This window comes from Algoriphagus sp. (assembly GCF_030694375.1).
Taxonomy (GTDB): domain Bacteria; phylum Bacteroidota; class Bacteroidia; order Cytophagales; family Cyclobacteriaceae; genus Algoriphagus.
Genome location: NZ_JAUXYL010000046.1, coordinates 115,343 through 173,013, shown reverse-complemented (window position 1 = coordinate 173,013; position 57,671 = coordinate 115,343). Strand labels below are relative to the sequence as shown.

At 42.7% G+C, this 57,671-nt stretch carries 45 protein-coding genes and 2 tRNA genes (1 of these 47 cut by a window edge); 25 read left to right on the top strand and 22 right to left on the bottom strand.

Annotated features, from left to right (window positions below; genetic code table 11):
- Both Q8M62_RS19470 and Q8M62_RS19465 read right to left on the bottom strand, forming a co-directional pair.
- Positions 1–311, bottom strand: the 5' portion of a protein-coding gene (locus Q8M62_RS19470) for a M28 family peptidase (RefSeq protein WP_304900371.1). The gene continues 1,321 nt to the left of window position 1, outside the view; 311 of the gene's 1,632 nt are visible here — the first part of the coding sequence; it begins with the start codon at positions 309–311; its stop codon lies beyond the left edge, outside the window.
- Between the two features lie 53 nt (positions 312–364).
- On the bottom strand, positions 365–3,622 hold the full coding sequence (locus Q8M62_RS19465) for a S41 family peptidase (protein WP_304900370.1): 3,258 nt from the start codon (positions 3,620–3,622) through the stop codon (positions 365–367).
- Positions 3,623–3,875: 253 nt separating this feature from the next.
- On the opposite strand from Q8M62_RS19465, the gene Q8M62_RS19460 reads away from it, so the two are divergent.
- From Q8M62_RS19460 to glgP, 4 genes are all read left to right on the top strand, one after another.
- Positions 3,876–7,091, top strand: coding sequence for an ATP-binding protein (locus Q8M62_RS19460; RefSeq protein WP_304900369.1), 3,216 nt, complete (start codon positions 3,876–3,878; stop codon positions 7,089–7,091).
- A 114-nt stretch (positions 7,092–7,205) separates the two neighbouring features.
- Complete coding sequence (locus tag Q8M62_RS19455) at positions 7,206–8,870, top strand: carboxylesterase/lipase family protein (protein ID WP_304900368.1); 1,665 nt, start codon at positions 7,206–7,208, stop codon at positions 8,868–8,870.
- A 92-nt stretch (positions 8,871–8,962) separates the two neighbouring features.
- Positions 8,963–9,337, top strand: coding sequence for a hypothetical protein (locus tag Q8M62_RS19450; protein ID WP_304900367.1), 375 nt, complete (start codon positions 8,963–8,965; stop codon positions 9,335–9,337).
- An 81-nt stretch (positions 9,338–9,418) separates the two neighbouring features.
- Complete coding sequence (gene glgP / locus Q8M62_RS19445) at positions 9,419–11,077, top strand: alpha-glucan family phosphorylase (RefSeq protein ID WP_304900366.1); 1,659 nt, start codon at positions 9,419–9,421, stop codon at positions 11,075–11,077.
- Positions 11,078–11,182: 105 nt separating this feature from the next.
- Here the strand turns inward: glgP and Q8M62_RS19440 are convergent, their stop codons facing one another.
- The 16 genes from Q8M62_RS19440 to Q8M62_RS19365 all read right to left on the bottom strand — a co-directional run bounded on the left by Q8M62_RS19440 (position 11,183) and on the right by Q8M62_RS19365 (position 32,388).
- Positions 11,183–12,856 carry a PQQ-dependent sugar dehydrogenase gene (locus tag Q8M62_RS19440; RefSeq protein WP_304900365.1) on the bottom strand — a complete coding sequence of 558 codons (1,674 nt, stop codon included), beginning with the start codon at positions 12,854–12,856 and terminating at the stop codon, positions 11,183–11,185.
- 361 nt (positions 12,857–13,217) lie between these two features.
- Complete coding sequence (locus Q8M62_RS19435; protein ID WP_304900364.1) at positions 13,218–15,908, bottom strand: HAD-IC family P-type ATPase; 2,691 nt, start codon at positions 15,906–15,908, stop codon at positions 13,218–13,220.
- Between the two features lie 319 nt (positions 15,909–16,227).
- On the bottom strand, positions 16,228–18,021 hold the full coding sequence (locus Q8M62_RS19430) for an acyl-CoA dehydrogenase family protein (RefSeq protein ID WP_304900363.1): 1,794 nt from the start codon (positions 18,019–18,021) through the stop codon (positions 16,228–16,230).
- Between the two features lie 104 nt (positions 18,022–18,125).
- Positions 18,126–19,301, bottom strand: a complete 1,176-nt coding sequence (locus tag Q8M62_RS19425; protein WP_304900362.1) for an acetyl-CoA C-acyltransferase — start codon at positions 19,299–19,301, stop codon at positions 18,126–18,128.
- Between the two features lie 61 nt (positions 19,302–19,362).
- Positions 19,363–19,722 carry a four helix bundle protein gene (locus tag Q8M62_RS19420; RefSeq protein ID WP_304900361.1) on the bottom strand — a complete coding sequence of 120 codons (360 nt, stop codon included), beginning with the start codon at positions 19,720–19,722 and terminating at the stop codon, positions 19,363–19,365.
- Between the two features lie 52 nt (positions 19,723–19,774).
- Complete coding sequence (locus tag Q8M62_RS19415; RefSeq protein WP_304900360.1) at positions 19,775–22,180, bottom strand: 3-hydroxyacyl-CoA dehydrogenase/enoyl-CoA hydratase family protein; 2,406 nt, start codon at positions 22,178–22,180, stop codon at positions 19,775–19,777.
- Positions 22,181–22,224: 44 nt separating this feature from the next.
- Positions 22,225–22,686, bottom strand: coding sequence for a MarR family winged helix-turn-helix transcriptional regulator (locus Q8M62_RS19410; protein WP_304900421.1), 462 nt, complete (start codon positions 22,684–22,686; stop codon positions 22,225–22,227).
- A gap of 253 nt (positions 22,687–22,939) precedes the next feature.
- Positions 22,940–24,688, bottom strand: coding sequence for a long-chain fatty acid--CoA ligase (locus Q8M62_RS19405; protein WP_304900359.1), 1,749 nt, complete (start codon positions 24,686–24,688; stop codon positions 22,940–22,942).
- 445 nt (positions 24,689–25,133) lie between these two features.
- Positions 25,134–26,822 carry an Ig-like domain-containing domain gene (locus Q8M62_RS19400; protein WP_304900358.1) on the bottom strand — a complete coding sequence of 563 codons (1,689 nt, stop codon included), beginning with the start codon at positions 26,820–26,822 and terminating at the stop codon, positions 25,134–25,136.
- Positions 26,819–27,712, bottom strand: coding sequence for a class I SAM-dependent methyltransferase (locus Q8M62_RS19395; RefSeq protein ID WP_304900357.1), 894 nt, complete (start codon positions 27,710–27,712; stop codon positions 26,819–26,821). The genes Q8M62_RS19400 and Q8M62_RS19395 overlap by 4 nt, the downstream gene beginning before the upstream one ends.
- 1 nt (position 27,713) lies before the next feature.
- Entirely contained in the window at positions 27,714–29,579 is a 1,866-nt protein-coding gene (gene mnmG / locus Q8M62_RS19390) for a tRNA uridine-5-carboxymethylaminomethyl(34) synthesis enzyme MnmG (protein ID WP_304900356.1), read from the bottom strand.
- A gap of 77 nt (positions 29,580–29,656) precedes the next feature.
- Positions 29,657–30,082: an rRNA maturation RNase YbeY gene (gene ybeY, locus Q8M62_RS19385; protein WP_304900355.1), complete on the bottom strand. Its 426-nt coding sequence runs from the start codon at positions 30,080–30,082 to the stop codon at positions 29,657–29,659.
- A gap of 2 nt (positions 30,083–30,084) precedes the next feature.
- Entirely contained in the window at positions 30,085–30,486 is a 402-nt protein-coding gene (locus tag Q8M62_RS19380; protein WP_092728124.1) for an ATP-binding protein, read from the bottom strand.
- A gap of 40 nt (positions 30,487–30,526) precedes the next feature.
- Complete coding sequence (locus tag Q8M62_RS19375) at positions 30,527–31,288, bottom strand: exodeoxyribonuclease III (RefSeq protein WP_304900354.1); 762 nt, start codon at positions 31,286–31,288, stop codon at positions 30,527–30,529.
- A 391-nt stretch (positions 31,289–31,679) separates the two neighbouring features.
- Entirely contained in the window at positions 31,680–32,039 is a 360-nt protein-coding gene (locus tag Q8M62_RS19370; RefSeq protein ID WP_092728126.1) for a hypothetical protein, read from the bottom strand.
- A 7-nt stretch (positions 32,040–32,046) separates the two neighbouring features.
- Entirely contained in the window at positions 32,047–32,388 is a 342-nt protein-coding gene (locus Q8M62_RS19365) for a carboxymuconolactone decarboxylase family protein (RefSeq protein ID WP_304900353.1), read from the bottom strand.
- A gap of 81 nt (positions 32,389–32,469) precedes the next feature.
- On the opposite strand from Q8M62_RS19365, the gene Q8M62_RS19360 reads away from it, so the two are divergent.
- From Q8M62_RS19360 to Q8M62_RS19335, 6 genes are all read left to right on the top strand, one after another.
- Positions 32,470–33,165 (top strand): ComF family protein, encoded by a 696-nt coding sequence (locus tag Q8M62_RS19360; protein ID WP_304900352.1) that lies wholly within the window; start codon positions 32,470–32,472, stop codon positions 33,163–33,165.
- 7 nt (positions 33,166–33,172) lie between these two features.
- On the top strand, positions 33,173–33,709 hold the full coding sequence (locus Q8M62_RS19355) for a YfiT family bacillithiol transferase (protein ID WP_304900351.1): 537 nt from the start codon (positions 33,173–33,175) through the stop codon (positions 33,707–33,709).
- 9 nt (positions 33,710–33,718) lie between these two features.
- Positions 33,719–34,477: an SDR family NAD(P)-dependent oxidoreductase gene (locus Q8M62_RS19350; RefSeq protein ID WP_092728130.1), complete on the top strand. Its 759-nt coding sequence runs from the start codon at positions 33,719–33,721 to the stop codon at positions 34,475–34,477.
- A gap of 73 nt (positions 34,478–34,550) precedes the next feature.
- Complete coding sequence (locus tag Q8M62_RS19345; protein ID WP_304900350.1) at positions 34,551–35,126, top strand: hypothetical protein; 576 nt, start codon at positions 34,551–34,553, stop codon at positions 35,124–35,126.
- 11 nt (positions 35,127–35,137) lie between these two features.
- Positions 35,138–35,596 carry a PaaI family thioesterase gene (locus Q8M62_RS19340; RefSeq protein WP_304900349.1) on the top strand — a complete coding sequence of 153 codons (459 nt, stop codon included), beginning with the start codon at positions 35,138–35,140 and terminating at the stop codon, positions 35,594–35,596.
- 27 nt (positions 35,597–35,623) lie between these two features.
- Entirely contained in the window at positions 35,624–36,031 is a 408-nt protein-coding gene (locus Q8M62_RS19335; RefSeq protein WP_304900348.1) for a hypothetical protein, read from the top strand.
- 188 nt (positions 36,032–36,219) lie between these two features.
- On the opposite strand, the gene Q8M62_RS19330 is transcribed toward Q8M62_RS19335, so the two are convergent.
- Positions 36,220–36,753 carry an RNA methyltransferase gene (locus Q8M62_RS19330; protein WP_304900347.1) on the bottom strand — a complete coding sequence of 178 codons (534 nt, stop codon included), beginning with the start codon at positions 36,751–36,753 and terminating at the stop codon, positions 36,220–36,222.
- 81 nt (positions 36,754–36,834) lie between these two features.
- Here Q8M62_RS19330 and mutS point away from each other — a divergent pair, with 81 nt between their 5' ends.
- The 5 genes from mutS to Q8M62_RS19305 all read left to right on the top strand — a co-directional run bounded on the left by mutS (position 36,835) and on the right by Q8M62_RS19305 (position 40,958).
- Positions 36,835–39,438 carry a DNA mismatch repair protein MutS gene (gene mutS / locus Q8M62_RS19325; protein WP_304900346.1) on the top strand — a complete coding sequence of 868 codons (2,604 nt, stop codon included), beginning with the start codon at positions 36,835–36,837 and terminating at the stop codon, positions 39,436–39,438.
- A gap of 57 nt (positions 39,439–39,495) precedes the next feature.
- Positions 39,496–40,293 carry a LuxR C-terminal-related transcriptional regulator gene (locus Q8M62_RS19320; protein WP_304900345.1) on the top strand — a complete coding sequence of 266 codons (798 nt, stop codon included), beginning with the start codon at positions 39,496–39,498 and terminating at the stop codon, positions 40,291–40,293.
- A gap of 137 nt (positions 40,294–40,430) precedes the next feature.
- Positions 40,431–40,503 (top strand) — tRNA-Gly (locus Q8M62_RS19315).
- 88 nt (positions 40,504–40,591) lie between these two features.
- Positions 40,592–40,675: transfer RNA gene (locus tag Q8M62_RS19310), tRNA-Leu, on the top strand.
- A 49-nt stretch (positions 40,676–40,724) separates the two neighbouring features.
- A complete protein-coding gene (locus tag Q8M62_RS19305) occupies positions 40,725–40,958 on the top strand; it encodes a GIY-YIG nuclease family protein (protein WP_304900344.1) in 234 nt (77 codons plus the stop codon).
- 150 nt (positions 40,959–41,108) lie between these two features.
- On the opposite strand, the gene Q8M62_RS19300 is transcribed toward Q8M62_RS19305, so the two are convergent.
- The 3 genes from Q8M62_RS19300 to Q8M62_RS19290 all read right to left on the bottom strand — a co-directional run bounded on the left by Q8M62_RS19300 (position 41,109) and on the right by Q8M62_RS19290 (position 43,380).
- Positions 41,109–41,576, bottom strand: coding sequence for a nucleoside triphosphate pyrophosphohydrolase family protein (locus Q8M62_RS19300; RefSeq protein WP_304900420.1), 468 nt, complete (start codon positions 41,574–41,576; stop codon positions 41,109–41,111).
- Between the two features lie 83 nt (positions 41,577–41,659).
- Positions 41,660–42,430, bottom strand: a complete 771-nt coding sequence (locus tag Q8M62_RS19295; protein ID WP_304900343.1) for a hypothetical protein — start codon at positions 42,428–42,430, stop codon at positions 41,660–41,662.
- Positions 42,431–42,624: 194 nt separating this feature from the next.
- Complete coding sequence (locus tag Q8M62_RS19290; RefSeq protein WP_304900342.1) at positions 42,625–43,380, bottom strand: superoxide dismutase; 756 nt, start codon at positions 43,378–43,380, stop codon at positions 42,625–42,627.
- 183 nt (positions 43,381–43,563) lie between these two features.
- On the opposite strand from Q8M62_RS19290, the gene dapF reads away from it, so the two are divergent.
- The 10 genes from dapF (at position 43,564) to Q8M62_RS19240 (ending at position 57,584) form a co-directional block, all read left to right on the top strand.
- Entirely contained in the window at positions 43,564–44,337 is a 774-nt protein-coding gene (gene dapF / locus Q8M62_RS19285; RefSeq protein WP_304900341.1) for a diaminopimelate epimerase, read from the top strand.
- 98 nt (positions 44,338–44,435) lie between these two features.
- Positions 44,436–47,816 (top strand): preprotein translocase subunit SecA, encoded by a 3,381-nt coding sequence (secA, locus tag Q8M62_RS19280; protein WP_304900340.1) that lies wholly within the window; start codon positions 44,436–44,438, stop codon positions 47,814–47,816.
- 133 nt (positions 47,817–47,949) lie between these two features.
- Positions 47,950–48,492, top strand: coding sequence for a hypothetical protein (locus Q8M62_RS19275; protein ID WP_304900339.1), 543 nt, complete (start codon positions 47,950–47,952; stop codon positions 48,490–48,492).
- Positions 48,473–49,663, top strand: a complete 1,191-nt coding sequence (locus Q8M62_RS19270) for a M20 family metallopeptidase (RefSeq protein ID WP_304900338.1) — start codon at positions 48,473–48,475, stop codon at positions 49,661–49,663. The genes Q8M62_RS19275 and Q8M62_RS19270 overlap by 20 nt, the downstream gene beginning before the upstream one ends.
- A gap of 59 nt (positions 49,664–49,722) precedes the next feature.
- Positions 49,723–50,493: a S1/P1 nuclease gene (locus Q8M62_RS19265; RefSeq protein ID WP_304900337.1), complete on the top strand. Its 771-nt coding sequence runs from the start codon at positions 49,723–49,725 to the stop codon at positions 50,491–50,493.
- Positions 50,494–50,582: 89 nt separating this feature from the next.
- Positions 50,583–52,445 carry a tetratricopeptide repeat-containing sensor histidine kinase gene (locus Q8M62_RS19260; protein ID WP_304900336.1) on the top strand — a complete coding sequence of 621 codons (1,863 nt, stop codon included), beginning with the start codon at positions 50,583–50,585 and terminating at the stop codon, positions 52,443–52,445.
- Positions 52,446–52,452: 7 nt separating this feature from the next.
- The gene (locus tag Q8M62_RS19255; RefSeq protein WP_304900335.1) at positions 52,453–53,103 is read left to right on the top strand and encodes a response regulator transcription factor; all 651 of its coding nucleotides are present in this window, start codon (positions 52,453–52,455) and stop codon (positions 53,101–53,103) included.
- Positions 53,104–53,462: 359 nt separating this feature from the next.
- Positions 53,463–54,752, top strand: a complete 1,290-nt coding sequence (locus Q8M62_RS19250; protein ID WP_304900334.1) for a M20/M25/M40 family metallo-hydrolase — start codon at positions 53,463–53,465, stop codon at positions 54,750–54,752.
- 4 nt (positions 54,753–54,756) lie between these two features.
- The gene (locus Q8M62_RS19245; protein WP_304900333.1) at positions 54,757–56,622 is read left to right on the top strand and encodes an alpha-amylase family protein; all 1,866 of its coding nucleotides are present in this window, start codon (positions 54,757–54,759) and stop codon (positions 56,620–56,622) included.
- Between the two features lie 161 nt (positions 56,623–56,783).
- Complete coding sequence (locus Q8M62_RS19240; RefSeq protein ID WP_304900332.1) at positions 56,784–57,584, top strand: glycoside hydrolase family 25 protein; 801 nt, start codon at positions 56,784–56,786, stop codon at positions 57,582–57,584.
- Positions 57,585–57,671: the final 87 nt, after the last annotated feature.

The window sequence follows — 57,671 nt, the reverse complement described above, 5'->3', positions numbered from 1 at the left end:
GCCACAGCTGTAGCATTATTCACCACAGACTTTCTCAAAATCAGCTTTTGAGTGTATTGTCCTGGGTCTCCTCCGGGTTGGATGCCGATTTTTTTGAATTGATCGACCACATAATCCACTGCCATCTGATAGCCTTCCGTTCCGGGCATTCGCCCTTTCAGCTTGTCATCTGCAAGGTACGCGATGTGGTTTCGGATGGTGACCGTATCAGTCTGACTCATGGCTCGTTTTACAGAGCCAGGGATGGGGATTTTTTGGGAAAAAGCCTGAAAAGAGATCAGGATTAGAAGTAAAGAAAGGTATTTTTTCATAGTTATAGATTTATTTCTTTGCCGTGGTCAGTGTCTCCACTGACCACAAAATATCAATTCTTTCCATTCTTAAAACTCTTATCCGGATAAGCCGGAGCTTGAGGGACAGCTCTTGGATCAGCTTTAATCAATGCTTTCAAATGCTCAATCGCCGCATCCAATTGTGCGTCACCACCGTCAAATGTTGCCTTAGGCATATTGATCACTTCGATGTCAGGGATAAAGCCGACGCCTTCGATCAGCCATTCGCCTTCTTCGCCGTACACACCATTCATCGGCGCACGAGCCACGCCGTTATCCGTCAGTGTATTCACCCCTGAAAGCCATACTTCCCCGCCCCAAGTTCGGGCACCGATGGCTTGACCCATATCAAGTCTTCGGAAGCCTTCGGCAAAAGCTTCTCCATCCGAAGCGGTAAACTCATCCACAAGCAAGACCAAATGTCCTCGGAAGGCATAAGGCATGTTCCAATACGGTTCGCCCGTTCTGCTTTTCCAGTAGAAAAAGACTTCCCGCATCAACTTTTCAAGAATGAAGGAATCAATATTCCCTCCACGGTTTTGGCGGACATCGATCACGAGGCCGGACTTTTTAAACTGTGGATAAAAATCCCGATACCATTGATTGATGTCCGATGCAGTCATTGCTCTGAGGTGGACATAGCCAATATCGCCATCAGATTTCTCCTCTGCAATCAAGCGTCGGGTATATTCCCATTCATTGTACCGAAGATTGGATTCCTGTTGGGAAGTCATTGGGATAATGATCCGATCGCCTTTGTCCGCTCCAGCAGAACTCAGGACTTTGATTCGGACTTGCTTATTGGCTTTGTCTCTCAACAAATACAGCAAATCCGGCGCATCCATCACGGAAACTCCGTCGATATGCGTAATCACATCACCTATGGAGACATTCAGATCAGGATGTGAAAGCGGTGACATCTCGTCCGGATAATCCGGGTCGCTTTTGAAAATATGGTCGATGGCATAACCTCTCAGTTTTTCATTTCTGGAAAACTTCCCTCCCAACATTCCAAACTGGATCCTATCATCCCCTTCACGCAAATCTCCTCCACCCACAGAAGTATGAAGGACACTCAATTCTCCGATCAGTTCACCCATCACGTCGGATAGCTCCCGACGGGTAGTCACTCGATCCACCAAAGGCAAATACTTTTTGTACATCGCATCCCAATCTACGCCGTGCATATTGCGGTCGTAGAAGTAGTCCCGTTCCATTCTCCAGGCATCGGTATAGATCTGCTTCCAGTCCTCTCTTGGATCTACAGAAAACTTCCAGCCACTCAGATTTAGCTGATTTTTGGAAAGATCAGAAACCGGAGAAGTGCCCAGTTCCACTACGTAATGATTTGATCCTTGGCGAAGTACGGCGAACTTGTTATTCAGCGAGGTGACAAAACTGTTAACCTTGTCCGCAAAGACCTTTTGCTCGGCCTTCTCATCGATTGGAGTCATCATCAAAGCAGGATTGTCCTCGTTGGACGCTCCTCCACCATTGTATATGCCCATTCCTGGGCCGACTCGGTGATAGTAAAGTGCCTTGTCCGTCACCACCAGATTTTTATAATTTCCGGCGGGAATCGGAACTTCTCGCACACGCTCCATCAGTCCATCTTCATCGATTGAAACAAGCACTGCTCCCTCAGACTTTTTTTCTTCGGCAGGCTTCAGCTCGTTTTTGGGTTGGAAAGGAGAAACCAAGCCTTTTTTCAAACCCACCTGATAGATTTTGATCTGTTTTTCCCAGAAGGGTTCCGGCTGTCGGGTACCCCAAGGCGAACCGATACGAGATTCAAAATTCCGATCCGACATGAAATAAATCCACTTGCCGTCGGGGCTCCATTGGGGGTTCATGCTATTGGTGCGATCGGAAGTAAGAGGAATTCGCTTGCCTGTTTCGGAATTGAAAATAAAGAGCTGCATAAAGGTATTAGAAGCCGCCTGACCGAATGCCAGCCACTTGCTATCAGGCGACCAAGCCATAGCACCGCTAATGTCTTCATCGGATGCGTTGGCTTTTACCTTTTTGCCAGAGGCGAGATCCTGAATCCAGAGTTCATTGTTCAGGTCATAGTAAGCCAGCTTTTTCCCATCGGGGGAAGGCAAAAGTCCGAATCTTAGAGTTTTACCATCCGAAGTGAGCTTTTTCCCCTGATCCAATCCCATACCCGAATATTGATGAATCTCAAATTCTCCACTTTCGTCCGAGAAAGTCAGGATGTCTTTTCCGTCAGGAGAAAAAACCGCATCCCGATAGCGTACGCCATCTTTTTGGCTGAGACGAAGCTGCCTTCCTTGCTTGGCAGGAAAGACAAACACCCGTCCTCGCGCGGTTAAAGCCACTTTTTCTCCGTCATTGGTCACGGAGATGTTGGTCACGTAGCTGCCTAGATTGTCAATCCAATACTCTCTCAATTGATCAAAATCAGAAGTCAGGCTGACCGCCAGTTTCTTTTCCTGAGCGCTGGATAAATCATGCACATACAAATCTGCTCCAGATCGATACACCAGATTAGTTCCGTGAAGAGCAAGTTCTCGCACATCGTAACTAGACTGCTTAGTATGCTGCTTCAGGTCCAAGCCATTTTCACTCATGGACCAGACATTTTGAATCCCGTCTCGGGAAGAAAGAAAATAAATCCGGCCATTGTGATGAACCGGATGATGGTCTTCCCCTTTGTACTCATTGGTCAGTTTGACGGCTTCCGCTTGGCCTGAAGTGAATTTCCAAAGCTGACGGGCTGTACCCCCTTCATAGCGCTTGGTGACATTATTGTGAAAAGTGGGCCGCACAAAATAATAGGTATCACCGCTGGAGTTAAAGCTTCCCTCGGCAGCCATTTCCAGAGGAATGATGCTTTTGTTTCCGTTTTCGATATTGATCACGACGGTATTCAGTCGGGGAAGGGTAGCATACTGATTGGTCACGTATGCGACTTCTGTGATAGATTTCCAATCCGTCGGGATAGAAGCTGCGGGTTCGTAAGTCAATCTTCTCGGCAATCCTCCGGTGATCGGAATGAGGTACACTTCGGTTGGGCCTTCGTAGGTAGCTGCATAGGCCACCCAGTTGCCATCGGGAGAAATTTTTGGAGAGCTTTCTTCTCCAGCATGCGTGGTCAGCCGAATCGCTTCGCCACCATTTAAGGAAGTTTTCCACAGATCCCCTTCCGCCACAAAGACGACGGTATTTCCATGGACATCCGGGTGCATAAAATAGCCTGGAGTGGTTTGGCTGATTCCGATGAGGGGCAAAACCAGACCGAGAATAAGTGTTAAGAGTTTTTTCATAAAATATGGACTTAGGGTCATTCTGAGAAAAGGGAAATTTAGTAAAAATCGGAAGGCTTTTGTTCTTCTATTATTTGAGGACTACAAACCAAAATTTATTTGGCGAAATAGTTTTTTTACAATACTTTCCTAAGAAATAGTATCAAGTAATAGTCATAATCGAAAACACCAATTGCATTCTTAAGCGGTTTTATCGATTAGAATCCAAATACTCCAGAGAACTGAATTCGAATAATCCCAAATAAGAGTTCCCATGACCCAATTTAACAGATCGAGAAATTTTCTTTTTGTATCAGTCTTCCTTTTAATCTTTTCGAATCTAGTACCGAAAATTTCCCTCGCTCAGTCTGTCTTAGAACAAATCGGAAGGCTGCCGGTCACTACCTACACTCCTGAAGAGTACGAAGGGGCTCCACAGGTTTGGACAGCAATACAGAGTAAGGAGGGGCTGATGTATTTTGGAACCAGCAGAGGCCTGCACGAATACGATGGGGTTTCCTGGCGATCAATTTTTGGTAGAAATTCCATTGAAGGGGCCCGCAGCCTTGCAAAAGACGCCCAAGGAAGGATTTTTTATGGCGGGCGAAATTTTGGGTATTTGATGTCCAATCCAAAGGGAGAAATGCATGCCGTCTCTTTACTCCATCTGATTCCGGAAGAAATTCGGTCTGGAATAGATATTTTTTCAATCAATTTCTTGGGTAAGTATCTATTTCTCCAAACCCGGGTGGATCTCATCAGAATCGAATTAGCGGAAGATTTTTCTCTGAAATCCCTGAAGACCTGGCCTGCTGAGACTACTTTTTCTTATGCTTTTGTGCAGGAATCCGATATTTTTATCTATCAGAATGAGCGGGGTCTGTTCCGATTAATGGGGGAGGAGATTAAGCTTGTCCCCGGAACAGAAATCTTGGGAAAGGATCGGTTCAGGATCATGCTTCCCTATCCAAGTGAAGGAGGAAAAACATTTCTATTGGGAGGCTTCTCTACTGGATTCTACCTATTCGATGGCATATCTGTCAGTAAATTTCCCACCCAAGTTGACCAATTGATCAAAGAAGGGGCTGGACTCTTGTACCACGCACTTCCCTATCAGGGGAATTACATCCTTTCTTTTGCCGGATCGGGCATTGTTATGATGAGTCCAAAGGGAGAAATTCTCAATAGAATCGGAACGGGACAGGGTCTACCTTCTGATGTTGTCTATGGTGTTTATTTGGATCAAAATCAGGGACTTTGGTCCATAACTGAGGATGGAATCGCTAGAATAACCATTAACTCCCCAATCCAAACCTTTGGAAAAGAACTTGGGATCACTTCACGGGTACTATCTATCCAAAAGCAAAGGGGAAGGTTCTTTTTAGGGACAACAAATGGCCTGGTTAGGTTTGATACAATAAGCAACACCTTTCAATCTGTACAAGGGATCAGCTCCAATCAAATTTTTGATTTGACTATTGACGGGGAGGACTTGATCGTGCCTAGTAATGAGTTGATAGTTTACCGTAATGGTAAATCGATCCGATTGAATTTTCCTAAAGATGGAAGCAGTCCGATGACCTTAATTATTCCAAAGAATCACCCCAACCTCCTCCTTGTGGGAACTACTAAAGGGTTGCTACTTTACGAAAGGGGGCTTTCCAAAGAATTTCCATGGGAATTGAAAGGGAAAGTCCCGGGAATAGACGAGATCCAATCCGTTTTTTTTGAAGGAAAGGATGGGACAATTTTTACCGGTGGGTCAGGAAAATTTTATGCCCTAGGTATAAAAATAGGCGGATTAGAATCCGTAGGAACTGAATCCCTTAAATCAAAGGTATTTGAATTCTCAAATTCGGATTCTTTTTCCCTAATCGATGGAGAATTTTATGTAAAAAATTCCGAAGGCATGCAAAAGTTTTCGGAGACAGAACAAAACTTTTTTCCAACCGAGGATTTCAAGGCGGTAGAATCAGAACTGCTGGATTTTAGCCAAGACAAATCCGGGATCACCTGGTATGAAACAAAAGAAGGAAAGAAATATATCCTTAAGCGGAACAAGGAGGGGAAATTTGTGAAAGACGAAAGCCCCAATTCTATTTCTCCTTATTTGTCTTATTATGATTTTTTAGATGAGGACAGCATTATGTGGTTTGGCAATCAAAAAGGTCTGGTTCGCTATGACCCGAAGAAAGACAATCAGGATGATAAGGAATTCTTCACCCTGATCCGAAGAATCGAAACCAAAACCGATACGATCCCTTTGCCCCAATACGGAGGAAACAAGCGGATCGCTCCCTTCGAAAGAAAGGACAATTCCTATCGCTTTGAGTTTGCCGCTCCCTATTTCGAAGACGAAAAGAAGACAAAATATCAAACTTACCTCGAAGGATTTGATCCGGATTGGGTGGACTGGAATGACAACAAATTCAAGGAATACACCAACCTACCTGCCGGAACTTATACCTTCAGGGTGAGAGCTCAAGCTTTTACCGGGAGAGTAAGCGAAGAAGCAAGCTATTCCTTTGTGGTATTGGCTCCTTGGTACGCTACTTGGTGGGCGTATTTGATCTATGTCTTGCTAATTGGTGCTGTGATTACCGGCATTGTTAAATGGCGTTCCCAAAAACTCAAAGCAGAAAATCGTCTTTTGGAAGAAAAAGTGCATGAACGAACCCTCCAATTGGAAAAATCCATCACAGACCTGAAATCCACCCAAGCCCAACTTATTCAATCCGAAAAGATGGCTTCGCTCGGAGAACTCACCGCCGGTATCGCCCATGAGATCCAGAATCCGCTCAATTTTGTCAATAACTTCGCTGAACTCAGTGTAGAACTGATCGACGAAATGAATGAGGAGATCGAAAATGGTGACCTTGAAGAAGTAAAAGAAATAGCCACAGACCTAAGGGAAAACCTCAACAAAATCAACCACCATGGCAAGCGAGCCGGTTCCATCGTCAGAGGAATGCTCGCTCATAGTAGGAAAAGTTCGACCGACAAAGAGGAAACAGACCTCAATGCCCTAGCCGACGAATGTCTGCGACTCAGCTTCCATGGACTGAGAGCAAAGGACAAAAGCTTTTCGGCTGATTTTAAAACAGATTTTGACCCTACAATTCCAAAAATCAATGTCGTTTCCCAAGATATTGGACGTGTCATCCTTAACCTGATCAATAATGCCTTCTATGCGGTCAGAGAAAAAGCCAAATCAGCCCCTTCAGATTTCAAACCGGAGGTAATTGTCCAAACCCGCCATGAGGATAACCACATCACCGTTATGGTCCATGACAATGGACAGGGTATTCCCGAGTCCATCCAGGAAAAAATCCTGCAGCCTTTCTTCACCACCAAACCTGCCGGAGAAGGAACCGGGCTTGGGTTGTCCTTGAGTTACGACATCATCAAAGCACATGGAGGTGAGCTGAAACTTGAATCGGAAGTGGGAAAAGGAACGACTTTCAGCATGGTACTTCCTATGGATTCTTGATATGCGTCAGATTTCCGGTTTCAACTCCTTAAAAATCAATTTTAACGGATAGGATTTTTCATTCTATATTCTCAACTTGAGACAATAGAAATTGATACTAAACCCTTTCAAACCATGAAAAATAACCGACGCGACTTTTTACAAAAAATAGGACTGGGTACGGCAGGTATTGCAGCTGTGCCTTTTGCAAGTCATGCAAGTATAAATCCCAAATCTCAATCCGATGCAGAGGACGATCAATACCTCCACATCGGAGATGACATTGCTGTAGCTGATACATCCTATGGAAAAATCCAAGGCTATATCCTGAATGGCGTCTATACCTTTTTGGGAGTACCCTATGGGGCAGACACTGCCGGAAAAAACCGGTTTATGCCTCCACAGAAACCTACGCCTTGGACAGATATCAAGCCGACAATTTGGTGGGGAAATACCGCACCACAGAACATGGATCGGCGCTATGCAAATCCGCATGCTTCATTTGCGGACCATTGGAACTATGATGATGTCTCCGAAGACTGCCTGAAGCTCAATGTCTGGACACCCGCGCTTGCCGACGGGAAAAAACGTCCCGTGATGGTTTGGCTTCACGGAGGTGGATTCACTAATGGCAATGGAATTGAACAGGATGGCTACCATGGAGAAAATTTCTCCAGAAATGGGGATGTGGTATTTGTCTCGATCAATCATCGGCTTGGCCCGATCGGCTTCACCGATTTGTCCGGAGTAGGAGGGGCCAAGTACGCTTCCTCCGGCAATGTCAGTCAACTCGACATCATCGCTTCGCTGGAGTGGGTTCGCGACAATATCGCCAACTTCGGAGGTGACCCGGGCAATGTCACCATCATGGGCCAATCCGGAGGAGGGGCAAAAGTAACCTGTACCATGGCCATGCCAGCATCCAAAGGATTGGTACACAAAGGTGTCGCACTGAGCGGGTCCATGCTCAAAGCCAATGACCAGGAATACAGCAGAAAGCTTGGACAATTTGTGTTGGAAGCAGCAGGACTGACAGCAGGAGAGGTGGACAAACTACAGGAAATACCCTGGAGAGAGTACATCGACATTGCCGGAAAAGCTATGGACCGCATGCGAAAGGAAAATCCGCTTCCCGGATTCCGTGGAGGATTTGGCCCGGTAGCGGATGGAGTAAATGTGCCAAAGGGCGAGTTTTTCAGCAATCCAAACGATCATACCGCAGACATGCCTTTGATGATTTGCACCACCTTTCACGAGTGGGGTGCCACCCGTACCAATCCCAAACTCGAAGCTGCGGGAGAAGCGGAGATAATCGAAGCTATGAAGCAACGCTTTGGAGACAAATCCCCTGAAGTCTACCGAGCTTATGCAGCAAACTTCCCCGGCAAAAAACCGGCGGAAATCATGACTCTTGCAGCATCCAACCGTGCAAATGCCGTGGCTTGTGGTGATGCTAAAACCAAACAAAAAGCGCCTGTGTACATGGCTTGGTTTGGCTGGGAGCCTAATCTGTACAATGGCCGAATGCGGGCTTTTCACTGCATTGACATTTGCTTTTGGTTTGACAACACCGACCGGATGTACACACATACTGGAGGAGGCAAGCGTCCCCGAGCTCTTTCCGAGAAAATGTCAGCCTCACTTTTAGCCTTCATGAAAACCGGGAATCCTAATGCGGGAGTACTTCCAAATTGGCCGAAATTCACTGCCCAAAACGGTGAAACGATGGTCTTGAATGATCAAAGCGAGGTGAAAAATGATCCAGACAGAAATGCACGAAAGGCATTACCTATGAGCTAATTCTAAGTACTAAACTTGGGTAATTTGCGTTTGGAATTTGGAAAAGTAAGTGAGCTTTAGCTTCTTGGTTTCCAAATTCCAAACAATCCAAAATGATCCAAAAAAAACATTTACCAACCATCGCAATTGGTTTTGTGGTTGGGGCGATAGGCTACTGGACTGCTGATTTTTCGGAGGATGGTGAATTTGCCCGTGTAATCTATTCTATTTTGGGACCGGGCGCCTTTATTTGTTCTGTGGCCTCCTTTGCACTTCGTAAAAAATCTCCGGGGTTTATCGCATTGATGGTTAGCTTGGGCGTATTGCTTGGTATGCTCTCCAAAATATTCTATGACATTCTGCGAGACTCCTCTTCTCATGATATGTTACCATTTGAGCTACTATTGGGTTTGGTTATCGTATTGCCCGCTGCCTTTTTTGGTTCTTTTTTGGTTTGGGGAATCCACCAGCTTGCCGGAAAAGATTAACTTCTTTGAAGTCCATTTTAAATATTTAATGAAACTTTTTTGAGCAATTCATTTAACTTATCGCTCTCAAAATTTAAAACTATGACCACTTTTAGAAACTATAAAGTTCCTTACGAGCTTTCTCCGGCATATTCTAAATCCGTGGCTTATTTCTCGATGGAATTTGCCATACACCAACCCTTAAAAATCTACAGTGGGGGCTTGGGCTTTCTTTCCGGTTCTCATTTGCGAAGCGCTTATGAACTCAAACAAAACCTGATTGGAATCGGCATACTCTGGAAGTACGGCTATTACGATCAGGGTCGAAATCAAGACCAGACCCTGAAACCTGAGTGGTACGAAAAAACCTATAGCTTTTTGGAAGATACAGGGATCAAATTTACCGTTCCTGTTCATGATCAGCCGGTTTGGGTGAAAGCATGGTACCTTCCTCCGACGACTTTCAACAGTGCTCCACTTTTCCTGTTAAGCACTGACCTACCTGAAAATGACTACCTAAGCCAAACCATTACGCATCGATTATATGATGCAGACACGGCGGCCAAAATCGCCCAAATGATGATACTTGGACTGGGTGGTGCTAGGCTGATTGATGAGCTCAACTTCAATCCGGATGTCTATCATCTAAACGAGGCTCATGCGGTAAGCAGTGTTTTCTATCTGATGAAAAAATTTGGAAGTAAAGCCGAAGTTCAGAAACGACTAGTCTTCACGACTCACACTCCCGAGGAAGCCGGAAATGAAAAACACGACTTCTATCTCTGTGATAAAATGAGCTATTTCTTCGGACACTCTATAGCTGAAGTACGCCTTTTGACCGGAATAAATGGCGATCAGTTCAATCACAGCTTGGCCGCATTACGATTTGCCCGAAAGGCCAATGGAGTAAGTAAGCTTCACGGAGAGGTAAGCCGAAAAATGTGGGGACATTACCCTAACATCCCCGAAATTCAGTCCATCACTAATGCTCAAAACTGGAATTACTGGGCGGACAAGCAGCTTTTCAGATTTATGGAAGAAGCGGATAACATTGCTTTTGACGACCGCAAAAGATTCTTAAAAAAACGGGCCTTTGAAATTGTTGCCGATCAAACCGGAAAATTGCTTGATCCGGATATCCTCACTATCGTCTGGGCTAGAAGATTTGCAGCATACAAACGGCCCGAGATGATCACCCGGGATCTGCGGAGGTTTGATGCACTGATGCGTAATGCCGACCGACCTGTTCAAATCATCTGGGCAGGAAAACCCTATCCCATGGACTATGGTGCGATCAGCGTTTTCAATCAATTGGTTCATTTGAGTAAAAACTACAAAAATGTAGCCGTCTGCGTGGATTACGAGCTAACGCTGAGCAAACGACTCAAGCAAGCCTCTGACATCTGGCTGAACAATCCCCGAGTGCCTCGGGAAGCCTCTGGTACCAGCGGTATGACGGCATCTATGAACGGAGCAATTAACTTCAGTACTTATGATGGTTGGATTTGCGAATTTGCAAGACATGGTGAGAATTGTTTTATCATCCCACAGGTCGACTATCACAACCTGAGCATTCAAGATCAGGATCAGGAAGATCTGGACCACATGTTTGACATCCTCGAAAATCAGATCATCCCGATGTATTATGACAATAAGCGAAAGTGGAGAGATATGGTACAGGCCGGCATGCACGATGTACGCTTTGAATTCGAAAGCAATCGAATGGCAAAAGAGTACTATGAATTGATGTATTCAGAATAAAACATCCTCAATCAAAACAAAAAGTCCGGACAAAAACCCGGACTTTTTGTTTTAGCCTCCATTGAAATATACTTTATTGTCAAATCTGACTGGTATTTTCCAATTTCAGTTGTGCTTGATTTTATACACTTTTCCGTCCGCCTTGGACATGATGTAGACCTGACCGGCATGATCCAAACCAAACTTCAGATCAACACGATCACATCCGCATAATTCCTTCAGGCTCATTTCTTTTCCCTGATAAGTGATTCCCCAAGTTTGAACGGTGGGCTGTGATGACTCACTTAAATCTGCAAAAAAGAGCCTTCCTGAGGGAATGTCGCCGAAAACAAACTTCCCTTTCAAAGGTCCGTCAGGAATCGTGTATCCTCCTATTATTGCCACCGTTTCGTCATGTTCCAATTGGACAAGGGGATAAGTGATTCCAAACTTTTTATCATCCGCGGGTAGCGGATAAAGCGTTCTGAAACTTCCAAAAGGATTGATGGTGAAGGTGCCCTCCCGCACCGGCCAACCATAGAATTTACCTTCTTCTATGCGGTTGATTTCTTCAATGCTGTGCTGTCCTATATCTGTCGCATGGAGATTTCCCTTTGCGTCCCAAAACACCCGATTGGGGTTTCTGAAACCGTAGGCTATGATCTCACCTGCTTTGCCGGGAATTCCGGCAAAAGGATTGATTTTTGGAATTCCGTATTTTCCATTCACTCCATCCTTTCCGGCAGGATCAATCCTTAAAATACTGCTGTAAATTCCTGCCCCTTTATGGTTGGAGATTGCGGCAAAACGTTTTTCGGCAGTTCCTCCATCTCCATAGCCTATATAAAGTAATCCAAAATCAGGGTCCCCTTTTTTGGAATTTGGGTTGAAGGTAAGTTCCTGCATGCCGTGAGCTTGAGAAGCATTGTCAATTCGCAGGATCTCACGATCTGTACCTTTAAATACTGTGGCCGCGGGATTTTCGGCTTTCCATTCTGTGACTACCCATTGCATAAACACACTCAGGCTGTCGGTGAACCCAAAATCGGATTTTTGAGTACCGCCGGGCTCGGTGTGGGCCGTATAAAACAAGCCGTTGGTTTGAAATTCAGGATGGAAGGCAAAACTTCCAACTCCTGTCGCCCAACCCGGTTTGCTGACCATATCCGGACGGGCATTTACTACAGATAGATACAAGACTGGGTTTTGGTCTACTAATTCATAGAGTCCGATCCTTTGATCGTTGATCATCAAGCGCTGCGTTCCCGGAATCGCTTCCATTTTGGTCATTTTAGCCAAAGGAGAAACTCCATCAGAAGCCGGCAATTGCGCAAAAAACTCCAATTTCAGACGAATACCCGAGTCTTGAATTTTCTCAGGAATTAAGTTGGAGGTCGTATCACCGACGATTTCAAGTGGCAGGGTCTCAAAGGTATGAAGGTAGCTAAGAATCGCATCCAGATCCTGTTCGGTCAAATCCGGAAATCCCGGCATTTGGCTTTTAAATTTTGCCAGTAACTCCAGCGCCCTTTGATCTTTGGACTCAATGGCCTTTGCCGGGTTTTTGATAAATTCTTTGATCCATTCCGTTTCGATTTGACGGGTAAGTCCACTCAGATTGGGCCCGATAGCATCCTCGTTGAAATTGTGACAGGTGGAGCAATGCTTTTCAAAAAGCGCTTTTCCTATCAAAATTTGATTGGCATCGGTAGAAATTTCTCTTCCAAATTCTTGTTTCTCCGGTGTACAGGAGAAAATCAAAAAAAAACAAACACTCGAAACAAACAGGGCATTTTTCATCGATATCAAATTGGGCTTTGTGTGGATTGTGAAAAACTTAATCGGAAGGAATTTCGCAAAGTTTATAAACATTCCAGTGTGTGACGATTGAGTCGATCCAGTCTGCCTGAGGCAGACTGGATCGATTTCACCGATACTAAATTGGTGTTTTCATTTTCACAGAAAAACACCTTGAGGAATTCTTTAATGAATTTTTGCGGAATCCATTTCATAAGTCAAAAGTGGCTTCGCACCGGTCCCAAAAAATTTAGCCCGCTATTATCCTCAATTGCTACTCAATCCATACCCGGCAACAATAATCATAGACCATACTTCAGCATCGGGAATATTGAACCGGTTTTTCTAATCCAATTCTGGAAAATCATTTTTCAGACTCACTTTTACGATTAGTGTACAGCTTGAAAAGCTCCATTGCAATCAGGATTGGTATCGCCAAAAGAATCACATAAAACCATTCTTGAAGCGTAATTGGCTCAATCTTTAATGCCTTTTGCATAAAAGGTATCTGCATACTTAAGATATGAATCCCTTGCGCTGCAATTACTCCGATCACAAGAATCCAGTTTCTGTTTAATGGGATTTTAAAAATGGAAGTGGTTTCGGATCGGGAATTGAATGCATGGAAATTCTGCATGAAAACCATTAGCAATAAGGCTAAATCACGCGCATGATATTCGCTTATTTTTTGAATTTCGATGAGCCAGTACCAAAAGCCAAAAACAATAACTCCGATAGTAATGCTGGCTACTAGCGTCTGATTGATCATGACCGAGTTAAAGATTGTCTCGGTGGGTTTTCTCGGCTTTTTCTTCATTGCCCCTGGCTCCCCTCCCTCAAATGCCAAAGCTACGTCCTGTATTCCATTGGTCACTAGATTTAACCAAAGGAGCTGAACAGCCAACAAGGGAAGCGGTAAGCCGAACAGAATCGCAAGTAGGAATAAAAGTACTTCAGCTCCACCCGTAGAAATAAGTAGGAAAATCACCTTGCGGACATTGTCATAGGCAAACCTTCCTTCCTCAACACCTGCAACAATCGAGCTGAAGTTGTCATCGGTGACGATCATTGATCCCACCTCTTTGGCCACATCCGTACCACTTCCCATCGCCACTCCGATGTTCGCCCGCTTGAGAGCCGGAGCATCGTTGACGCCATCTCCCGTCACCGCCACAAACTCCCCCGCTTTGATCAAAACATCCACAATTTCCAATTTTTGGATCGGGCTCACCCGAGCAAAAACACTGGAATTGATAACCAATTTGTGGTACTCTTCGGATTCAGGAGAACCTGCATCAAGGAGCATTTGACCAGTAACAACCTGACTTCCGTCTACAGCAATACCTAGTTCTTTTGAAATATTAAAGGCAGTGGCAGGATGGTCTCCGGTAATCATTAATACTTTGATTCCTGCTTGTTTGCATTTTTTGATGGATTCTTTGGCTTCTGATCTTAATGGATCGATAAAACAAACCATCCCCAAAAAATGCAGTCTTGGAATATCCTCCACAGAATACGTATCCTTTTTTTCAAAGTTTAGTGCCAATCCTTCAGCAAAAGCCAATACTCTATAGCCCTTTGAGGCATAATTTTCTGCTTCTTTTACTTTCTGATCAATAAATTCTTGATCACAATGACAAAATCCCAGTATCGTTTCTAAAGCTCCTTTGGCTCCAAATCTGATTTCATCCTCTACGGTATAAAAAGCTCCGGAGAATTTTCTTTCGGATTCATAGGGAATGATTCCTCCTGTGTAATAGGACTGCTTCAATTCCTCCGGATCCCTGCCATGTTTGAATCCCAAGCCCAAAAGGGCTACATCCATTGCGTCCCCGTGATGAATCCAATTCGAGTCTTCTTTTCTCAAACCTCCCTCATTGGCCATAATCCCAACTCTGACCAATGCCTCTAAGGCTTGAGGATCCTCCTTTTCATTATTTTCCGCTTCTATTGCACCTTCTCCATTGTATCCTTCTCCAAGAACAGAATACCTATTCCCATTGTCCAAGAGGATTTTTTTTGCTGTCTGCTGATTGACGGTAAGTGTTCCTGTCTTATCACTTGCGATAATGGTGCAGCTACCGAGCGCTTCCACCGCATTAAGTCTTCTGACGATCACGTTTCTCTTAGCCATCCTTCTTGTTGCAATGGATAAGGCAACTGTAAGTGCAACCGGAAGACCTTCAGGAATGGCTGAAACAGCCAAAGCCACTACAAAAAAGAATATTGAGGCCCAATCCATCCCCTGCCAGTTCAGAATAAAAGCCATTATGAAACTCAAGCCCACGATGAAAAAAGTAATCTGCTTGATAAACTTCTCCATCCTAAGAATAAGCGGAGGTTTGGCAGAAGTTCCTTCTGCTACATTTTGAGCTATTTTTCCAACTTGTGTGGATATTCCTGTTTCAACCACCACTCCCTTGCCCCGGCCGGAGAGCACTGTTGCTCCGGCAAAAGCCATATTAATTCGCTCAGGGACAGTGATTTCCCGTTCAAGATTTCCCGCTTTCTTTTTTGACGGAAGAGATTCCCCAGTCAGAAAACTTTCATCTATTTCCAATGCTGAAGCTTCCCAAAGCCGGATATCCGCCGGCACTTTCATCCCAGACTCCAGGTAAACCAAATCACCCGGAACGAGATCTTCAGAGCTGACCGTTTTTATCTGTCCGCTTCTATGGACTTTGGCTTGGATTTTCATCAGTTGCTGAAGGGCTTGAGCACTTTTTTCGGCATTGTATTCCTGATAAGTACCCAATCCTGTATTGATCAGTATCACCAATAAAATGAAAATAGCATCCCCCCCTTCTCCGATAAGTATCGATGCCAAAGCCGCCAAAACCAAGATAAAAATCAAGGGATTCATGACTTGATGGAGAATGATCCGTGAAAGTGTTGTTTTGGCTGATTCAGGCAGCTTATTGGGGCCAAATTGACTTAATCGGGCTGAGGATTCTTCATTGGTAAGTCCCTTACCCGGAGTATCTAATAAGGAATAAATACTTTCCCAGGAGAGCGAATGCCAAGCATCTTCTTGTTTTACTTTTTGAATATCCATAGTTGAAGTAGTATCTAAAAATATCAAAAATTAGAATGCCCCGATTTTCAAATCAAAAGCTTTCAATCGGTAAAGTATAAAATATGCTTCCTAAAAAATATGACTTTTGCCCGCAATTGAAAAATACTAAACAAACTATCTGATAACACAGCTCAGGGTGTTGCGTTTTTTTCGCCCTGTATAAAAATCTTAGAGAACGGGCCTCAGCTTAGTAGATTCATATCCTTTTCTGCGAAGCGCTGTGGGGAAAATAGATGGCCTTTTATAAAAAAAAGTCCCCGATCAGACCGGGGACTTCAATACTAAATCAATAACTGAATTAAAAAGGATACTTCCCTTCAGAAATCATGTATTCGGCAATCTGTCTTCTCAGCTCTTTGGTATTGACCAAGTCTGCTTTTGTATAGCGCTTTAAGCCCATCAACATCACTTTTTGCTCGTCCCCCTTTGTGAAAGAGGCTATAGCTTCCTTAGCTGCGTCGTTAATTTTATTCACCGCCTCTGAAAGGTAAACTTGGGACATCGCTATCTGATTAGCACATGCGGCCTCTCCTTTGATGCTCACCAGTTTTTCTGATCGCAGAATTGCCGATTCAGCTGCGTAGATTTCGATCATCAGATCCGCCAGGTTCATCATGATCTCCTGCTCGTCTTCGATACGATCCTGCAAGTCCATAGCAGCTTTACCACCAACCATCAAAAACACTTTCTTTAGGTTTTTCAGTACGGCTTTTTCGGCAGCAAAAAGCTCCGAGGTATCGATCGTCTCAAAAGAAGGCACAGAAGTCAACTCAGCAGACACGGCCATAGCCGGCTCGAACAGATTTACTTCACCCTTCATTGCCCGCTTCAGCAGCATTCCCACCATCAGCATTCGGTTGATCTCATTGGTGCCTTCGTAGATTCTTGAAATACGGGCATCCCGGTACGCTCTTTCCATCGGTGCATCTGCGGAATACCCCATGCCCCCATAGACTTGGACACCTTGGTCAACCACATAATCCAAGACTTCCGAACCATGAATTTTTGCAATTGCACACTCCATCGCAAAGGCTTCCACACCCTTTAATTTGGCTTCGGTATCTTCCATTCCTTCGGAAATCAAGGCATTGATTCGGTCTTCGATGTCCTGACCTGCTCTGTAGCAAAGTGATTCTGTCACATAGGTTCGAATGGCCATTTCAGCCAATTTAGACTTGATGGCACCAAACGTATTGATGCTGACGCCAAACTGCTTGCGAGCCGTAGAATAGTCGATGCAAAGCGAAATTACTCCTCGCACACCTCCTAAAACCCCTGCTCCGAGTTTTACCCGGCCGATATTCAGGATGTTTACAGCGATCTTGAATCCGTTTTGACGGTCCGAAAGCATGTTTTCTACAGGAACAGGGCAATCATTGAAAAAGACCTGCCGGGTAGAAGACCCTTTGATACCCATCTTTTTCTCCTCCTCGTTCATCGTGATGCCACCGAAGGTTTTCTCTACGATGAAAGCAGTGAGGTTTTTATCATCCTCGATCTTGGCGAAGACTATGAAAAGATCTGCAAATCCGGCATTGGAAATCCACATTTTTTGCCCGTTGAGCAAATAGGTTTTACCGTCGGCGGAAAGCGTTGCTTTGGTTTTGCCACTGTTGGCATCCGATCCTGCATCCGGTTCGGTAAGGCAATAGCAGGCTGCCCATTCACCCGTGGCGAGTTTGGGGAGGTACTTTTGCTTTTGGGCCTCGGTACCGTAGTACAAAATTGGCAAAGTTCCAATCCCAGTATGAGCTCCGTAGGTGGTGGAAAAAGATCCCGCCGAACCGATGATATCGGCAATTAACATGGAGGTGTTGAAGCTCATGCCCATTCCTCCATATTCTTCAGGCACTGCAATGCCCAAAAGTCCCAATTCCCCTGCTTTCTTAAAAATAGAAGGAACCAGGTCCGGGTTTTTCATACTGTCGATTTCTTCGATATTTGGAAGGATCTCCGTATCAATGAAATCCTGACAGGCCTGAGCCATCATTTTTTGCTCTTCGGTAAATTGCTCAGGGATAAAAATATCCTGCGCTGCTGTCTCCCTGATGAGGAATTCTCCTCCTTGGATTGCTTTTGATATTGTGTTCATATAATTAGCTTTTCATTTTCTTCATTATTCAGAATTCAACATTCGATGTTCGATATTTTTAATAATGAATATCGAATGGCGAATTTTGAACACCGAAGTATTTCTTATTTCAACAACTCATAAACCCCAGCCACTCCTTGACCACCACCAACGCATGCTGTGACCAAACCATACTTTTTGTTTTGTCTTCTCAGCTCGTTGAAAATCTGCACTGATAGTTTGGCTCCGGTACAGCCCAGTGGGTGACCCAGGGCAACCGCGCCTCCATTTACATTGACGATATCGGGATTCATGTCCAGTGACTTCATCACAGCCAATCCCTGTGCGGCAAACGCCTCATTCAGCTCAACCAAGTCAATGTCGTTCAGCGTCAAGCCTGCCTGCTTCAATGCTTTAGGAACCGCCTCTTTTGGTCCAATTCCCATGATTCTTGGGTCTACGCCCGCAACGCTGTAGGACATCATTCTGGCTATCGGATGCAATCCAAGAGACTTCATCAATCGCTCAGACATCACTACCACGAAAGACGCTCCATCCGAAGTCTGGGATGAATTTCCTGCTGTAACCTGACCGCCATTTTTGAAAGCAGGCTTCAGAGCGGCCAAAGCCTCCATCGTGGTCCCGGCCCGTGGACCTTCGTCTGTATCGACTGTGTATTTTCGGGATTTCTTTTTGCCTTTCTCGTCGAGATAAGTTTCTTCTACTTCTACTGGCACGATTTCATCTTTGAATTTTCCATTGGCTATTGCGGCCAGTGCTTTATCATGAGATCGAACCGAAAAAGTATCTGCTTCCTCTCGAGTGATGCTATATTCACGCGCCAATTCTTCCGCCGTCAAACCCATGCTGATGTAGTAAGAAGGATGTTGCGTTGCAATTTTGTAGTTGAGGGCAGTTTTATAGCCCATCATAGGGACCATGGACATGGATTCTGTACCGCCGGCAATGATGCAATCGGCCATTCCCGCTTTGATTTTGCCTACAGCCAAAGCGATGGCTTCTAAGCCTGATCCGCAGTAACGGTTGATGATGAACCCGGGAGTTTCGATTCCCAAAGCCAAAAGAGATATCATTCGACCCATTTGCATGCCTTGTTCGGCTTCGGGCACGGCGTTGCCGACGATGAGGTCGTCGACCATTTTGGACTCTAGGCCCGGCGTATTTGCGACCAAATGCTTAATCACATCAGCTGCCAAATCATCCGGTCGGTAGAATCTAAATCCCCCTCTTTTTGATTTTCCTACTGCTGATCTATATCCGTTAATTATGTATGCTTCCATTTGTGTTTCGTTATTGTTTTTGGGTTATTGATTGAGAGTATCAAGTATTAGGTATCAAGTATCAAGATTTTGCCTCAATTGAAGTTTTTAATCCCATTATCATACGCTGTACTTCAGATAGATCAGTTTCCATTTCTTTCGCAGTTTCAGAATCAAGAATACCTACCTTTTCAGAAATTATCAGTAGAGTTTCCAATTCAAAGCTTTCGCCTAAACTCACTTCGAGAGAATTGACAAATGATTTTGAAGAGGTTTTAGCACAACCTTCCGCAATGTTTGAAGGAATTGAAACGCCAGCTCTTCTCATCTGCGAAACGAGCCCGAACTTTTCATCATTCGGATATGATTTTGTGACAGAATAAATTTTTACCGCGAAATCAACAGCTTTCTGCCATACTTTTAAGTCTTTGAAATTGTGCATAACCAGTGGGTTTAAAATCTTGATACTTATGTCTTGATACTTGCTACTTTAATCAGTTTCTCAAAGGTTTTCCTTTAAACAAAATGCTATGAATACGTTCAAGGGTCTTTTTCTCACCAGTCAGGCTCAAGAACGCTTCGCGCTCCAAGTCAAGCAAATATTGCTCGCTCACTTCTGTGGCTGAGGACAAATCTCCTCCCGACATGACCCAAGCCAGTTTTCGGGCGATTTTGGCATCATGCTCGGAAATGTAGGCACCATACTTCATTCCAGTAATTCCGGCTTCGAAGAGTGCTAGTGAAGTTTTTCCGAGGACTTTCACATTCGACTGCTGTACCGGCTGGGTATATCCGGCCTCACTCATTCTTAGCACATGGGATTTGGCATCTGCTATTTGACGCTTTCTGTTTAGGGAAATTCCATCACTTGCTCTCAGATAACCCAAGCCTTTTGCCTCTTGGGCAGAAGTGGAAACCTTCGCCGTGGCAATATTCATGAAATATTCCTGCAGCTGATTGAGCTCCACATCTCCATTGATTACTGCATTGGAAAACCGAAGTGTCATCTCCTTAGTGCCGCCCCCGGCAGGGATCAGTCCCACTCCAACTTCCACCAAACCCATATACAACTCGGCATGAGCTTGGATGTGGTCTGAGTGGAGTGATAGTTCGCATCCGCCACCCAAAGCCATATTATGCGGCGCTACCACCACTGGCACGGATGAATATCTGGCTCGCATCATGGTATTTTGGAATTGCGCAATCATCATGTTGATCTCGTCGAAATCCTGATCACCTGCAAACATGAAGAGCATTCCAAGATTAGCCCCAGCAGAGAAATTTGCTCCTTCATTGCCTATGACTAGCCCTTTAAAAGATTTTTCTGCCATGCCGATAGCCGTATTGATTCCCTCGATGACTTCAGCACCCATGGAGTTCATTTTGGTGTGGAATTCCAGTCCAATTACATCGTCTCCGAGGTCATAGACCGTAGATCCGGTATTTCCCCATAGGTTTTTACCCGCCGACTTCAGCGTATCCAAAATGATGAAATCGTTGATTCCGGGAATTTCGAGATAGGATTTGGACGGAATATCGTAGTAAAGCTTCTTGCCTCCATCGACTTTGTAGAAGGTTTCATGACCTGCAGAAAGCATCTCATGAACCCAAGCAGCGGCTTTTTCACCGGCAGCTTCCATCTTTTCAACAGTCTCTTTTACACCCAAGATATCCCAAGTCTCAAACGGGCCTAATTCCCATCCGAAACCGGCCGAAACTGCCTGATCGATTCGATACAATTCATCTGAAATCTCAGGAATCCGGTTGGAGCAATATTTAAACAAATCGTAAAAAGATGCCCGGTAAAACTCTCCGGCCCGATCGTCAAAATTGACAAGGAATTTGATCCTCTTTTTCAAATCCTCTATTTCCTTGGATGCTTCCAACGCCTTGAATTTTGGCTTTTCTACATCCTTGTATTCGAAAGTTTTTAAGTCCAGTTCTTTCAGTTCTTTCGTTCCGTCTTTGTGTCGGATCATTTTGAAATAGCCCTGACCTGTTTTGTCACCAAACCATTTGTTGTTGTAAAGCACTTCGACGATCTGAGGCAATTTGAATTTGTCACGGGATTCGTCGTGAGGAAGTGCTTTGTAGAGGTTATTGGCCACATTTACAGTGGTGTCCAGGCCGACCACATCCATGGTTCGGAAGGTTGCCGACTTAGCCCGACCGATCACAGGTCCGGTCAGTTTATCCACTTCTGAGACACTGAAGCCCATCTTTTCGATGGCATGCATGCCTGAGATGATCGCATAGACGCCGATTCGATTGGCAATGAATGCCGGGGTATCTTTGCAGAATACCGTTTCTTTTCCGAGAAATTTATCCCCGTATTCCATCAGGAAATCGATGATTTCAGGATTGGTCTTTGGGCCGGGAATGATCTCCAAAAGTCTCAAATAGCGAGGGGGATTGAAAAAGTGCGTTCCTGCAAAATGGGTCTGAAAATCTTCACTTCTGCCCTCACACATCATGTGCATTGGAATTCCCGAGGTATTCGAAGTGATCAGGGTACCGGGCTTTCTGAATTTTTCTACTTTCTCAAAAAGCGATTGCTTGATATCCAATCGCTCCACGACCACTTCCATCACCCAGTCGTAATCTTTGATTTTTGGAAGATCATCGTCAAAATTTCCGGTTGTAATCCGGTTGGCAAATGACTTGTCGTAGATCGCTGATGGATTAGACTTCAAGGTATTCTGAAGTGCTGTGTTTACGATGCGGTTTCGGACAGCGGGATGCTCTTTGGTCATTCCTTTTTTCTGCTCCTCATCGGTAAGCTCAAAAGGAACAATATCCAGTAAAAGTACCTGTACGCCGATGTTGGCAAAATGACAGGCAATTCGCGATCCCATCACTCCTGAACCTAAAATGGCAACTTTTTTAATGGTTCTGTTCATTTTTTTGGGTTTTTGGTAGTCTATCCGCCAGGCGGAAAATCGGTTTATAATTCAAATATGGGCTTGTTGACCTCACTTACATTCACTTGCTCAATGACCCCCTGGATCTTTTCGAATACTCCGAAAAACGTATTCAATTCCTCCTGGCTCACAACCTCTCGGACTTGTTGATTGAAATCCATGATGGTATTGATCGATCTTTCCTTTTTTTCTTTTCCTTCTTCGGTCAGAAAAATCCTAACCGATCGCTTATCAACAGGATCTGCTTTTTTAAAAATCAATCCCTTTTCTTCCATGGTTTTGAGCATTCGAGTCAGACTTCGCGTCTCCAAACCAATCAAGGGAGCAATTTTAGTTGCAGGAGTACCTTCCTTTGAATTGATATTGATCAATACAAATCCAATAGCTGTCGTAAATCCCTCTTCGGCAGCTTGCTGATTGTACATGCGTGAAATGGCATGCCAGGCACTTTTGATATGATAGTCGACTGTCTCTTCTCTTTTCATGATACTCAATAGCTCAAATTGAGGTCTTCTAAGGTATAAAAATTTTGTATGCATGCATACTAATTTAAAAAAAAGTTATGCATGCATCACAAATATTAAATAGGTTATTTAATATTTTATAAAATTAAATATTGTAAAAAATCATTTTTTTTGATTTTTACAGAATAAAAATCAGGAATAATCGACTTGACCGAAAATAATTTTGATGTGAGGTGATTGTCATTTTTTGATTAAACGCAAAAAAACCAGGCGATTAAGCCTGGTATATTGATTCAATTTCCTTCGAAAACTTTTGATGGATAACCTTTCGCTTCAATTTCATCGTCGGAGTGAGCTCTCCTGAATCAATGCCCCAAGGTTTATCCAAAAGCTTAAACCGTTTAATTTGTTCCCATTTCCCAAAATACTTGTTGAGTCCGTCAATTTCCGATTGGTACTTTTCAAGGATCTCTGAATTGGAAATCATCTCTGAATCGGAGAGATAAGGAATATCTTTTCTTTTGCAATACTCCTTCAATCCATCAAAACTTGGTACAATCAAGGCTGAAGGGTAATTCTTCCCGTCACCAACCACGATGAGCTGTTCGATGAGCGGAGATTCTTTGAATTTATTCTCCATTACTTGAGGCGCTATGTACTTTCCTCCGGAAGTTTTGAACATCTCTTTTTTCCGATCTGTGATTTTAAGGTATTCGCCGTCCAGCTCACCGATATCTCCGGTATGGAACCAGCCATTTTTAAGTACCTCTGCGGTCATTTCAGGCTCCTTGTAGTATCCTTGCATGACATTGGGTCCTTTGACCAGAATTTCGCCATCCTCAGCGATTTTCACCTGGACATCTTTCACAATCTTTCCGACATAGCCAATCCGGATCTCATCATAATTTCCAACAGAGGCCGAAACAACAGGCGAAGTTTCTGTTAAACCATAACCTTCACAAACTTTTATCCCTGCTGCCCAGAATACCCTTGCAAGACGCGGTTGCAATGCAGAGGCACCGGAATTGATCTGCATTACATTTCCTCCCAAGGCTTCTCTCCATTTCGAGAAAATAATTTTATTGGCAAGTTTGAGTTGAAAATCATACCATCCACCCATATCAGCAGCAGGGTCGTATTTAAGTCCTAAATTCAAAGCCCAGAAAAAGAGGTTCTTTTTTATACCGGTTAGCTCATAGCCTTTTGCCACAATTTTGTCATAGACTTTTTCCAAAAGTCGGGGAACTGTATTAAAAACGTGGGGCTGAACCTCCTTGAGATTCTCACCGATTTTATCCATGTTTTCAGCATAGTAAATTGAAAATCCCATATAAATAAAGCAATACGAACCCGTTCGCTCATAAATATGACAAAGCGGCAGAAAACTTAGAACCTTAGAAATTCCCGGAGGGGGAGTCATCGTATTGGAAACTGAAAGTACATTCGAAAGCACGTTGCTGTGGCTAAGCATGACTCCTTTTGGTTTTCCAGTGGTTCCGGAAGTATAAATAATTGTGAAAAGATCCTCTGATTTTACATGTTCTTTTAATTCTTCCAATTTTGCCAAATCTCCCGATTCACCTTTTTGTTCCAAAGCAGACCAATGCTCCACACCCTTAATTTGATCAAAAGAGTATATCTGACGATCTGCAGCAACCTCTGCTGCTTTGGTGTAAATTTCCTTATCTCCTACAAAAATCATTTTCACTTCGGCATGATCAAAAATATAAGCATAATCATCCGAGGTAATGGTAGGATACATGGGGACTGATATAGCCCCAATCTGCTGCAGTGCTAAGTCAACAAAATTCCATTCGGGCCGGTTTTCTGAAATAATTGCCACCTTTTCCCCCGGATTGATTCCGGATGTAATAAAGGCTAAGCTAAGATTATCAACTATCCTCTTAAGTTCTCTGGATGAATAGGTTTTCCAAATTCCTTCCTCCTTTCGCGCCAAAGCAACTTCCTTGTCATAGGTAGAAATCTGATGCGGAATTAAATCAAAAAGACGGGTGAGTTTCATTATTTTCTTGGGTTTATGATTTTAATATTACCCAAATCAAAGTGGAATCACAAAAGCTATCCACAGAAATCACAGCGTATTAATTATATTATATTATTTAAATAAGAAAAACTATTAAGGTTATTAAGGGTGTGGATTTGTTGATAAACCCAAGGAAAAAAGTTTGCCACAACCTGTAATGGCAGTCCTATGCTTTACTTACAACTTGTTAACGGGTTATCCACTTTTAAGAGGTTGATCTTGTTTCTTTTAATTTAAAAAGTGTATAAAGACCGACTTTTCAAGAATAGCTAAATGTGGTTAAATGATCTGTGGAAATCTTTCTTTGCCATTGTGGACAAGGTTGGTCTTATCCCCAATTGGTAGTGAATTTAGTGAGATGAATTCCAATTTGTTTAAAAGATGAATTTTATCCCCGTGTTGCTTGGAGGATATCCACGCTGTATTAGGGGTTGTCCACAGGGTTTTCAGGTCTTTTTTGAATCCCTGTAGGCTCAGTAGCTCTTATATTTTGTTCATCCAGTGTCCAACCGCTTCTAATGATTAATGCCTGTTCTTGTTCAGCATTAAAGAAGTAAAACACCCTTTCAGCTAGTCTTCTTTGGTTAAAATTTGAAGGGTCCCACCGTTTGTTTCCGTTTAGATCTTCAATAACTCTTATTTTAAATGTACCTGCTTCCAGAAGTTTAAATGAATAGTCGTTCGAATTTTCCAGAAATTGTTCTCTGACTGTTTCATTTTTAGAATTTATCAATTGAACAATAAATGGAGGTTTAGCTCCTAGAATGGATCCTTTAATTTCGTCGGCTAGACTTTCTCGTTTTAATTTCCTGTAATTGGCTGAGAGTGGTGTTTCGTTTAATTGATTTTCGATATCCATAAAAGTAGAATCACTTGCCTTTATGGTAAAGATGTCCTTGGAAATGGAATCTGGTATGGAAAGCCTGATTTTGAGAAGATCCATTTTTGTAGAATCCTCAAAAGCCATCATAGATCGTCTGACAGGTATTATTGAGGCTGTATCATAAGTGATAAACAATGAATCGAGACTTATTGATTTGATAGGTTTGTTAAATTTCAGTTCAATTTCCAGGTCTTTGTAAAAGCTTTTACCTGAATTTGGTGTGATTTGCAGTTTCTCGGGTCTCCTTTCGGACTCTGTAAATTTGGCCCAAATAAGTGAATCCTTCACGAATCCAACTGAATCTTTGACGTTTAAATTGAATGGAATGCTGTCTTCTTTTGGGCTATTTGGAAAGATTCTGATCCTGTTATCTGAAAAAGTGTAGAAAAATTCTTTTCCTAAATCTTTGTTTTCAATTTGAGTCTCAACAGGACTCCTGTTGAGGAGAATGTCGAAATTTTTACCAAAAGATCCTGTTCTTACTATTCTGATTGGTGTTAGATCACCCTTGGATAAGTTGAATCTCACATTTTCAATATTTTGCTCGAGTTTCAATGTATCAAGCAAAAAATCGTACTCCTCTGATTTTGATTCTGCTTTCAATGTTCCATTTGCGTCTCTCCACGCGTATGCAAGGTAATTTCCGTTCTTGATATTCGTAATCGCGAAATTACCTAATGTGTCTACCTGACTCAGGTAATAAGGTGGCGCGGTGAAAACATCCGTTGTATCTCCAAGCGGATAAATACCCACTACTATATTTTTGTAATCCGGTTTTGATGTGGGAAAATGAAAATTGATGCTACCGGAAATACTTAGGCTGTCAATGGAATTTCCTGTTGAAAAAACCAGTTTTAGGTTTTCTGCAGGATTTTCTTCCGATATGTCAACGATTGATTTTTGGAAATTGAAGACATACGTGGTGCTGTCTTCAAGTTCTTGATTTAGTTTGATTGTAACCACATTTTTCAGTGAGGTAAAAACCACCTTATCCTTGTCTATTCTCGGAGTGATTACAATTCCTTTGGACGGATTATCGAGTTTGATATATTCATCAAAGGTCAGTTTTATTTCTTCAGGGTTTGTATTGAGACTTTGGTTTGACGGATTGGATTCCAACAGGACCGGTGGTTCTTGATCTCTTGGTCCACCCATCGGAGTACTCTGTTTTGCACAGGAAGCGCAAATCAGAAACGAAATCAAGGAAAATAGGAATCTTTGCTTATTCACTTTTTTTGAAAAACGAAAATATTGCTTGAAAATTGGCCCGGAGTTTTAGCCGAATGATTCGATTTAATTCCGGCCTTGAATGCGCTCCAATATCTTGAAAGTAATGATGAATCTTTTTGTAAATAACCTTCGGAAAGTAGCGATACGTAGAAGCTGTCAAACTTCATTGGTTTAATTTCCTTTAATTCCAGATTAAATTCCGTTTGTAGGGCTTCGATTGATTTGGAGTTAAAATGATATAGATGCCTTGGGACATCCCAACCAGCCCAGTATTTTCCATATTTTTTACCATCCCAGCTATCAGCGTTTGGAACAGCAATAATAAGGTATCCATCTGATTTTAAATGGGTTATGATCTTTTTTAAAGTCTTTCTTAATTCATGAATATGTTCAAGAACGTGAAATAGTGTGATGATATCGTAGTCTGAATTTTTATTAAGTTCTTCTATTGAATTTTTTACTTTTTCGTTTAGCTTTAAATTCGCCTGATTTCTAGCCTTTTCATTCGGTTCTATACCGGATATCTTCCAGCCCTTATTTTTTGCTGCTTTTAAAAACTCTCCCGTTCCGCAACCATAATCTAACAGCTTTCCTTTTCTCTTAAGGCGCCTTATAAAATCGACTTTCTTTGAAATGCTGAAGTTTCTGACTTTTTGATAAATCCATTGCGTGAGATTTTTCGCTTTGTCCTCGTGAGAGTAGTATTCAGGAAAGTTATAATAAGGTCCAATCTTATCCTCAGTTGGCCTTGGATTGGTAAAGAGAAGCTCGCAATTGGAACATTTGCAGAGAATAAAATTTTCCTTGCTCACTGCATGGTCAGTGATTTCCGCATAATTAAGAAAACGCCCACTTTTGCAGAGTGGGCATTTGCTAAGTCTTTCGAGCATTTTATCTTCCTAAATAGACTGTCAAGATAGATAAATCCGCCGGTGATACGCCACTTATTCGTGACGCTTGACCGAGAGTTTCGGGACGAATTTTATTTAATTTTTGTCTGCCTTCGTTTGATAGGGCCGTTATAGATAGAAAATCAAATTTTAGAGGAATCTTGTAATTTTCCATATTTGATAGTTTTTCTACCATTTGCTGTTCCTTGTCAATATAGCTATCATATTTGATTTGGATTTCAGCCTGTTCTAAAACGTCTTTTGAATACTTGTTTAAATATTGGCTTAACTCTTCATCCACTGTCATGAGTTCTTTAATCCCGATCTGTGGTCGCTTGAGAAGTTTTTCGGCACTTATTTTTTCCGTGATCGTTGCAGTGCCGATATTATGTAAGCCCTGATTGATCGTATCGGGACTTAATTTTTTTTGTTTCAGATCATTAATCAGTTTTGCTGTATTTGATTTTTTATCCAGCATTTTTTCCTTCCGTTCATCTGATGCAAGTCCAATATCATATCCAAGCTCAGTCAGTCGCAAATCAGCATTATCCTGACGAAGTAGTAACCTGAATTCAGCTCTTGAAGTAAACATGCGATATGGTTCCTCAGTCCCTTTATTAATAAGATCATCTACTAAGACACCAATGTAGGCATCTGATCTTTTTAAAATAAAGGGATCTTTTTCCTGGACTTTTAGGCTTGCATTGATTCCCGCAACTAAGCCCTGAGACGCCGCTTCTTCGTAACCTGTAGTCCCGTTAATTTGGCCTGCAAAATAGAGGTTTTCGACATGGTGCGTTTCAAGCGTTAATTTTAATTGAGTGGGCGGAAAGAAATCATATTCTATCGCATATCCAGGCCTGAACATTTTTGCATTCTCAAATCCGGGGATTAGTCGCATAGCCTTATATTGTACATCTTCAGGAAGTGATGTCGAAAATCCATTTACATAGATTTCGACTGTATTCCATCCCTCTGGTTCGACAAAGATTTGGTGTCTTTCTCGTTCTGCAAACCGGTTGATTTTGTCCTCAATACTGGGACAATATCTTGGTCCAAGGCCTTGTATCCTTCCATTGAACATTGGAGATCGATCAAAACCGGTTTCCAATGATTCATGTACTTCTTTATTGGTATAAGTAATCCAACAGGACCTTTGCTTGAGTAATGGCTGAGTAGAGTCTAAATAGGAGAATTTTTCAGGATTTTCATCTCCGAATTGCTCCTCCATCATAGAGTAGTCCAGGCTTCTTCCATCGACCCTTGGTGGTGTTCCGGTTTTCATCCTTCCGGCTTCGAATCCAAGCTGTACCAATTGTTCTGTTATTCCTTTTGCCGCAGATTCTCCAGTTCTACCTCCCCCGAATTGTTTTTCGCCAATATGAATGACACCATTTAAGAAGGTTCCATTGGTCAACACAACAGATTTTGCAGGAATTTCAATTCCAATTGCTGTTCTCACTCCTACTGCCCTTCCGTCCTTCACTAACAAGCCGGAAATCATTTCCTGCCAAAAATCAACATTTCGGTTCTGCTCGAGTGCAAGTCGCCACTCTTCTGCAAATCTCATTCGGTCATTTTGTGTACGTGGAGACCACATGGCAGGACCCTTTGATCTGTTCAGCATTCGAAACTGAATCATAGATTTATCAGATATGACTCCAGACAGCCCTCCTAAGGCATCAATTTCTCTTACAATTTGTCCTTTGGCTACACCCCCCATTGCTGGATTGCAAGACATCTGTGCGATGGTGTTCATGTTCATGGTACAAAGGAGAACTTTGGATCCCATAGCTGCTGCGGCATGAGCTGCTTCACAACCTGCATGACCCGCCCCTACTACAATGACATCATATATTGGAAACATGGTAATTATTTTGATGTTTCACGTGAAACAGGTTGGAAAATCTAAATCAAGATTTACGGGTGTTTCACGTGAAACAGTTAACTGTTTTCGTAAAGTTTAATTGCGAACGCTTCTTTTGATCTCATCAGTTCAGCTTGTTCTTTTGATTTGTCTTTGTATCCCATCAAGTGAAATATACCGTGACTTAAGACTCGGCTTAGTTCGGATTCTTCATTCTCTTGATGTTTTGTTGCATTGTCTTTTACCCGATCAATGCTGATGAATATGTCGCCTTCGATGGTTTCTTCCTCTTCTGAATTATCGAAAGTGATGATATCTGTGTAGGTGTGATGGTTTAAATAATCTACATTGATTTGATATAGATATTCATCAGAACAGAATATGTAATTGAGCTCTCCTAGTTTGAAGTTTTCTGATTGAGCAATCTTTTTTAGCCAAGCCTTTCTTTTTAACTTCTGAGGTAAATCAAATTTGATTTCTTCCGAAAAAAAATTGACTGCCATACTCAGTCGATGTAAAAGGAAAGAACTGTCTTTTTACCTCCATTTTCAAATTTCACTTCGTCACTGAGGTGACGAATTAGAAATATTCCTCTACCTCCCGGTTTTTCAAGGTTTTCTGGGGCTGTTGGATCTTGTAGTGCTTGGAGGTCAAACCCTACTCCTTCATCTTCAATTATAAAATTCAATTGTTCCCCGTCCATGTTTAGTTCCAAGTGAACCAATTTGTTTTTGTCTCCTTGATTGCCATGTATGATTGCATTACTGATGCACTCAGTCACTGAGATCATTATATTTCCGTAGATGTCATCATTGATTTCGAAATTATCTTTTGCATTATCGATGAAACTTTCGATGATTTTAATGTTCTCTATCAGAGATGGAATTGAAATTTTAATTGATTTCATCTTGGAAATATTCTATGATTCAGATCTTCTTGAGTTATTCTTATTCTATTTCTAGCACAATTGGACAATGGTCTGAGTGCTTTATGTCTTGCAAAATTACTGCACTTTTCAATCTGTTTTGCAATTCCTTGGTTGCCATGTGGTAATCAATTCTCCAACCCAGATTTTTCACTCTTGAATTCGCCCTAAAGCTCCACCAGCTGTATTGATGAGGATTGGAGTTGAATTGCCGGAATGTATCAATAAAGCCGGATTCAGTAAATTTATCCATCCACGCCCGTTCTTCAGGAAGAAATCCTGATGAATTTTTGTTGGATATGGGATTGTGGATATCAATGGCTTTATGGCAAATATTATAGTCTCCGCTGAGAATTAAACCTTGATTATCAGTTTTAAGATCCTGAATGTAGCCATATATGTCATCCAAAAACTCGTATTTAAATTTTTGCCGTTCATCCCCTGTTGTCCCTGAGGGAAAATAGGAAGAGATAAACGAAAACCCATCAAAATCTGCCTGAATCATCCGACCTTCGTCGTCGTAACGATTTAGGCCCATACCATATTTAATCGAGTTGGGTTTTATTTTGGAGAATATTGCCACACCGCTGTATCCTTTTTTCACAGCCGGATACCAATACAGATTATATCCTAGATCTTGGAAGATTGTCGGATCAATATCCTTTTCCTGCGCTTTAATCTCTTGTAAACCAATAACATCTGGGTTTTCATATTTGAGCCAATCCACAAAACCTTTGTTCATGGCTGAACGAATTCCGTTGACGTTGTATGAGATTAATTTCATGTGTTTATAATTTTGTTTTTTAATTGCCACATGCCCGCCTGTAGTCGGACAGGGAATCTCGCATGGTCGATAATCATCCCAGTGTGTGACTTTTTAGTCATGCCTGTCTGCCTCAGGCAGGCTCGATTTCATCTGTTTATAATTGTTTTTTAGCGGTCACATGCCCGCCTGTAGTCGGACAGGGAATCTTCGCATGGATTCCCCGATAGCTCGGGGCATCCCTCTGTGTGTCTCTTTGGGGCATGCTCGATTCATCTGTCTATAATTTGATTTAAGAGATTAGGCCTGACTGCCGTCTGGCAGGTAACTTGTCCCGATTTTTCTTCGGGAGAATCTCCTAAGGTTCATAAACATCCGAGTTAGGTAACACTTTCGATAGCTTCAAATTCATTCAAATTTCAATTTGATACTCTTTTTCAAAATATTCCATCACTTGAATTTTTAGCAGCTTTTCCTGCTCCAATAAATCAAAATGAGGTAATTCTTTGATTAACTTCCAATGTGGCCAACCGTCTTGATCTACGAAATCCAGTTCGTAAAATCCGGCGTAACTCAGAACCTTGCAAACAGCAATGTGGATCAAATCCTGCTTTTGCTCTTTTGAGAATGTTTTGGTTCCCTTTCCTAATTCCTGAACACCTATCAGAAACAGTACGCCATTCAAGTCGTTTGGTTTTTTCCCGATCGTATCTTTTAGTCCGTCCAACAGCTTGGACCATCTTTTTTCTAGATCAAGATCACGTTTAAACATAGCTAAATTATTGATTTATAAGCTCTTCCCAGTATTCAACTGCTCTTCTGAGGTGTGGGACTACAATAGATCCTCCAATGACCAAGGCAATAGAAAAGACTTCAAAGATTTCTTCTTTTTTCAATCCTGCTTCATAGCTTTTGCCCAAGTGATACTTAATGCAATCGTCACATCTTAAAACCATGGAGCATGCCAAGCCAATCATTTCTTTGGTTTTTACATCCAGTTCACCGGCAGCGTAGGTGTTGGTATCAAGGTTAAAAAAACGCTTGATGACCTTGTTGTCTTCGGCCATGATTTTTTCATTCATCGCGGCTCGATAAGCATTGAATTCTTCTATCAGATTCATTAACTTAAGGATTAATATAAGTCTAAAGGGTAAATATACTGCATATTCCAGCCTAAGATGTAACAACAGAACTTTTTAGCCATGCGTTTGATTTTTTGGAAAGATTTTTTGGACCTCATTTTCCCACGAAACTGTCCCCAATGCGGACGGTCCCTTTTTGATTTTGAGCAGTGTCTATGCACGATCTGTCAGGGAAGTTTACCTGTAGCAAATTTTCACTTGAGGCCTTATGACAATGAATTGACGTCAAAAATCCGTGGCCTTACTAAAGTAAATCGAGTTATGGCCTACTTGAGATTTTCCAAAAAAGGGAAAAGCCAAAAACTTCTCCATCAACTTAAATACAAAAATAAACCGGAAATAGGTGAGGAAATGGGGCGATTGTATGGCTTACTTTTATCACAAAATGGCTATTTGAAGGAATGGGACCTGATAGTTCCTGTGCCTTTGCATCCGATGAAGCAAAAAAGGCGTGGATTTAATCAAAGTGAAAAATTCGCATTAGGTCTTGCCAAGCCGTTGGATCTTGCTGTAGAAAATCTGCTGGAGCGAAGAAAATTTACCGAAACACAAACCAAAAAATCCAGGCTGGAACGGCTTGAGAACGTGGATGAAGTATTTGGCTTGAGACAGGGTGAAAATATTTCAGGAATGCGAATTTTGCTGGTTGATGATGTGATCACGACTGGAGCTACGCTTTGTGCCTGTTCCAATGTCCTTTTGGCCAACGGTGCAAAACATGTAGATTTGGTAACCATCGCAGCCGGTGGTCAATAATATTCCTATGAGCACAGATATTGAGTTTCTTAAATACCCGATTGGTAGGTTTAAAATCCCTGAATCAATAAATTCAGAAACCATTCAGGAGGCCATTTTCCAAATCAAATCGTTCCCTGCAAATTTATTCACGGCAGTCAGTCCGCTTTCAATTCCTCAGTTGGATACCCCCTATCGTCCCGGAGGCTGGACTGTTCGTCACCTGGTCCATCATTGCGCCGATAGCCATATGAATGCCTTTATCCGATACAAATTGGCGTTGACTGAAGAGAATCCCACAGTGAAGCCCTATGATGAGGCCCTTTGGGCTAATCTGACGGATGCTGCATTGCCAATTGAATCCTCCTTGTCCATCATTAAAGCAATCCATCTCAAATGGGGAGTTTTGTTGGATTCGATGAAACACGAAGAATTCAAGAGGACCTATTTTCATCCTGAAAAGAAAAGAAATCAAGATTTGGAGGAAATAACGCTCCTTTACTCTTGGCATTCTCAGCATCATCTCGCGCATATTCAGCATCTGGTGATGAGAGAAAAATGGTAACCTTTAATTATGAATATATCACTTAAAAATCAACGAATCCTAGTCACAGGAGCGTCTAGAGGTATAGGACGTGCCATCGCCCGCCAACTTTCAGAGTCAGGGGCCGAGGTAATCATTCATTACAATTCAAATAAATCTGAGGCGGAAAGTCTCCAAAATCAGTTAAAGAACCCTGCACATATAGAAGCTTGTGACCTTTCTAGGTCAGCAGAAGTTGTTGGGTTTATTCCAAGAATGGTAGAAAAATATGGCCCCTTGACTGCCTTGGTTAATAATGCAGGAATTTCACCCGCAGCAGCGGACACATTACCCACAGGGGAATGGCTTCAAATTTGGGAAAGAGTAATGGCCGTCAACGCCACAGCAGTAGGCATTCTGACGAAAGAATTTGTCGATCAAGCCAAAGTTCAGGAAAATGGTCGTGTCGTCATGATCTCCTCACGTGCGGCTTTTCGGGGAGATACACCGGATTATTTGGCCTATGCGGCTTCAAAAGGAGCATTGGTAAGCCTCACTCGATCAATTGCAAGACACTACGGAAAATTAGGAATCAAAGCGTTTCTCATTGCTCCCGGATTTACCCGAACTGATATGGCAAATGGAATTTTGGCGGAATATGGGGAAGACTTTGCACTCAAGGATATTGCATTGAAGGAATTAACCCTTCCTGAGGATATCGCTCCGATGGTGACTTTGCTTTGTTCCGGATTGGCAGATCATGCAACAGGCACTTCAATTGATATGAACGCAGGTTCCTATGTGAGGTAAAACCTGAAAAGATTTCCAACAAAACCTTCATGCTCTTTTAGGGGTTTTTAGATTGTTCTCTCCAAAACAACTCATGGCCCAAAGCGATCAAGTACTTACGCCTGAATTAGTCAAACTTCTGAAAATCTTCATTTTTTTGTCCTTGGGTCTTGTTTTGATTCTTTCTTTTTTTAATAGCTATCGAGCAAACAATACCGGAGAGGATAAATCCTATCGAGTAAATGATTCCAATCGCCTGTATTTTATGAATGTAAGAGCCATTCATTATGATCGGGAAGTTCGCCGTGATGCAGGTATGACGTTATTTCGTCATGGGAAAAGGCTACAGTCCGATGCGCAACCCACCTTGGATTTGGTGATACTTTTAAATCCGGTGAAAGATGATGCCTACATCTACTTTGAATTGAAAAATGCAGATTGGCCTATTCGGCTCAGTGCAAAAACAGACAAGGATGTCCTGGTTTTTGATTTCTCAAATGGAAACAATGATGAACATTTTGGCCTGATCCAAAAGTTAAAGCCTCTAATTCAGGCGAATGCAGAGTTTGAGCTAATCCTGGACGGCAAAACATTTCCAATTTGGTCCAATGAAATGGAAAAAGAGGCGGTAAAGTCAGTTGTAGAAGACTATTTTAGGCTTCTGAATTAAACCAACGAAAAATGGATCAACCCACAAATCCCGGACTGGAATTTTTTAAAACACAGATTGGAAAAAAGCTGGACAAAACACCTTCTGCGGCAGGGAACTGGCTAAGCGGAACCTTATTGGAAATAGACTTGCACCATATCAAAGTGTCCTACATTGTTCGTCCAGAGATGTGTAATCCCGGCAAAATTCTTCATGGTGGAATAGCTTCGCTGATGCTGGATGATGTGATCGGTATGGGAAATTTCGTGGCAGGATCTGAGTACCTGATGACCAGTATTAATTTGAATGTAGATTTTTTATCTGCTGCACAAATTGGTGATAAACTGGAAGTTACAGCGAAATTGATTCGTTCCGGTTCAAATCTGAATCATTGGGAAGCCATAATTCGAAAAGAATCCGGAAAGTTTGTAGCCAAAGCAAGCTCAAATCTGATCAAGACTCATGTGAAGCTCAGGGAACTTGGGTTTTAATTATTTTAAACAAATAAATTTTATACGATGAAAAAAATAATTCTTTTAGCCTCTTTTGGCTTGATTTCAACTGCTGCTTTTGCACAGTGGACTGTTTCCTATCACCAAAGTAATCTGCCTTTTTTGGGTGTAAATAAGCAATTGGGAGAAAAATGGCTCCCGGAATTCCGAGTGGGAACGGACAATTTTGTGGATAATGTTTCTTTGGAACTAGTGATCAATCACATTTTTTACAAAAATGATCGATTTGACTTCTATGGAGGAATTGGAGGGCGCATTCAAAGCTTTGAGGGATTAGTAATTCCCGTCGGACTTAATATTTATCCATTCGAGCGAAAGGATTTTGGTTTTCATATCGAAGCGGCACAGTTTATTGGAGATGGAGATGTTTTTCGAGGTTCATTTGGGATCAGGTATCGATTCTTGAAGGAGTGAAAAACGCCTGGATCCAAAAGAATAATGCATTAAACACAAGGGTTTTTTTTAACCTGATTTTCGTTGAATTGCTAGATTTGGTTTTTTCAAATTTGGCTTTTTAGCTTCGCTAAATTGCCCCAGACGCACAGATTTTTTGACTTTCAAATTTATTGATTCATCATCTGTAGATCTGTGGCAATCCCAATTCAGAACTGCTCCAGCTTCACCATCATATCCCAAACAGCTATTCCTAAAGATACCGAAATATTCAGGGAGTGCTTCGTTCCCAGTTGAGGGATTTCCAGCACTTGATCGCAGGCTTTTAATACATCCTCTTCCACCCCAAAAACTTCATTTCCGAAGATTAAAGCATATTTTTTCCCTTTTTCAGGGGAAAAATTATTGAGCTTGACGGAGTTTTCTACCTGCTCCAAAGCACAAAGTTGGTAATCTGATTTTTGTAGCTTTTCCACAGCTTCCATGGTATTCAGGCAATATTCCCAATCCACAGATTCAGTCGCGCCTAAAGCTGTTTTTTGGATGTCTCGATGGGGTGGAGTGCCGGTGATACCGCAAAGGAAAATTTTGACTATCCGAAACGCATCTGCTGTACGAAAGGCGGATCCTACGTTATTCAAACTCCGGACGTTGTCCAGTACCAAAACGATGGGTGACTTTTCGGTCTGCTTATATTCTTGAATCGAAAGCCGATCCAGTTCCTCCATGCTTAATTTCTTCATCTTTTTTGTTCTGCTATCCGAAACGGCTATTTTCAGGCCTTATTACAAGTTCAAAAGTACTACAATTCCCATTTTATCCCCATGAGCAAATCCAAAGACGGACAAGAAACTCCCCTGATGAAGCAATACAATGCCATCAAGGCCAAACACCCGGGTGCCTTGTTGCTCTTTCGAGTGGGGGATTTCTATGAAACCTTTGGTGAAGATGCCGTGGTGGCAAGTAAGATTTTGGACATTGTGCTGACCAAGCGTGCAAACGGCGCAGCATCCCATATCGAGTTGGCGGGTTTTCCACATCATTCTTTGGACAACTATCTTCCAAAGCTTGTTCGTGCAGGAAATCGAGTCGCTATCTGCGATCAACTTGAAGATCCCAAGTCGGTCAAGGGAATAGTCAAGCGCGGTGTGACCGAGTTGGTTACGCCCGGACTTTCCTACAATGACCAAGTTCTCGATACACGAAAAAACAACTACCTCGCCTCCATCCATTTTGGCAAGGAAAAGCACGGAATAGCCTTTTTGGACGTTTCTACAGGGGAATTTATGTGCGCTCAGGGCAACTCCTCTTATTTGGAAAAGTTGATCCAGAGTTTTGCACCATCAGAGATCATTTATTCAAAAGCAGCCAAAAAGACTGCCGCAGAGATCATCAAGAACGAATTCATCACCTTTCATTGTGAGGATTGGGTTTTCCAGTACGATTTCACCTATGAAAAGCTGAAAAACCATTTTGGAACGGCCAATTTGAAAGGATTTGGGATCGAAGAATTGGAGTCTGGAATCATAGCTGCCGGTGCCATTTTGTATTATTTGGAAGAAACGGAGCACCGGGAAGTCCAACATATCTCCGCGATTTCCAGAATAGCGGAAGAGAAATATGTTTGGCTGGACAAATTCACGATCCGCAACCTGGAGTTGGTTTTTCCACAGCATGAGGGAGGCGTTCCCTTGATCAATATTTTGGATCAGACTGTCACCCCGATGGGTTCCAGAATGATGAAAAAGTGGATGGTACTTCCTCTGAAAGAAAAACAAGCCATCGAAGAGCGCTTGAATGTGGTGGATTTTTTCTACCAAAACTCTGCCTTAATTGATGAAATTCTTGCTCCGCTTAGGCTAATCGGCGATTTGGAACGGCTGATTTCCAAAGTGGTAGTGGGTAGGGCAAATCCCCGCGAAATGAATCAAATCAAACGCGCACTTAAATCCACACTTCCGATCAAGGAAATGCTGAAAACGCAGAAAAACCCTACGTTAAAGCGGCTTTCCGATCAGATTCACCCATGCGAGTTTTTGCTGGACAAAATCGAGCGTGAACTCAAAGAGGATGCGCCGATGCTTGTCCACCAAGGTGGGGTGATAAAGGACGGCGTAGATTCTGAATTGGACGAATATCGAGGGCTAGCGAATACCGGAAAGGATTTTCTTGTAAAAATCCAGCAGCGTGAGGTCCAAAATACCGGGATTTCCTCCTTGAAAATTTCCTATAACAAAGTCTTCGGCTATTATCTTGAAGTGACGCATGCACATCGAGATAAGGTACCCCAGGAGTGGATCCGCAAGCAGACCTTGGTCAATGCGGAGCGCTACATCACGCCCGAACTTAAAGAATACGAGGAAAAAATTCTTCATGCAGAAGATCGGATGCAGGGTATTGAGCAACGCTATTTTACTGCCCTTGTCCAGGAGGCGGCACAGTTTGTCACTCAGATTCAACAGAACGCAAGGATTCTTGGGACCTTAGATGCTTTGATTTCTTTTGCCCAAGTGGCACTTTCCAACGGCTACTCCAGACCTAAGATTTCAGATACTGAGACGCTTGAAATCAAGGACGGCCGACATCCTGTTATTGAAAAGCAACTTCCTCCGGGGGAAAATTACGTTCCCAATGATATTTACCTTGATCATGACAGTCAGCAGATCATGATCATCACCGGGCCGAATATGGCCGGTAAATCTGCCTTGCTTCGCCAAACGGCCCTCATTGTACTAATGGCACAAATGGGAAGTTTTGTGCCGTCTTCATTTGCCCGTATAGGAATTATAGATAAGGTCTTTACTCGTGTTGGCGCATCAGACAACCTATCCAAAGGAGAATCTACCTTCATGGTAGAAATGACCGAGACCGCCAGCATTCTCAACAATCTTTCCGATAGGAGCTTGGTGCTGATGGATGAGATTGGTCGGGGTACTTCAACCTACGACGGGATTTCAATCGCATGGTCGATTGTGGAATTTTTGCACAATCACCCAACGTTCAAGGCAAAAACCTTGTTTGCAACCCATTATCACGAACTGAATCAACTTTCGGGAGATTTTCCCCGAATCAAAAACTTCAATGTTTCAGTCAAAGAGGTAGGTAATAAGGTTATTTTTATGAGAAAGTTGAAAGAAGGAGGAAGCGAACATAGTTTTGGAATTCATGTCGCACAAATGGCGGGAATGCCTAATCCTGTTGTCCTACGGGCGGCTGAGATCATGGGACATTTGGAAAAAGATAAGGAGCTAAAAGAGAAAAAAGAACATTTTAAATCCATGCCCAAGAATAATTTTCAGCTAAGTTTGTTTGAAATGGATCCAAAGTTCACAGAGGCCAAACAGCTTTTAGATCAGATTGATATCAACGCAATCTCACCGATTGAAGCACTTTTGAAATTGCACGAAATAAAAAAGAAATTGGAATAATTTGTTCGGAATCGTATATTCTCATCAGATTTAAACTAACACACACTCTTATTTAAGATGGATAAGGTATTACTCAAAAACCTGAAAAAGCAGGATAAGTATACCAAATTCTTTAAGGAATGGAAGAATCAGGAATTTAAGGGTGAAATAGATGAGCAAAAACTCAAGGACGAACTGGCTACCCTTAGTAAGACTATTGGGATGCAGGAAAGTCTGGTTATTGCATGTTTCGATTACCGAAATCTGAATCTTGCTTTTTTTACGGGAAATGTGGAAAAGCTTACTGGATATCCTGAGTCAATGTTTCGAAACAAAGGCATGGAGACTTCCTTTACGATGATTCATCCGGATGATCGCCCAGAACTTTTCCGATTCCAAAAAATTGTTTTTGATGCATTTCATGGACTTTCTATTCCCGAGCGACATACCTTTGAGTTTTCTTACACCACCCGCTGGGTCCATAGAACTACCCAAGATGTGATATGGATGACATCGAAGGTTAGACCCTATGTGATCGATGAATGCGGCAATTTCATTATGGATTTGCATATCATTGTTCAGCTTTTTACTCCTCCAAAATCCAAAAATTACGATTGGAGTTATACGTATTCCAAGGCCGATGGAACTAGGATATTTGTCAGTAAAAACTCACCTGTGGATAAAGCGGTCAATTTGACTTCAAAAGAGCGTGAAATTGTGGATTTGATTTTGGAAGGAAAAGAATCAAAGGAAATAAGTAAGATTTTGAATATCTCCATAAATACAGTAGCAACCCACCGAAAGAATATACTTCGAAAGCTTGGAGCAAAGAATGTCGGAGAGATGGTAAAGATTTTGGCTTCCTACAATTTTTGAATAGACTGTAAATCAAGGTTCAACGCGGATTTTATAGACATATGAAAAAAAATCCGCCATACTGACTTGTAAAATTATTTTGTGGGCTTACCTTTGCATCCACAATCGCTCAAAAAAAGATTTGAGTAATGACAAAAGCGAGAGTAGCTCAGCTGGTAGAGCACGACCTTGCCAAGGTCGGGGTCGCGAGTTCGAATCTCGTCTCCCGCTCAAAAAAGCCCTTGAAAAAGGGCTTTGTCATTTCAGGACATTTGGAATTTCAAATGGGACTGATCGCTCTACTTAACAAGTAGAGTAAGCCGGGATGGTGGAATAGGTAGACACGCAAGACTTAAAATCTTGTGGGAGCAATCCCGTGCGGGTTCGATTCCCGCTCCTGGTACAATTGAAAAAAGCCTCGCACAATGCGGGGCTTTTTTTTATATTCCTAGGTGTTTACAGTATATGCCATATCGAGTATAGGAAGGTCTTATATCTATGTTGGACTTACTTCCAATCTTGAAAATAGAATTCACCGTCATAATTCAGGTTATGAGCGAACGACTCGGCCCTACTTACCCTTCAAGTTGCTTTATCGAAAGGAGTTTCAGACAAGGCTGGAAGCAAGGGAGCATGAAAAATACCTTAAAACCACAGCTGGAAAGCGAAAATTGCTGAATACTTAAAATCTTGTGGGAGCAATCTCGTGCGGGCCTGCCTGTAGCAGACAGGTTCGATTCCCGCTCCTGGTACAATTGAAAAAAGCCTCGCACAATGCGGGGCTTTTTGTATTTCAGGGATAATCAATTTAAATCGCAAATTACATTTGCTTGTCTTTACTTCTCCAAAATTCCCTTCAAATCTGCAGGTGAATAACCAACAGACTTTAGCGTCTTGTGATCTCCTTCGCGAAAAACAAGGTATAAATCTCCTTCTTTTTCATAGAAACAAGGAGTGCCTTTGTCTTCATAATGTTTGACAGTGGCCATGGCTTCTTCTTCTGTACTGCAAGCCTTACTCATGTTGGAGCGCTGCACTTCGTCAAAAAGGGCTTTGAATTTTTCGCCCAAGCCAAACTCCAGAATTGCTCCAGACAGAACGTATTGAAGGTCACATAGTGCATCGGCTATCTCCACAAGATCCTTATTATCAATCGCTTCTTCCAATTCCTTCAGCTCTTCTGCCAAAAGCGAAATGCGAAGATTACATCTGGTTTCTGAAGGAATTGTAGGCTTAGGAAGGACAGGGTGTTTAAAAGTTTCGTGAAAAAGCGCTACGGAGGTAAGTGACTTAGGATCTTGCATGGAATGAGCTGGTGTGATTTTAGCCTGAAATAAATGAAAAAGACCGGATTTTCCGGTCTTTTTCATTCTATAATTAAAGCTTTTTACCTTCTTCTCAGACTTACTGCAGTTTCCAAATTGCTTTCTATCTTAGAAAAAATGGCCGCATTTCCATCTGGGCTGATTGGGCTGATTTCAATCCTTCCATCTCCATTTGAATCTTTTGCAGTTGCGAAGTCAATGCCTGCAAAGAGTTTGTCCATTTCAAAAACCAACACAACTTCTGAATTTTGATTCACTTCCACCCCTGTTGAGGTTTTAGAGGCTGCTTTGATGACTTTTTCGGATTCTGTCCAAAATTGAGTCAGTTTTCCGTTGATTTGGCCAGTGATCAAAATGGATTTTTGAAACATGGGATCGTTGGCTGTAGCTTCAGTATTCTTATAAAGCTTGAATGTGGCCTCCGTATAGTTTCCTTCTGGTGTATTTCCTTCACCTATTAGACTAAATTGGGATTTGCCAGCGGATATGATAACATTGGACTTTTTAGCAGAAGCAGTTTTTTGAAGACCAGCATTTAGGATAGTTTTTGATTTTAGATTTCCGAGACTGATGTCTGCGCTCAAATCTGCCTTTGCAAAATACTTCATCTCAACGTTTTGTGTTCCAACTGTGAATTGGCTCACAGTGAAAGCCCCTACAGTCACCCTTGCATTGCTTAAGGTTGAGGTTGAAGTGGAAGCTGTAGCTGTCATTTTAGCTTGCGTTTGAGGATCAGTGATTACATCATCATCTTTTTCTCCACATGAACTCAGATAGAATCCACTGGTTAACATTAAACTTAACAGTGCGAACTTTTTCAATACTTTTTTCATAGAACTGTAATTTGATTTCGAAGGCGCTAATACAATTGGAATGCCAACTGCCAAAAAGAAGCTGAAATCAGATAAATAAGGGCTTTTTGCTAAAAAAAAAATGGAATCCTTTAGACTTTTAATAGTTCGGACTAGAAATAATAAAAGGAAGCCATGTGACTTCCTTCTTATTCAAAAATTTATAAATCGAGTGTTTACACCGATTTTTCAAATCGCTCAGCTACTGCACCCCAGTTGACCAATTTCCAAAACGCAGATACATAATCCGGTCTTCTGTTTTGGTAATTCAAGTAATAGGCATGTTCCCAAACATCAAGTCCTAAAATAGGAATGCCCTTTACTTCGGCCAGGTCCATTAGTGGATTATCCTGATTTGGAGTGGAACTCACCACCAATTTGCTGCCTGACTGTACAACAAGCCACGCCCAACCTGATCCGAATCGGGTTTTGGCGGCAGTTTCAAATTGGCTTACAAAATTATCATAGCTTCCAAAAGACGAAGTAATGGCATTCATAAGCTTTCCTTGAGGCTTTCCTCCGGCATTAGGAGCCATGATGCTCCAGAATAGCTCATGATTGTAATGTCCCCCGCCGTTGTTTCGCATCTTTACGGAATAATTGGAGATGTTAGCGAGAACATTTTCCAGGGGCTTGGATGTATCTACACCTTCTTCTTTTGCAGCATCAACTAGGTTAGAAGCATAAGCTGCTGCATGTTTGGTGTAGTGGATTTCCATAGTCTTGGCATCTATATGCGGCTGCAGTGCCGTATAATCATAGGCTAAGGGAGTTTGGGCAAATCCGGTTAAAAAAATTCCGGCAGAAGTTCCTTTTGCTGCTGCGCAGGAGCTTGCTAATATCCCTGTTCCTACCATCCCCACTACAAGCCCTGCTTTGGTGGTATTAGCTAAAAATTCTCTTCGCGAATTGATCTTTTCTGGTGCTTTCATAGCTGTTAAACCTGATAATGGTCTGTTGAGTTCTAATTTGGAGTAAGGAAACTAGGCATAATATGACTTTTTTGAAATTGAGGATCAGACATTAAGTCAGATTTTGTGTCAAGATGGTTAAGTTTACAGTCCATTAGCTCCTTGGTTGAGTTTTTGACAAATAGCCGATGAATTTAACATTTCATGGATATCACCTTTTATAAATATCAGGGCACAGGAAATGATTTTGTTATGATCGATGATCGTGACGAATCTTTTGATCTTCAAAATCTTGATCAGGTCAGTAGGCTTTGTGACCGTAAGTTTGGGATTGGGGCAGATGGATTAATTGCCATTCGGAATCATCCGGACTTTGATTTTGAAATGATCTACTTCAATGCTGATGGAAGTCAAAGCATGTGCGGAAACGGTGCCCGCTGTGCAGCTGCTTTCTCGGCATTTTTGGGAATTGTGGGCGAAAAAACCAAATTTCTGGCCATAGATGGCCCACACGAGGCTGTTTTGGTCAATGATCAAGTAGAATTGCTAATGGGTGACGTGAAAGGAATTGATGCCAAATTGGGCGATTTCTTTGTAAATACCGGTTCCCCCCATCATATCCGATTTGTGGAAAAAGTAGTCGAATATCCGGTTTTTGAAGAAGGAAGAACTGTAAGGTTCGATGCCGCATATTCTCCAGGAGGCACGAATGTGAATTTTGTCCAGCCTTTAGCAAATGACGAAGTATTCGTTCGTACCTATGAAAGAGGAGTTGAGGACGAAACCCTTTCCTGTGGGACAGGAGTTACCGCGGCAGCTTTAGTTTATGGCTCTCAAAATGGGCAAAATCATGTTAAAATCAGTACTCCCGGGGGAAAACTTTCTGTCAAATTTCAGTCTAATCCTGATGGAAGTTTCAGCAAAATCTGGCTTATCGGACCGGCAGTGCAAGTTTTCTCGGGAAAAATTACAATCTAAATCCTTTTTTCAGGCAAGAGGTCTGATTGAAGACGTATTATCAATTCTAACAAAAACGGCTTATTTTTAAGCCCCCAATCGGGAATTTATAGAAAGACATGCTAGATTTTATTGCAAAGGGACTGGCCAAAGTTTTTGGCACCAAATCCGACAGAGATATTAAAGAACTCCTTCCAAAAGTCACCACGATCAACCAGGCATTTGAGGCGTTGAAAGGACTGAGTGACGATCAATTGAGAAGTAAAACTCAGGAAATCAAAGGAATTATCAATGACAGGCTGAAGCCGATTGATGATAAAATTGCGGAGATCAGAGTTCAAATTGATGCTTTACCCACGCAATCTATTCATGAAAAGGATCAACTTTTCAATGAAATAGATAAGCTGGAAAAAGAACGCGATGAGGAACTTGAAAAAGTTCTTGAAGAAGTGTTACCACAGGCCTTTGCTGTAGTAAAGGAAACAGCCAGAAGATTTAAGGAAAACGGAAAACTTGTAGTGACGGCCTCCATGCGGGACCGTGAACTGGCAGTGATCAAGAAAAATGTAGAAATCCAAGGCGATGAGGCCACTTGGCACAACAGGTGGTTGGCTGCCGGTACCGAAGTCATTTGGGACATGGTGCACTATGATGTGCAGCTTATAGGTGGTATGGTGCTTCACAAAGGAAAAATTGCCGAAATGGCGACCGGTGAAGGGAAGACCTTGGTCTCAACACTCCCCGCTTTCTTAAATGCCCTTGCAGGACGTGGAGTTCATATCGTAACGGTCAATGATTACCTCGCCAAGCGTGACTCCGAATGGAATGCCCCACTTTTTGAATTTCACGGATTGACCGTGGATTGTATTGATAAATACCAGCCAAATTCACCGGGCAGAAAGAAGGCGTATGCTTCAGATATTGTCTATGGAACCAACAACGAGTTTGGCTTTGATTACCTGAGGGATAACATGGCCCGCGAGGCTGGAGATTTGGTGCAGGGCAAGCACCATTTTGCCATGGTCGATGAAGTTGACTCCGTATTAATTGATGATGCAAGGACACCATTGATTATTTCTGGCCCGGTACCGCGTGGTGATGTGCATGAGTTTGATGACATGAAACCCCGTGTGGCTGCTTTGGTGGATGAGCAACGGAAGTTGGTCCAGGGATTTTTGTCCAATGCCAAAAAATTAATTTCTGAAGGAAATGAAAAGGAAGGCGGTCTGTCACTTTTTAGGGCTTTTCGAGGAATGCCCAAGTACAAGCCTTTGATCAAATATCTTTCAGAACCGGGGATCCGGGTAATTCTTCAGAAAACTGAAAACTTTTACCTCCAGGACAACAAGCGAAATATGCCGGAAGCGGATGACCCGCTTTTGTTTACCATTGAGGAGAAAACGAATGTGGTTGATCTCACCGATCGTGGGATCGAGACCATGACTACCAAAAATGAGAATCCAAGCTTCTTTATCCTTCCGGATATTGGAGTAGAGATCGCTGAATTGGAAAAATCAACCGATATCGATGATAAAGAAAAGCTGATTCGAAAGGAAGAAGTGATCAAAGATTACGGGGTAAAAGCGCAGCGTATACACACTGTAAACCAGCTTCTGAAAGCATATTGCATGTTTGAGCGGGACACAGAATACATCATTGTCGATGGGAAAATCAAAATCGTAGACGAGCAAACAGGCCGTGTGATGGAAGGACGCCGTTATTCTGACGGTTTGCATCAGGCGATCGAAGCCAAAGAGAATGTAAAAGTAGAGGATGCGACGCAGACCTATGCTACGATTACACTTCAGAACTACTTCAGAATGTACCATAAGCTAGCCGGTATGACCGGTACGGCGGAGACTGAGGCAGGGGAATTTTGGGAAATTTACAAGCTTGACGTAGTCGTAATTCCGACCAATAGGGCCATTGTAAGAAAGGACAGTGAGGACATGGTTTACAAAACCGTTCGGGAAAAGTTCAATGCTGTCACGGATGAAATAAATAAACTAGTTGCTGCCGGAAGACCTGTTTTGGTGGGTACTACTTCTGTGGAAATCTCCGAAGTACTCAGCCGAATGCTGACTTTGAAAAAAATTCCACATCAGGTACTGAATGCAAAACAGCACGCCAGAGAGGCGGATATTGTAGCTGAAGCCGGAAAATCAGGAACGGTGACCATAGCTACAAACATGGCAGGGCGAGGTACAGACATTAAGTTGTCTCCGGAGTCCCGTGCGGCAGGGGGATTGGCGATCATCGGTACCGAGCGACATGAGTCGCGTCGTGTCGACCGTCAGCTTCGTGGTCGTTCCGGTCGTCAGGGAGATGTAGGGTCGTCTCAGTTTTTTGTTTCGTTGGAGGATAGCCTGATGCGACTTTTCGGATCCGAGCGTATCGCCAAATTGATGGACCGCATGGGACTCGAAGAGGGCGAAGTGATTCAGCACAGCATGATCACCAAATCCATTGAGCGCGCTCAGCGTAAAGTGGAGGAAAACAACTTTGGAACCCGTAAGCGACTATTGGAATACGACGATGTGATGAACTCGCAGCGTGAAGTGGTCTACAAGCGAAGAAGAAACGCCCTGAAGGGAGACAGACTGGAGCTCGATATTCTAAACATTCTCTTCGATGTGTGCGAAAGCCTAATCGAAATGGGTAAATCGACAGAGGATCCGGAAAACCTCAGAATGAACATTTTCACCACACTTGGAGTGGATTACCAGATTTCTGAGAATGACCTTAAGTCTAAAGATACCGGTAAATTGACGCAGGAGCTGTACACAGTAGCTTTTGAAAATTACATAAAGAAAAACAGGATAATCAGCGAGACTGCTCTTCCGATTTTCAAAAGAGTACAGGAGGAGCGAGGTGCCACAGTTAAGGATATAATGGTGCCAATCTCCGATGGACTCAAGCAGATTGGGGTGGTTTGTAATCTGGATACAACCATTCAAACTGAAGGTAGGGAGTTGATCAGATCGATCGAAAAGAATGTCTCCTTGGCCATAATTGACCAAAATTGGAAAGAGCATCTCCGAGACATGGATGATCTGAAACAGTCTGTTCAAAATGCTGTTTATGAGCAAAAAGATCCCCTTTTGATCTACAAGTTTGAAGCGTTCGAAATGTTCAAGCGTTTTATAGGCAAGCTGAATGAGGACATGGTATCCTTCCTTTCCCGTGCGGATCTGCCAAAACAAGACCCTGCACAAGTTCAGCAGGCACAAACTCACCGTGCCCCCGAGCCAAAGCTTCAAACGTCAAAAGCAGATGTGGCAAGCTCTTTGAACCCGGGTGCTAATCGGGCTGCTGCTATTGCCGCTCAATCCGGCAGACCAGCCCCACAGGTAGTTGCCCCTAGAAAGGTTGAAAAGACCTTTGGCAGGAATGATAAAGTTGCCGTTCAATACACGGACGGTACTAAGAAGACGGATGTAAAATTTAAAAGTGTCGAGCAAGACATTGCAGATGGCAAATGTGTCCTGATTGATAACTAAGATGAAATCAAGCATGACCCTGCAGTGTCACACAGCGGAATGCCCCGAAAGCTATCGGGGCTGTCATGCGAGATTCCCTGTCCGACTACAGGCGGGCATGTGGCCTTTAAAAAACAAAAAATAAACACATGAAATGAGAAAAATCTGGATAGTTGGGCTTTTCGCTTTAATCTGTAGCTGTAAAATTATCAGACCTTCCTCTGATGGCGGAGCAGTTGCTTATTCCAGCTATCAAGAAGACCTAAGTGGATCTTTACCGCAATTTCCCGACTTTCGTACTGCAGTTGTCGATGTTTCCAGTTCCAGTTCACCCACATCGGTTCGGGCTGTTGATACCGATTTGGATGAAGTTCAACGAAGATTTGCTCAAAAGAATCGGTCTGAAGCGTATTTTAACGGATACACTGTTCTGGTTTTTTCTGGAATTGACCGAAATCAAGCTTTCAAAACCCAGGATGATCTGAGAATTTACTTTTCAGATCTTACGTCCGAAATGCAGTATGAACAACCCAGGTATTTTGTCAAAGTAGGTCAGTTTACCTTTAAAATTGAAGCCCAAAAAGTCTTCTCGCGATTAAAAGGACAATTTCCATCCGCGCGGATTATCCAGGACAGATTTCAGCGAAAGGAATACATGACTCCATCATCCAATCAAAATGCTCCTATCCCAGATTAAATCTTTGGCGAAAGCCTACAAAGAAGAAGTAATTTCCAACCGTCGTCACCTACATGCGAATCCTGAACTTTCTTTCAAGGAATTTAAGACTGCGGAATTTGTGGAGTCAAAACTGAAGGAAATCGGGATTACTGAAATTGACAAAAAAGCGACAACAGGCTGGAGTGCTTTAATAAAAGGCAAAAATCCAGATAAAAAAGTCATTGCCCTTCGCGCAGATATGGACGCTTTGCCGATTATCGAAGCAAATGATGTTCCCTATAAATCCAAAAATCCCGGGGTGATGCATGCCTGTGGACATGATGCCCACACGGCCTCACTATTGGGTGCGGCGAAAATTCTTCATGAAGTAAAGGATCAGTTTGAAGGAACAATCAAGCTTATTTTTCAACCTGGAGAGGAATTGGTGCCTGGTGGAGCCTCTTTGATGATCAAGGACGGAGTGCTTCAAAATCCCCGACCAGACGGAATCTTAGGTCAACACGTCATGCCATTTATTCCTGCCGGGAAAGTTGGATTTCGGCCTGGATTGTATATGGCAAGTACCGATGAACTCTATATCACAGTGAAAGGAAAGGGTGGACATGGCGCCATGCCGGAAACTTTTATTGATCCAGTATTGATTGCATCTCACATGATCGTCGCGCTACAGCAGATCGTCAGCCGAGTAGCCAATCCTAAAATTCCTTCTGTTCTTTCCTTTGGCCGTGTGGAAGCGCTAGGTGCAACCAATGTGATACCTAACGAAGTCAAAATTCAGGGGACTTTCAGGACCTTGGATGAGGCATGGAGGTCAAAAGCCCACGAAAAGATGCTTCAAATTGCGCATGGTATTGTGGAAGGAATGGGAGGTCAACTTGATTTCGAAATTCGTAAAGGTTACCCTTTTCTTAAAAATGAACCGGAATTGACCGCCCGATCGATGGATGCAGCCAGAGAATATCTGGGAGAAGAAAATGTGTTGGACTTGGATATTTGGATGGCGGCAGAGGATTTTGCTTTCTATTCTCAGGAGATTGACGGATGCTTCTACCGACTAGGTACCCGAAACGAAGCCCGGGGAATCATCTCCGGAGTTCATACTCCTACCTTTGATATCGAGGAAGATGCGCTGGAAATCGGTGCCGGGTTGATGGCTTGGTTAGCGGTCTCTGAACTGTCCAAAGGATAATCTTTACCTAACATACGTTGACTGGCGAAGGCTTACCTTCGCTTTTTTAATTACAAAAAATGAAACACTTCAAATCGCTTACACTCACGCTCCTGTTTAGTTTGATGATTTCTCAGGCATTTGCTTGGGGTCAGATTGGCCACTACTTGATCGGCTATATGGCCGAAAAGCAAATGAAAAAATCTACCCGAAAGAAAGTCGAAAGAATTCTCTATCCGATGTCTTTGGGACGAAGTGGGACTTGGATGGACGAAATCAGATCTGACCGAAGTTATGACTTTGCGACTACTTGGCATTATTTAAACTCCAAGAACGGAGAATATGACCCATCAACACAAGAAAAAGGGGGAGATGCTTTTGAGGCAATCCAGCGAATCAAGGCGGAATTAAAAGCAGGTGGACTGGATCCGAAAACTGAAGCAGAAAAACTAAAAATGCTGATTCACATGGTGGAGGATATCCACCAGCCGCTTCACGTGGGCACAGGTGATGACCGAGGAGGAAATGATGTGAAAATTGAGTTTTTCAATCAGCCCACAAATCTTCATGCGCTTTGGGATAGTGGTATGATCGATCGTCAGGGCATGAGTTACACTGAAATCGGCAATGAGCTGTATCGAAGACTTTCTCCGGAGATGAAAGCAACATACCGATCTGCAACCATGGAGGATTGGCTCAAGGAAGCGGTCAGTTATCGCCCGATGGTGTATAACCTTCCGGAGAATAAACGCATCAGCTATCAATACATGTATGAAAATTACAGCATTGCTGAGGAGAGAATGATTGCAGCGAGTGTTCGGTTAGCTCAAATTTTGGAAGAGATCTATTGATATTGAAAAAACTTTTTTGAAAACGGCTTTTGTCTCTTAGGAAGATGAAAGCCGTTTTTTTATATTCAAACTGTTCAGTTTGAATATCAATGTTTCTGCGAATCACCCTTACTGTCATTTGCATAGCCTGCAGTGTTTCTGTCTTTTCTCAAGATTTGGAGAAAAGATTGAGTGACGCACTTCTTGAAAAGGATTCATCAGAATTGATTTTCCGCAGAGAGTTTAACAACCTCAAAACTACACTTGATTCGGGCATTTACTTTTATTACCTAGGGAGATTTGAAAGATCCTCAGGGGAGCGACGAAAAGCAGCCCAAACACTTTTAAAGGCACTTGACTACTTAACCTTGGAGTCAAAACCAGATTTATTTATTTCCTCCTATAACAATCTAACCTATCTTGAGTCCATCTTAGGTGACTGGGATAAGGCAATGAAATTTGGGCAAAAAGCACTCGAAAGCGCCACAATAGCTGGAGATTCCAATAAAATCGGCTATTCCATGGCAGATATTGCCATCGTGTTTCATGATATGGAGGAATATGATAAAGGTGTGGAATATGCCAAAAATGGATATGAAATTCTCAAGTCATTTTCAAAAGCAAACCCGACTACCATATCCTTTGCGCTGAATGCGATTGCAATCAACTTTGATGATTGGAATAAGCCAGATTCAGCATTGTTTTACCACCTCAAGGTATTTGATCTTCTCACAGTTTTGGATAGTTCGGAAATTACAAATACCTACAACAACATCGGAAATACCCTCCTCAAGCAAAATCAATTTGAAGAAGCGCGAAAATGGATCAATGTTGCAAAAAAGTATAACTATGTAAGAGGTAGTCAGTACCACCTTGCTTCCAACTTTACCAATCTTGCCACCATTGCCTATAATTTGAATGATTTTCAGGGGGCAGAAGCCATGATGGATTCTGCTTATAAATATGTAGTAGAAAGTGAATCAAGAGAAAAATTAAGGGACTATCTCTATGAACAATTTCGGTTCCAAAAGAGAAAAGGCGAGCTCAATAAGGCTTTGGACTTTTTGGAAGAATATGCCTTGCTAAAGGATACCATATTCAAAGAAGATCGAGTCAGAATGATCGGTGAAATACAAACACTTTATGAAGTCGAGCAGAAGGAAAGAGAGTTGGCTTATTCCCGAGCTGCATTGGCGGAGAACGAATTAATTGTAAAAAACCGAAATAATCAGCTTTTACTCCTTTTGGTTGCCTTATTATTGATATTAGGCGTGTCATTTTTTATCTATTATCGGCAAAAGAATAAAACCAGGCATCTGGAGCAGGAATCCAAATTGCAGACAATTTATGCTGAGCAGGAAACCCAAAAAAGACTACAAGAGCAGCGAAGTAGAATTTCATCCGACTTGCATGACAATATCGGCGCACAGTTGACTTTTATCGTTTCTTCGCTTAATAACATAAAGTTTGTAGATCTACCCAAAGAAAAACTAGAGGCTAAAATCGATCAAATTTCTGCTTTCACTGTGGAGACAGTAAGCGAACTCAGGGATACCATCTGGGCAATGAATAAGGATTCGATTTCTGTGGAGGATTTGCAAGTGCGTTTGGCCGGTTTGATTTCCAAAGCACGAGAAGCATGTCCTCAGATTGGATTTAAGTTGGAAATTGAAGAAGGTTTACCCCATGATTTACAATTAGGTTCGCTTGAAGGCATAAATTATTTTCGAATTGCGCAGGAAGCGCTAAACAATGCTTTGAAACACGCCGGGGCAACACAAATTGAGATTTTTGTGGGAAAGGAAGGAGATGACCAAATCACTATTTCAGTCATGGATAATGGAAGTGGAATCTCTGAAAGCAAAGTTTTGGGAAATGGGCTTCGAAATATGCGAATCCGTGCTGAGCGGATCGGGAAAGAATTAAGAGTCGAAACTCAATTGAGTGAAGGAACACTAATCACCGTGATATAAAGGGAAGATGTCTATAAAAATCGCCATTGCCGAGGACAACAGCTTTTTGTTGAAAGCCATTCTGGACAAGCTCGGTATTTATCCAGAAATCGAAGTGAAGAGCCATGGGTTTAACGGCCTTGAGCTTTTGGAAAAACTGGAAAAAGATTCAAATGTCCATTTGATCCTCATGGATATCGAGATGCCAAAGCTGAACGGGATTGAGACAGTGGAAAAAGTCACTCAAAAATATCCTCAGATTAAAATCATCATGTTGACCGTTTTCGACGACGACGAAAATATTTTTCGGGCAATTCAGGCCGGGGCAAACGGATATTTTCTCAAAGAAGTAGATCCGCCGACATTATATCAGGGAATACGGGACACCTTGGATGGAGGAGCGGCGATGACTCCCTCCATTGCTTTGAAAACGTTGAAACTGCTGAGAAATCCCCCGCATTTTGAGGAGAAGAGAGAAGAAATTTCCTTGACAGTCCGAGAAATCGAGATTTTAGAACAAACCTCAAAAGGCCTCAATTACAATCAGATTGGAGAAAATCTATTCATTTCTCCGAAAACTGTCCGGAAGCATCTGGAAAATATCTACCAAAAACTTCAAGTGCACAGCAAGCTGGAAGCGGTACAAAAGGCTGTGAAGAATCGGATTATTGAGGGATAAGATGTGGACATGTTCTGAATTGATTTAAAGACTCGTTACCAAATAGCTCGCCCCTTCAGGGCTCTGGTTAGGCGGAATATCTGTATACCCCAAATTGTATTTGGGGCTGACACAGGGCGCGCCTTCAGCGCTATGTATTTATGTTGCAGATGGGGTTAGCGAAGTGCCAACGGCACGTCCTGTACCAGCCCTGTCTGCGTCAGGCAGGCCAGAATTCAATTCTGGGTAAACAAGATGGAATCAGGTTTCAGAGTGCTGAAAGCACGATATGTATTAAAAACCGGCTATGCAAATTTTTCATTTCATTCCAAATCGGGTTTTCTATTGTCCCCTCCCACATTTTCACCTAATTTCCGCTTATGAAAAAATCCGCCCTGCTTCTAATTTTGGTCTTTGTGTCAATCTTGACTTTTGCGCAGCAAAAACTTACTAAAGACGAGCAAAAACTCATCGAGCTGATCGATAAAAACTATAAAGAAACCCTAGCGCTTCTGGAGGAAGTTATCAACATCAATTCCGGATCCCTCAACAAAGAAGGAGTTCGGGAGGTTGGTCGGGTTTTCGAACGGGAATTTCAAAAAATCGGCTTCCAGACCGAATGGATCGATCTCCCTTCCGAGGTTAATCGCGCTGGACATTTTGTGGCTACAAGGAAAGGAGCGAAAGGAAAAAAGCTTTTCCTAATAGGGCATTTGGATACGGTTTTTGAGAAAGATATGCCTTTCACCCCTTTCACTTATCTCAACGACAGCACTGCTACCGGACAGGGAGCAAATGATATGAAGGGTGGAGATGTGTTGGTTTTGGCCAGCTTGAAAGCGCTGCACCAACTGGGGTTACTCAAGGATCGAACAATTACCGTTTATTTCAACGGAGACGAAGAAAGTTCAGGAAATGCGGATATCTCCCGAAAGGATTTTATCGAGCGTGCCAAGCTTCATGATATTGCTTTGGGCTATGAGACTGCGCAAGGATTCTCCACAGCCACTGTAGCGCGCAGAGGAGCGAGTGGTTGGACGTTGAAAACCACAGGAAGACAATCTCATTCAAGTGGAGTATTCAGGGAAGGCGTGGGCTATGGAGCGATCTATGAGGCAGCTCGGATTCTTACTGAATTTCAAGAGACCCTGTCAGGAGAACAATACTTGACTTTCAATCCTGGGCAATTCATCGGAGGATCGGATGTAAGCTTCAATGAAATCAGCGGAACCGGAACCGCTCTTGGAAAGACCAATATCGTAGCTCGCGAGGCTATAGTGACGGGAGACCTACGCTTTTTAGGGGAAGCTCAAAAAGAGGCTGCGCGGGCAAAGATGCGCGAAATTGTAGCCAAAAACCTGAACCAAACCCAGGCCGAAATCCTATTTACAGACGGAATACCCTCCATGGCTCCGACTGAGGGGAATTATGCTTTGGCTGAAACCCTAAACAAGGTCAGTATGGATATGGGCTTTGGACCTGTGAAACCCGGTGACCCCGGAAGTAGAGGTGCAGGCGACATTTCCTATGTTGCAGACTTCATGGATTGCCTTGACGGCTTAGGCGCTTCCGGTACCGGAGCCCATGCACCTGGAGAGACAATTAACATGAAGCAGTTCCCGGATTTGATCAAAAGAAATACGATTTTACTGTATCGATTGACACGATAAGCTGATGAAGAAATTTATAACAGCAGCAGTATTGCTTGCGACGGTTTTTTCCTGTCAAAAGCAATCGCCCGAACCTAGCGAAAACTCAGCCATGAAACCTCAAAAAATCGTACTCTATCAGGTCTTCACCCGACTTTTTGGCAATACCAATACCACTAACAAGCCCTGGGGTACCAAGGAAGAAAATGGCGTCGGAAAGTTTAACGACTTCACTGATATTGCTTTGGGAGAAATCAAAAAACTTGGCGTTTCCCATATATGGTACACCGGAGTGCCCCATCATGGCGTGATTGGATCATTTCCCGAGATTGGAGTCAATTCGGATGATCCCGATGTGATCAAAGGCCGTGCGGGATCCCCCTATGCAGTTCGGGACTACTATCAGGTTAACCCCGACTTGGCAGTGGATGTTACCAAGCGGATGGAGGAATTTGAAGCCTTGATCGCCCGAACGCACAAACATGGTATGAAGGTGATTATTGACATCGTGCCTAATCACGTTTCCAGACATTATGAGGGAAAAAATAATCCGGAAGGCGTCAATGACTTCGGTGCCAAAGATGACAAAACGATAGTCTACGCCCGGGACAATAACTTTTACTATATCCCGGGTCAAAGTTTTAAAGTGCCGGAAGCAAAAAACAACTATAAGCCGCTAGGTGGAGAAAAGCATCAATTTGCGGATGGAAAATTCGAAGAAAACCCAGCCAAATGGACAGGAAACGGATCTAGAAAAGCCCAGCCGGACTTCTATGATTGGTATGAAACGGTCAAGATCAATTATGGTGTCAGCCCCGACGGTCAAAAAGATTTTGACGAATTGCCTGCCGGGGCGGATTCTTTGGACTGGAAAGCGCATTATAATTTCTGGAAAGGGAGAGACGTGCCGGATTCCTGGATAAAGTTTAAGGACATCACGCAGTTTTGGCTTGGAAAGGGAGTAGACGGATTTCGCTTTGATATGGCCGAGATGGTGCCGGTCGAATTTTGGTCTTACCTCAATTCCCACATCAAAAACACCAATTCGGATGCTTTTCTTTTGGCAGAAGTCTACAATCCTACACTCTATCGGGACTATATCCTCAAGGGAAAAATGGACTACCTCTATGATAAGGTAGAACTCTACGATACGCTTAAGCATATCATTCAAGGCACTGGATCAACAGACAATCTCGTTCCGATTCAAGCCGGAAAAGCGGATATCGAAAAGCACATGTTGCACTTTTTGGAAAATCACGACGAGCAGCGGATTGCAAGTCCTGAATTTGCAGGGAATCCATGGAAAGCTATGCCTGCGATGGTGGTATCCGCGACGGTCAGCACAGCGCCCATCATGATTTACTTCGGGCAGGAAGTAGGCGAACCCGGAGCCGAGGGGGCTGGATTTGGAGAACCTTCCCGCACGTCCATTTTTGACTACATCGGAGTACCGCAGCATCAGAAGTGGATGAATGGAGGCAAATTTGACGGAGGACAGCTTTCAGATAATGAAAAAGCACTGCGGAATTATTATTCTGAAGTCCTGAATTTCACTCGAAACAGTCCCGCATTAATGGGTGAATATCTGGAGCTCCACACCTTCAATCGTCATGAAAACCCAATCTATGGCAACAAAGCTTTTGCATTTGCCCGCTGGGATGAAGGTCAAAAACTGATCGTGGTGACTAACTTTGATGAGCTTCAAGGAATCAAAACTACGCTGAAACTTCCTGCCGAACTGCTAAAAGCATGGAACCTGAAAACCGGCGAACGGGAGATCAAAGAGGTGATGTTTTGGAAAAAGAAGACCATGTTGCGAGTGACTGATTCAGGTGGGGAAATTGATTTGGACTTTGGTCCGCTGGAGTCTGCGGTGTTTGAGGTGAGGTGATTTTGTTCCCGCAGATTCCCGCAGAAAAAGTCGCAGACCTGCCGGTAGCAGGCAGGTTTTCACAGATTTTGTTTAGATCACAACATTCAGTTTTTCTTCTAAATGTTTGTTCTAGAGAAGAAATTGGGAAGGTTTTAAATTTAATTGAGTAGAAAACACCTATGCCCCGAAAGAAAAAATACAACCCTTGGCTTTGGATCGCTACATTGATTTTTCTGGTTGCTTTTGGTTCGGGCTATTTGGTTTTCAAATTCCGAAAGCAAATTGAAAGGGGCTTAAGTGACTTTACGCGAAAAGCCCCACCATTCACAGAAGCACTGAAATTTGAGCATGTTTTTTCTAATTTTTCGGAGGGAATTTTAGGTATTGATGTGTCCGAATATCAGGGAAAAATCGATTTCCCCGGTCTACAGCTACAGCTCCAGAACAGACAAATTGAATTTGTGGTGATTCGGGCAACGATGGGAAAAGATGGCGTGGATGCCAGATTTTCAAGGAATTGGGAAGGGTTTCGACCTCTTCCGGTTAGGCGAGGTGCTTACCACTATTACCGTCCCAATGAAAATAGCACACTTCAGGCGCAGAACTTCATCAAAACTGCCAAGCTAAGCTCTGGCGACATGATTCCTGTTTTGGATATCGAGAAGCACAGCACGATTCAGTCCAAGGACAAACTACGGGAAGGATTGAAAAATTGGCTTCAGATCGTGGAAGCCCACTATGGCGTCAAGCCAATGATCTACACAGGAGATCGGTTTTTCTGGGAAGTGCTGCATGACCATGGATTTAATGAATACCCGATTTGGGTGGCCAATTACAACCAAATCGTGGAACCGGAAACTGAAGATTGGACAATCTGGCAATTTTCAGAAAAAGGCAGTTTGCCGGGAATCGGAGAGAAAATAGATTTGAATGTTTTGGAGGGGGGAAAAGAAAGACTTGAGGGACTTTTGATTCAGTAGTCTGCTGCTCGAGGTTTGTAACCTCGAGAATTTATCAAAGGATTTGAAATCCAATTCCAATTAATAGATTAAAAATCTAAGGATAGG

Excerpts from the sequence above, each read along its gene's own strand:
- Q8M62_RS19465 (WP_304900370.1), bottom strand. The coding sequence starts at position 3,622 with ATGAAAAAACTCTTAACACTTATTCTCGGTCTGGTTTTGCCCCTCATC.
- Q8M62_RS19460 (WP_304900369.1), top strand. The coding sequence starts at position 3,876 with ATGACCCAATTTAACAGATCGAGAAATTTTCTTTTTGTATCAGTCTTC.
- Q8M62_RS19455 (WP_304900368.1), top strand. The coding sequence starts at position 7,206 with ATGAAAAATAACCGACGCGACTTTTTACAAAAAATAGGACTGGGTACG.
- Q8M62_RS19450 (WP_304900367.1), top strand. The coding sequence starts at position 8,963 with ATGATCCAAAAAAAACATTTACCAACCATCGCAATTGGTTTTGTGGTT.
- glgP (WP_304900366.1), top strand. The coding sequence starts at position 9,419 with ATGACCACTTTTAGAAACTATAAAGTTCCTTACGAGCTTTCTCCGGCA.
- Q8M62_RS19440 (WP_304900365.1), bottom strand. The coding sequence starts at position 12,856 with ATGAAAAATGCCCTGTTTGTTTCGAGTGTTTGTTTTTTTTTGATTTTC.
- Q8M62_RS19435 (WP_304900364.1), bottom strand. The coding sequence starts at position 15,908 with ATGGATATTCAAAAAGTAAAACAAGAAGATGCTTGGCATTCGCTCTCC.
- Q8M62_RS19430 (WP_304900363.1), bottom strand. The coding sequence starts at position 18,021 with ATGAACACAATATCAAAAGCAATCCAAGGAGGAGAATTCCTCATCAGG.
- Q8M62_RS19425 (WP_304900362.1), bottom strand. The coding sequence starts at position 19,301 with ATGGAAGCATACATAATTAACGGATATAGATCAGCAGTAGGAAAATCA.
- Q8M62_RS19420 (WP_304900361.1), bottom strand. The coding sequence starts at position 19,722 with ATGCACAATTTCAAAGACTTAAAAGTATGGCAGAAAGCTGTTGATTTC.
- Q8M62_RS19415 (WP_304900360.1), bottom strand. The coding sequence starts at position 22,180 with ATGAACAGAACCATTAAAAAAGTTGCCATTTTAGGTTCAGGAGTGATG.
- Q8M62_RS19410 (WP_304900421.1), bottom strand. The coding sequence starts at position 22,686 with ATGAAAAGAGAAGAGACAGTCGACTATCATATCAAAAGTGCCTGGCAT.
- Q8M62_RS19405 (WP_304900359.1), bottom strand. The coding sequence starts at position 24,688 with ATGAAACTCACCCGTCTTTTTGATTTAATTCCGCATCAGATTTCTACC.
- Q8M62_RS19395 (WP_304900357.1), bottom strand. The coding sequence starts at position 27,712 with ATGCTCGAAAGACTTAGCAAATGCCCACTCTGCAAAAGTGGGCGTTTT.
- mnmG (WP_304900356.1), bottom strand. The coding sequence starts at position 29,579 with ATGTTTCCAATATATGATGTCATTGTAGTAGGGGCGGGTCATGCAGGT.
- ybeY (WP_304900355.1), bottom strand. The coding sequence starts at position 30,082 with ATGGCAGTCAATTTTTTTTCGGAAGAAATCAAATTTGATTTACCTCAG.
- Q8M62_RS19380 (WP_092728124.1), bottom strand. The coding sequence starts at position 30,486 with ATGAAATCAATTAAAATTTCAATTCCATCTCTGATAGAGAACATTAAA.
- Q8M62_RS19375 (WP_304900354.1), bottom strand. The coding sequence starts at position 31,288 with ATGAAATTAATCTCATACAACGTCAACGGAATTCGTTCAGCCATGAAC.
- Q8M62_RS19370 (WP_092728126.1), bottom strand. The coding sequence starts at position 32,039 with ATGTTTAAACGTGATCTTGATCTAGAAAAAAGATGGTCCAAGCTGTTG.
- Q8M62_RS19365 (WP_304900353.1), bottom strand. The coding sequence starts at position 32,388 with ATGAATCTGATAGAAGAATTCAATGCTTATCGAGCCGCGATGAATGAA.
- Q8M62_RS19360 (WP_304900352.1), top strand. The coding sequence starts at position 32,470 with ATGCGTTTGATTTTTTGGAAAGATTTTTTGGACCTCATTTTCCCACGA.
- Q8M62_RS19355 (WP_304900351.1), top strand. The coding sequence starts at position 33,173 with ATGAGCACAGATATTGAGTTTCTTAAATACCCGATTGGTAGGTTTAAA.
- Q8M62_RS19350 (WP_092728130.1), top strand. The coding sequence starts at position 33,719 with ATGAATATATCACTTAAAAATCAACGAATCCTAGTCACAGGAGCGTCT.
- Q8M62_RS19345 (WP_304900350.1), top strand. The coding sequence starts at position 34,551 with ATGGCCCAAAGCGATCAAGTACTTACGCCTGAATTAGTCAAACTTCTG.
- Q8M62_RS19340 (WP_304900349.1), top strand. The coding sequence starts at position 35,138 with ATGGATCAACCCACAAATCCCGGACTGGAATTTTTTAAAACACAGATT.
- Q8M62_RS19335 (WP_304900348.1), top strand. The coding sequence starts at position 35,624 with ATGAAAAAAATAATTCTTTTAGCCTCTTTTGGCTTGATTTCAACTGCT.
- Q8M62_RS19330 (WP_304900347.1), bottom strand. The coding sequence starts at position 36,753 with ATGAAGAAATTAAGCATGGAGGAACTGGATCGGCTTTCGATTCAAGAA.
- mutS (WP_304900346.1), top strand. The coding sequence starts at position 36,835 with ATGAGCAAATCCAAAGACGGACAAGAAACTCCCCTGATGAAGCAATAC.
- Q8M62_RS19320 (WP_304900345.1), top strand. The coding sequence starts at position 39,496 with ATGGATAAGGTATTACTCAAAAACCTGAAAAAGCAGGATAAGTATACC.
- Q8M62_RS19300 (WP_304900420.1), bottom strand. The coding sequence starts at position 41,576 with ATGCAAGATCCTAAGTCACTTACCTCCGTAGCGCTTTTTCACGAAACT.
- Q8M62_RS19295 (WP_304900343.1), bottom strand. The coding sequence starts at position 42,430 with ATGAAAAAAGTATTGAAAAAGTTCGCACTGTTAAGTTTAATGTTAACC.
- Q8M62_RS19290 (WP_304900342.1), bottom strand. The coding sequence starts at position 43,380 with ATGAAAGCACCAGAAAAGATCAATTCGCGAAGAGAATTTTTAGCTAAT.
- dapF (WP_304900341.1), top strand. The coding sequence starts at position 43,564 with ATGGATATCACCTTTTATAAATATCAGGGCACAGGAAATGATTTTGTT.
- secA (WP_304900340.1), top strand. The coding sequence starts at position 44,436 with ATGCTAGATTTTATTGCAAAGGGACTGGCCAAAGTTTTTGGCACCAAA.
- Q8M62_RS19275 (WP_304900339.1), top strand. The coding sequence starts at position 47,950 with ATGAGAAAAATCTGGATAGTTGGGCTTTTCGCTTTAATCTGTAGCTGT.
- Q8M62_RS19270 (WP_304900338.1), top strand. The coding sequence starts at position 48,473 with ATGCTCCTATCCCAGATTAAATCTTTGGCGAAAGCCTACAAAGAAGAA.
- Q8M62_RS19265 (WP_304900337.1), top strand. The coding sequence starts at position 49,723 with ATGAAACACTTCAAATCGCTTACACTCACGCTCCTGTTTAGTTTGATG.
- Q8M62_RS19260 (WP_304900336.1), top strand. The coding sequence starts at position 50,583 with ATGTTTCTGCGAATCACCCTTACTGTCATTTGCATAGCCTGCAGTGTT.
- Q8M62_RS19255 (WP_304900335.1), top strand. The coding sequence starts at position 52,453 with ATGTCTATAAAAATCGCCATTGCCGAGGACAACAGCTTTTTGTTGAAA.
- Q8M62_RS19250 (WP_304900334.1), top strand. The coding sequence starts at position 53,463 with ATGAAAAAATCCGCCCTGCTTCTAATTTTGGTCTTTGTGTCAATCTTG.
- Q8M62_RS19245 (WP_304900333.1), top strand. The coding sequence starts at position 54,757 with ATGAAGAAATTTATAACAGCAGCAGTATTGCTTGCGACGGTTTTTTCC.
- Q8M62_RS19240 (WP_304900332.1), top strand. The coding sequence starts at position 56,784 with ATGCCCCGAAAGAAAAAATACAACCCTTGGCTTTGGATCGCTACATTG.